At 68.6% G+C, this 54,970-nt stretch carries 54 protein-coding genes, 1 tRNA gene and 1 pseudogene; 30 read left to right on the forward strand and 26 right to left on the reverse strand.

Annotation, left to right across the window (positions count from 1 at the left end; all coding sequences use genetic code 11):
* The 4 genes from ON27_RS01605 to ON27_RS01620 all read left to right on the forward strand — a co-directional run.
* On the forward strand, window positions 1-456 hold a 456-nt coding region (locus ON27_RS01605), incomplete at its 5' end, for a sulfite exporter TauE/SafE family protein (protein WP_043718257.1).
* A 221-nt stretch (window positions 457-677) separates the two neighbouring features.
* Window positions 678-2,306 (forward strand): alpha/beta hydrolase, encoded by a 1,629-nt coding sequence (locus ON27_RS01610; RefSeq protein ID WP_043718259.1) that lies wholly within the window; start codon window positions 678-680, stop codon window positions 2,304-2,306.
* A gap of 76 nt (window positions 2,307-2,382) precedes the next feature.
* Window positions 2,383-4,002, forward strand: coding sequence for a GMC oxidoreductase (locus ON27_RS01615; protein WP_043718262.1), 1,620 nt, complete (start codon window positions 2,383-2,385; stop codon window positions 4,000-4,002).
* 172 nt (window positions 4,003-4,174) lie between these two features.
* Window positions 4,175-5,050, forward strand: coding sequence for an ion transporter (locus tag ON27_RS01620; protein WP_245559746.1), 876 nt, complete (start codon window positions 4,175-4,177; stop codon window positions 5,048-5,050).
* On the opposite strand, the gene ON27_RS01625 is transcribed toward ON27_RS01620, so the two are convergent.
* Window positions 5,028-6,239, reverse strand: a complete 1,212-nt coding sequence (locus ON27_RS01625) for a low temperature requirement protein A (RefSeq protein WP_043718370.1) — start codon at window positions 6,237-6,239, stop codon at window positions 5,028-5,030. The genes ON27_RS01620 and ON27_RS01625 overlap by 23 nt on opposite strands.
* Window positions 6,240-6,324: 85 nt before the next feature.
* Window positions 6,325-6,783, reverse strand: coding sequence for an SRPBCC family protein (locus ON27_RS01630; protein WP_043718265.1), 459 nt, complete (start codon window positions 6,781-6,783; stop codon window positions 6,325-6,327).
* A gap of 252 nt (window positions 6,784-7,035) precedes the next feature.
* On the opposite strand from ON27_RS01630, the gene ON27_RS01635 reads away from it, so the two are divergent.
* Window positions 7,036-7,383, forward strand: a complete 348-nt coding sequence (locus ON27_RS01635) for a spore germination protein GerW family protein (RefSeq protein WP_043718374.1) — start codon at window positions 7,036-7,038, stop codon at window positions 7,381-7,383.
* Between the two features lie 80 nt (window positions 7,384-7,463).
* Here the strand turns inward: ON27_RS01635 and ON27_RS41030 are convergent, their stop codons facing one another.
* Together ON27_RS41030 and ON27_RS01640 are read right to left on the reverse strand one after the other, a co-directional pair.
* On the reverse strand, window positions 7,464-7,655 hold the full coding sequence (locus ON27_RS41030) for a DUF1918 domain-containing protein (protein ID WP_083887325.1): 192 nt from the start codon (window positions 7,653-7,655) through the stop codon (window positions 7,464-7,466).
* Between the two features lie 65 nt (window positions 7,656-7,720).
* Window positions 7,721-8,314 carry a TetR/AcrR family transcriptional regulator gene (locus tag ON27_RS01640; protein WP_051046122.1) on the reverse strand — a complete coding sequence of 198 codons (594 nt, stop codon included), beginning with the start codon at window positions 8,312-8,314 and terminating at the stop codon, window positions 7,721-7,723.
* Window positions 8,315-8,372: 58 nt separating this feature from the next.
* On the opposite strand from ON27_RS01640, the gene ON27_RS01645 reads away from it, so the two are divergent.
* Together ON27_RS01645 and ON27_RS01650 are read left to right on the forward strand one after the other, a co-directional pair.
* Window positions 8,373-8,948 (forward strand): dihydrofolate reductase family protein, encoded by a 576-nt coding sequence (locus tag ON27_RS01645; protein ID WP_043718271.1) that lies wholly within the window; start codon window positions 8,373-8,375, stop codon window positions 8,946-8,948.
* 29 nt (window positions 8,949-8,977) lie between these two features.
* Window positions 8,978-9,553 carry a dihydrofolate reductase family protein gene (locus tag ON27_RS01650; protein ID WP_043718273.1) on the forward strand — a complete coding sequence of 192 codons (576 nt, stop codon included), beginning with the start codon at window positions 8,978-8,980 and terminating at the stop codon, window positions 9,551-9,553.
* A gap of 91 nt (window positions 9,554-9,644) precedes the next feature.
* Here ON27_RS01650 and ON27_RS01655 read toward each other — a convergent pair whose 3' ends face one another.
* Window positions 9,645-10,058: a secondary thiamine-phosphate synthase enzyme YjbQ gene (locus tag ON27_RS01655; RefSeq protein ID WP_043718376.1), complete on the reverse strand. Its 414-nt coding sequence runs from the start codon at window positions 10,056-10,058 to the stop codon at window positions 9,645-9,647.
* 163 nt (window positions 10,059-10,221) lie between these two features.
* On the opposite strand from ON27_RS01655, the gene ON27_RS01660 reads away from it, so the two are divergent.
* From ON27_RS01660 to ON27_RS01680, 5 genes are all read left to right on the forward strand, one after another.
* Entirely contained in the window at window positions 10,222-11,487 is a 1,266-nt protein-coding gene (locus ON27_RS01660; protein WP_043718276.1) for an aspartate kinase, read from the forward strand.
* A 3-nt stretch (window positions 11,488-11,490) separates the two neighbouring features.
* Window positions 11,491-12,525, forward strand: coding sequence for an aspartate-semialdehyde dehydrogenase (locus ON27_RS01665; RefSeq protein WP_043718279.1), 1,035 nt, complete (start codon window positions 11,491-11,493; stop codon window positions 12,523-12,525).
* Between the two features lie 150 nt (window positions 12,526-12,675).
* On the forward strand, window positions 12,676-12,924 hold the full coding sequence (locus ON27_RS01670; protein ID WP_043718282.1) for a type II toxin-antitoxin system Phd/YefM family antitoxin: 249 nt from the start codon (window positions 12,676-12,678) through the stop codon (window positions 12,922-12,924).
* A complete protein-coding gene (locus ON27_RS01675; RefSeq protein WP_043718284.1) occupies window positions 12,921-13,178 on the forward strand; it encodes a Txe/YoeB family addiction module toxin in 258 nt (85 codons plus the stop codon). Before ON27_RS01670 ends, ON27_RS01675 begins: the two co-directional genes overlap by 4 nt.
* Before the next feature lie 59 nt (window positions 13,179-13,237).
* On the forward strand, window positions 13,238-14,161 hold the full coding sequence (locus tag ON27_RS01680) for an aminotransferase class IV (RefSeq protein WP_043718286.1): 924 nt from the start codon (window positions 13,238-13,240) through the stop codon (window positions 14,159-14,161).
* Window positions 14,162-14,176: 15 nt separating this feature from the next.
* Here ON27_RS01680 and ON27_RS01685 read toward each other — a convergent pair whose 3' ends face one another.
* On the reverse strand, window positions 14,177-15,526 hold the full coding sequence (locus tag ON27_RS01685) for a serine hydrolase domain-containing protein (protein ID WP_043718288.1): 1,350 nt from the start codon (window positions 15,524-15,526) through the stop codon (window positions 14,177-14,179).
* A gap of 202 nt (window positions 15,527-15,728) precedes the next feature.
* Entirely contained in the window at window positions 15,729-16,970 is a 1,242-nt protein-coding gene (locus ON27_RS01690; RefSeq protein ID WP_043718291.1) for an APC family permease, read from the reverse strand.
* A 78-nt stretch (window positions 16,971-17,048) separates the two neighbouring features.
* Between ON27_RS01690 and ON27_RS01695 the strand changes: the two genes are divergently transcribed.
* From ON27_RS01695 to ON27_RS01720, 6 genes are all read left to right on the forward strand, one after another.
* Window positions 17,049-17,516, forward strand: a complete 468-nt coding sequence (locus ON27_RS01695) for a hypothetical protein (RefSeq protein ID WP_043718294.1) — start codon at window positions 17,049-17,051, stop codon at window positions 17,514-17,516.
* 538 nt (window positions 17,517-18,054) lie between these two features.
* Entirely contained in the window at window positions 18,055-18,480 is a 426-nt protein-coding gene (locus ON27_RS01700) for a Fur family transcriptional regulator (RefSeq protein WP_043718296.1), read from the forward strand.
* A 61-nt stretch (window positions 18,481-18,541) separates the two neighbouring features.
* Window positions 18,542-20,002, forward strand: coding sequence for a catalase (locus ON27_RS01705; RefSeq protein ID WP_043718298.1), 1,461 nt, complete (start codon window positions 18,542-18,544; stop codon window positions 20,000-20,002).
* 99 nt (window positions 20,003-20,101) lie between these two features.
* Window positions 20,102-21,016 carry a class A beta-lactamase gene (gene bla / locus ON27_RS01710; RefSeq protein WP_043718300.1) on the forward strand — a complete coding sequence of 305 codons (915 nt, stop codon included), beginning with the start codon at window positions 20,102-20,104 and terminating at the stop codon, window positions 21,014-21,016.
* 848 nt (window positions 21,017-21,864) lie between these two features.
* Window positions 21,865-23,091: a cytochrome P450 gene (locus ON27_RS01715; protein ID WP_043718303.1), complete on the forward strand. Its 1,227-nt coding sequence runs from the start codon at window positions 21,865-21,867 to the stop codon at window positions 23,089-23,091.
* Window positions 23,092-23,198: 107 nt separating this feature from the next.
* A complete protein-coding gene (locus ON27_RS01720; protein ID WP_043718305.1) occupies window positions 23,199-23,789 on the forward strand; it encodes a TetR/AcrR family transcriptional regulator in 591 nt (196 codons plus the stop codon).
* A gap of 45 nt (window positions 23,790-23,834) precedes the next feature.
* Here the strand turns inward: ON27_RS01720 and ON27_RS01725 are convergent, their stop codons facing one another.
* From ON27_RS01725 to ON27_RS01740, 4 genes are all read right to left on the reverse strand, one after another.
* Window positions 23,835-25,073 (reverse strand): FAD-dependent monooxygenase, encoded by a 1,239-nt coding sequence (locus ON27_RS01725; RefSeq protein WP_043718307.1) that lies wholly within the window; start codon window positions 25,071-25,073, stop codon window positions 23,835-23,837.
* Window positions 25,074-25,227: 154 nt separating this feature from the next.
* The gene (atzF, locus tag ON27_RS01730) at window positions 25,228-26,952 is read right to left on the reverse strand and encodes an allophanate hydrolase (RefSeq protein WP_043718310.1); all 1,725 of its coding nucleotides are present in this window, start codon (window positions 26,950-26,952) and stop codon (window positions 25,228-25,230) included.
* Complete coding sequence (gene uca, locus ON27_RS01735) at window positions 26,953-30,564, reverse strand: urea carboxylase (protein WP_043718312.1); 3,612 nt, start codon at window positions 30,562-30,564, stop codon at window positions 26,953-26,955.
* Window positions 30,565-30,576: 12 nt separating this feature from the next.
* Complete coding sequence (locus tag ON27_RS01740; protein ID WP_043718314.1) at window positions 30,577-31,284, reverse strand: GntR family transcriptional regulator; 708 nt, start codon at window positions 31,282-31,284, stop codon at window positions 30,577-30,579.
* Window positions 31,285-31,451: 167 nt separating this feature from the next.
* On the opposite strand from ON27_RS01740, the gene ON27_RS01745 reads away from it, so the two are divergent.
* The gene (locus tag ON27_RS01745) at window positions 31,452-31,910 is read left to right on the forward strand and encodes a hypothetical protein (protein WP_043718317.1); all 459 of its coding nucleotides are present in this window, start codon (window positions 31,452-31,454) and stop codon (window positions 31,908-31,910) included.
* A gap of 27 nt (window positions 31,911-31,937) precedes the next feature.
* On the opposite strand, the gene ON27_RS01750 is transcribed toward ON27_RS01745, so the two are convergent.
* The 3 genes from ON27_RS01750 to ON27_RS01760 all read right to left on the reverse strand — a co-directional run bounded on the left by ON27_RS01750 (window position 31,938) and on the right by ON27_RS01760 (window position 34,243).
* Complete coding sequence (locus ON27_RS01750; RefSeq protein WP_051046123.1) at window positions 31,938-32,666, reverse strand: SDR family NAD(P)-dependent oxidoreductase; 729 nt, start codon at window positions 32,664-32,666, stop codon at window positions 31,938-31,940.
* A 163-nt stretch (window positions 32,667-32,829) separates the two neighbouring features.
* The gene (locus ON27_RS01755; protein ID WP_051046124.1) at window positions 32,830-33,702 is read right to left on the reverse strand and encodes an SDR family oxidoreductase; all 873 of its coding nucleotides are present in this window, start codon (window positions 33,700-33,702) and stop codon (window positions 32,830-32,832) included.
* Window positions 33,703-33,877: 175 nt separating this feature from the next.
* Window positions 33,878-34,243, reverse strand: a complete 366-nt coding sequence (locus tag ON27_RS01760; RefSeq protein WP_043718320.1) for a hypothetical protein — start codon at window positions 34,241-34,243, stop codon at window positions 33,878-33,880.
* Window positions 34,244-34,380: 137 nt separating this feature from the next.
* Between ON27_RS01760 and ON27_RS01765 the strand changes: the two genes are divergently transcribed.
* The gene (locus tag ON27_RS01765) at window positions 34,381-34,779 is read left to right on the forward strand and encodes a YunG family protein (protein WP_157227059.1); all 399 of its coding nucleotides are present in this window, start codon (window positions 34,381-34,383) and stop codon (window positions 34,777-34,779) included.
* 16 nt (window positions 34,780-34,795) lie between these two features.
* On the opposite strand, the gene ON27_RS01770 is transcribed toward ON27_RS01765, so the two are convergent.
* Window positions 34,796-36,004, reverse strand: a complete 1,209-nt coding sequence (locus ON27_RS01770; protein WP_043718325.1) for a helix-turn-helix domain-containing protein — start codon at window positions 36,002-36,004, stop codon at window positions 34,796-34,798.
* A 478-nt stretch (window positions 36,005-36,482) separates the two neighbouring features.
* Between ON27_RS01770 and ON27_RS01775 the strand changes: the two genes are divergently transcribed.
* A complete protein-coding gene (locus tag ON27_RS01775) occupies window positions 36,483-36,683 on the forward strand; it encodes a hypothetical protein (RefSeq protein ID WP_043718327.1) in 201 nt (66 codons plus the stop codon).
* A gap of 375 nt (window positions 36,684-37,058) precedes the next feature.
* On the opposite strand, the gene ON27_RS01785 is transcribed toward ON27_RS01775, so the two are convergent.
* The 3 genes from ON27_RS01785 to ON27_RS01795 all read right to left on the reverse strand — a co-directional run bounded on the left by ON27_RS01785 (window position 37,059) and on the right by ON27_RS01795 (window position 39,849).
* Window positions 37,059-37,132, reverse strand: a tRNA-Pro gene (locus tag ON27_RS01785).
* Between the two features lie 60 nt (window positions 37,133-37,192).
* Window positions 37,193-38,848, reverse strand: coding sequence for a DUF8017 domain-containing protein (locus tag ON27_RS01790; RefSeq protein WP_043718334.1), 1,656 nt, complete (start codon window positions 38,846-38,848; stop codon window positions 37,193-37,195).
* A 38-nt stretch (window positions 38,849-38,886) separates the two neighbouring features.
* Window positions 38,887-39,849 (reverse strand): metallophosphoesterase, encoded by a 963-nt coding sequence (locus tag ON27_RS01795; RefSeq protein WP_051046125.1) that lies wholly within the window; start codon window positions 39,847-39,849, stop codon window positions 38,887-38,889.
* A 132-nt stretch (window positions 39,850-39,981) separates the two neighbouring features.
* On the opposite strand from ON27_RS01795, the gene ON27_RS01800 reads away from it, so the two are divergent.
* The gene (locus ON27_RS01800) at window positions 39,982-40,446 is read left to right on the forward strand and encodes a GatB/YqeY domain-containing protein (protein WP_043718337.1); all 465 of its coding nucleotides are present in this window, start codon (window positions 39,982-39,984) and stop codon (window positions 40,444-40,446) included.
* A 55-nt stretch (window positions 40,447-40,501) separates the two neighbouring features.
* On the opposite strand, the gene ON27_RS01805 is transcribed toward ON27_RS01800, so the two are convergent.
* Window positions 40,502-42,871, reverse strand: a complete 2,370-nt coding sequence (locus ON27_RS01805; protein WP_043718340.1) for a penicillin-binding protein — start codon at window positions 42,869-42,871, stop codon at window positions 40,502-40,504.
* Window positions 42,872-43,238: 367 nt separating this feature from the next.
* On the opposite strand from ON27_RS01805, the gene ON27_RS01810 reads away from it, so the two are divergent.
* Complete coding sequence (locus ON27_RS01810; protein ID WP_014981178.1) at window positions 43,239-43,562, forward strand: WhiB family transcriptional regulator; 324 nt, start codon at window positions 43,239-43,241, stop codon at window positions 43,560-43,562.
* 103 nt (window positions 43,563-43,665) lie between these two features.
* Here ON27_RS01810 and bagB read toward each other — a convergent pair whose 3' ends face one another.
* Window positions 43,666-44,805, reverse strand: coding sequence for an ATPase BagB (gene bagB, locus ON27_RS01815; RefSeq protein WP_043718345.1), 1,140 nt, complete (start codon window positions 44,803-44,805; stop codon window positions 43,666-43,668).
* Entirely contained in the window at window positions 44,802-45,821 is a 1,020-nt protein-coding gene (gene bagA, locus ON27_RS01820; RefSeq protein ID WP_043718347.1) for an ATPase BagA, read from the reverse strand. Before bagA ends, bagB begins: the two co-directional genes overlap by 4 nt.
* A 537-nt stretch (window positions 45,822-46,358) precedes the next feature.
* On the opposite strand from bagA, the gene sp36 reads away from it, so the two are divergent.
* Genes sp36 through ON27_RS01830 form a run of 3 tightly spaced genes read left to right on the forward strand, consistent with a single transcriptional unit; the run spans window position 46,359 to window position 47,824 of the window.
* On the forward strand, window positions 46,359-46,520 hold the full coding sequence (sp36, locus tag ON27_RS42335) for a Sp36 family protein (protein ID WP_085994820.1): 162 nt from the start codon (window positions 46,359-46,361) through the stop codon (window positions 46,518-46,520).
* A 2-nt stretch (window positions 46,521-46,522) separates the two neighbouring features.
* Window positions 46,523-46,993 carry a RidA family protein gene (locus tag ON27_RS01825; RefSeq protein WP_043718351.1) on the forward strand — a complete coding sequence of 157 codons (471 nt, stop codon included), beginning with the start codon at window positions 46,523-46,525 and terminating at the stop codon, window positions 46,991-46,993.
* A gap of 39 nt (window positions 46,994-47,032) precedes the next feature.
* The gene (locus ON27_RS01830) at window positions 47,033-47,824 is read left to right on the forward strand and encodes an MBL fold metallo-hydrolase (RefSeq protein WP_043718354.1); all 792 of its coding nucleotides are present in this window, start codon (window positions 47,033-47,035) and stop codon (window positions 47,822-47,824) included.
* A 63-nt stretch (window positions 47,825-47,887) separates the two neighbouring features.
* On the opposite strand, the gene ON27_RS01835 is transcribed toward ON27_RS01830, so the two are convergent.
* Together ON27_RS01835 and ON27_RS01840 are read right to left on the reverse strand one after the other, a co-directional pair.
* Complete coding sequence (locus ON27_RS01835) at window positions 47,888-48,562, reverse strand: Crp/Fnr family transcriptional regulator (RefSeq protein ID WP_039794544.1); 675 nt, start codon at window positions 48,560-48,562, stop codon at window positions 47,888-47,890.
* Between the two features lie 133 nt (window positions 48,563-48,695).
* Complete coding sequence (locus tag ON27_RS01840) at window positions 48,696-48,938, reverse strand: hypothetical protein (protein WP_040686056.1); 243 nt, start codon at window positions 48,936-48,938, stop codon at window positions 48,696-48,698.
* Window positions 48,939-49,101: 163 nt separating this feature from the next.
* Between ON27_RS01840 and nth the strand changes: the two genes are divergently transcribed.
* From nth to ON27_RS01860, 4 genes are all read left to right on the forward strand, one after another.
* A complete protein-coding gene (gene nth / locus ON27_RS01845) occupies window positions 49,102-49,863 on the forward strand; it encodes an endonuclease III (protein ID WP_043718389.1) in 762 nt (253 codons plus the stop codon).
* The gene (locus tag ON27_RS01850; RefSeq protein WP_245559747.1) at window positions 49,860-50,501 is read left to right on the forward strand and encodes a TlpA family protein disulfide reductase; all 642 of its coding nucleotides are present in this window, start codon (window positions 49,860-49,862) and stop codon (window positions 50,499-50,501) included. The genes nth and ON27_RS01850 overlap by 4 nt, the downstream gene beginning before the upstream one ends.
* Window positions 50,502-50,580: 79 nt before the next feature.
* Window positions 50,581-51,297, forward strand: coding sequence for an NUDIX hydrolase (locus ON27_RS01855; protein ID WP_043718358.1), 717 nt, complete (start codon window positions 50,581-50,583; stop codon window positions 51,295-51,297).
* Window positions 51,294-52,487 carry a MarP family serine protease gene (locus tag ON27_RS01860; protein ID WP_043718361.1) on the forward strand — a complete coding sequence of 398 codons (1,194 nt, stop codon included), beginning with the start codon at window positions 51,294-51,296 and terminating at the stop codon, window positions 52,485-52,487. The genes ON27_RS01855 and ON27_RS01860 overlap by 4 nt, the downstream gene beginning before the upstream one ends.
* Window positions 52,488-52,556: 69 nt before the next feature.
* Here ON27_RS01860 and ON27_RS01865 read toward each other — a convergent pair whose 3' ends face one another.
* The 3 genes and pseudogenes from ON27_RS01865 to ON27_RS01870 form a co-directional block, all read right to left on the reverse strand.
* Complete coding sequence (locus ON27_RS01865; protein ID WP_043718364.1) at window positions 52,557-53,492, reverse strand: alpha/beta fold hydrolase; 936 nt, start codon at window positions 53,490-53,492, stop codon at window positions 52,557-52,559.
* Window positions 53,493-53,537: 45 nt separating this feature from the next.
* Window positions 53,538-54,044, reverse strand: coding sequence for a phage holin family protein (locus ON27_RS41035; protein WP_083887330.1), 507 nt, complete (start codon window positions 54,042-54,044; stop codon window positions 53,538-53,540).
* A gap of 129 nt (window positions 54,045-54,173) precedes the next feature.
* Window positions 54,174-54,878 (reverse strand): annotated as a pseudogene (locus ON27_RS01870) (Na+/H+ antiporter NhaA); the annotation flags it as partial.
* Between the last annotated feature and the right edge of the window lie 92 nt (window positions 54,879-54,970).

Consider the following 54,970-nt stretch of genomic DNA (forward strand, 5'->3'; position numbering starts at 1 on the left):
CCCGTCCTGATCGTCGTGGCACTGGTGCTGGTCGTCGTACAGCCGCGGCTGGCGAGCTGGGTCAAGCGCCGCAGGGAGAACGACGGCGCGCCTGTTCCGGAGCACGGCGGCCCCATCCTGTTCGTCGCGATCTACGCCGCGGGCGTCTACGGCGGGTACTTCGGCGCCGCCCAAGGCGTGCTGCTGATCGGGTTGCTCGGCGTTTTCGTGCACGACGACATCCAGCGCCTCAACGGTGTGAAGAACGCGCTGGCCCTGATCGTGAACGCGGTCTCGGCGCTGATCTTCATCGTCGTGGCGGAGGTGGACTGGCAGGCTGTCGTGCTGATCGCCCTGGGCTCGATCCTCGGCGGACAGCTCGGCGCACGGCTGGGCAGGCGGATGCCGCCGACTCTGCTTCGGGCCGTCATCGTCGTGGTCGGCCTCATCGCGGTGATCCGCTTGGTGACGTCGTAGCAGGCTGCCCGATGGCATCGTTGACGCTGCCGTACCGGCGTCACCGAGGCTTCGAGCCGTTGCGGCGAAGCGTCCGCTGTGGTCGATGCGACACAGCGTCGGCCCGGCCTATGACGAGGAACGGCTACGGCGGCTGCCGGGCGCCGAGGTGCTGCCGCCGGAATCTCAGGGTCGGATGTCAGTCCTCAGGCTGACGACGGCCGCCCGGCGCGGGGCTCAGGATGAGAGCCGTGCCTAGCTGGAAGATCGTCATCGTCGCCGCCCTCGCCGCGCTGCTGCCCGCGACGAGCGGCTGTGGCGGGCCGCCGAGCCGACACGAATCGGCGGTCGCGGACCTGGTCGCGCAGGCCGACGCGGCACCGACGCCGCGGCTGGACTGGGCGCCTTGCGTGGACCCGAAGCTGAACAGGTTCCACTGCGCGACCGCGCGGGTGCCGGTGGACTACGCGCACCCGGACGGCCCGGCCCTCGAGCTGGCGTTGGTGCGTCAGGAGGCCACCGACCCGCAGCGGCGCATCGGCACGCTGTTCTCCGCCGTCGGCGGTCCGGGCGGTTCGGGGCTGCGCTGGGCGGCGGAGGGGGAACTGCTCGGTGGCGAACTCGCGCGCCGCTTCGATGTGATCACCTTCGACCAGCGGGGCGTCGGCCGCAGCGGCCAGGTGCGCTGTTTCGCGGACGCCGAACAGCAGCGCCGGTTCTGGTCCGGCACGGTGCTGCCGCCGGTGGGTCCCGAGCAGGAGCGCGCGGCCGACACCGCGAGCCGCGAGCTGGCCGCCGGTTGCGCGGCGCACGGCGGCGCGTTGCTCGGGCACCTGACCACCGTCGACGCCGCGCGTGACCTGGACCTGCTGCGCCGAGCCGTCGGCGATCCGCGACTGACCTACGAAGGCGGGTCCTACGCGAGCTATCTGGGGCAGGTGTACGGAGCGCTGTTCGGTGATCGGGTACGGGCGCTGCACCTGGCCTCGATGATCGACCCGAACGCCTACACCAACGACACGCGAAGCGCCATCGAGAGCGCCGCGGCCGGGACCGAAGAGGTCTTCGACGAATTCTTGCGGTTGTGCGCGGACGCGGGCCGGACGGGTTGCGCGTTCGCCGCCCAGCCGGGCGGCAACGACGCCATGGCGCAGGGCGGCGCCGGCGATCCGGTCCGCCCCGCCGATCTTCGGGCGCGCAACGACGCTGTGCTGCAACGTCTTCGCGCGGCGCCCCTGGTGGTGGGGACCGGCGAGCGGGCGCGAACGGTCACCTACGCCGAGGCGCTCTCGTCGCACGCGCTGCTGCTGTACGACCCGGAGCAGGGTTGGCCCGCCCTGGCCCGGCTGCTCGCCGAGCTGGAGCGCGGACCGGCGGGTGACCCTGTCGCCGTGGGACAGATCCTCGCGGCCACCGAGCAGCCGTACGATTTCCTCGACTCGTTCATCGCGATCTCCTGCGCCGACAACGCCTTTCCGCGTGACTCCGGCCAATGGCCCGCGATGGCAGGGGATCTGGCGAAGGTCAGCCCGACCTACGGCGCGTTCTGGCTGTCGCTGCGCCAGCCCTGCGCGTCCTGGTCGTCCCCGCCGGAGGGATACGTCCAGCGGTACACCGGGCCGTGGATCCTGCGGTCGGACACCCCGGCTCTGCTGGTCAACAACCGATTCGACCCGGTGACCCCGCTGCGCGACGCTCGGCGCGCACAGCAGGAACTGGTGAATGCCCGGCTGGTCGTCGTCGAGGACGGTTACGGGCACACGCCGCTCAACGACTGCACCCGGAAGCTGCGCGAGCGCTATCTCGTCGACTTGCAGCTACCGGCCCCCGGGGCGACCTGCCGCCCGGACGAGCTGCCGTTCGGTCGATAGCAAAAACGGATATCTGTTCACAAAACGGGAATACCGGTAATCTGCGCACGCTAAGCCTGATGATGGAAGGTGACCGGTGCGTAGACGTGCCTTGTTCAAGGCGGCGGGCACGGCCGCCCTGCTCGGTGCTGTGGGAACGACGGCGGGGACGAGCGTGGCGTCAGCCGACCCGGTTTGGGAGGGTTTGTTCCGCACCTGGGTGCCGGAGATCTTCGCCCCGATCCCCGATCCGCCGGAGCACTCGCCCGCGATCGTCGTCGGCTCCGGCTTCGGCGCCGCGGTGTCCGCGCTGCGCCTGGCCGAGGCCGGGATCGCCACCACGGTGCTGGAACGCGGTTCACGCTGGCCGAACGACCCGTGGCGGGAGATCTTCACCGGCGACGACCTGCCCGACGGCCGCGGCTTCTGGCACCGCACCCAGTTCACCGGCGTCACCAAGGTGCCCATGCAGTTCGCCAGTTTCGGCGGCGTGCTGGACTGCACCGAGTACCCGGGCATCGATGTCTGGCGCGCGGCCGCGGTCGGCGGCGGTTCGGTGATCTTCAGTGGAGCCATGATCGCGCCGCAGCGCCGCTTCTTCGATCACGTCTTCGGCGGCACCGTCGACTACGGCGAGATGGAACGCGTCTACTACCCGCGCGTGCGGGACATGCTGCGGTTGAGCCCGATGCCGGCGGACATCTACAACTCCTCCCCGTTCGCGCATTCCCGCGCCTGGGACGACCAAGTTCGCAAGGCCGGCTACCAACCGCAGGCGAACGACTCGATCTTCAACTGGGACATCCTGCGCGGCGAACTCGCCGGCGCGACAAGGGCTTCGGCCACCGCGGCCAGGAGCAACCTGGGCAACTCCAACGGCGCGAAGTTCGACTTGAACCAGAACTACTTGGCGTATGCGCAGGGCACCGGCCGGTGCGGGGTCTTCCCCGGCCACCGGGTGGACGCCATCGCGCAGGAGTCCGGCGGCCGCTACGCGGTCACCGTGGCGAAGCTGTCGCCGACCGGCGCGGTACTCGGTACCCGCACCCTCACCTGTGATCGGCTCTTCCTCGGCGCGGGCTCGATCGGCACCTCCGAACTGCTGGTGCGCGCCCAGGCCACCGGCGCCTTGCCGAACCTGAACGAACATGTCGGCGACGGCTGGGGCACCAACGGTGACGTGGTGCTCGCCCGGGGCGCCAGCGCGCTGGCCGGTCACGGCCAAGGCGTGCCGAGCGCGAGCCGGATCTTCGACGAGTCCGGCGTGCCGCTGACCCTGGAGAGCTGGTACATCCCGGGGATCCCGTTCGAGACCGGCGCGCTCGCCTCGCTCGGCATGGTGCTCGACCCGGCCCGCACCCGGTTCGGCTACGACCGGGCCACCAACCGGGTCGGGCTGAGCTGGTCGACCAGGAACCGGGACGACACCGTGGCCGCGGCAAGGGCGGTCGATCGCCGGATCGCCGAACGAGCGGACGCCCTGGTCGAATACAGCGCTCTCGGCTATGACGCGAACGCGCTGTTCACCGCGCATCCGCTCGGGGGAGCGGTGCTGGGTCGGGCCACCGACGGCCACGGCCGGGTGCACGGTCATCCCGGCCTCTACGTGATGGACGGCGCCGCGATACCCGGCAGCACCGGAACGGTCAATCCGTCGCTCACCATCGCCGCGCTGGCCGAACGCAATATCGAGGCGATCGTTCGCGCCGGTCGCTGACCGATCGTTCGCCGGGTGAGCGGGTTCCTGGCCTTGGCCACGCCGGCCGAGGACTGGGGACAGCCGAGCCTGGTGTGATTTCGGCGCTGCTGCCGAGCTATCGCCAACCGTGCCGAGCATGCTTTCCGCGTACTAATGTCGGCGGCACCGTTCGGCGTCGAAGGGATCCGCAGTGTCCGCTCCCAGTCCCAGCTCGGGCATCGAGAAGTCGTCCGTCGACAGATACGGTCTGCGGGAACCGCAACAGTCGCAGGATTATCCGCGCAAGCCGCCGATGCTGTGGACCGATTTCGTGATGCTCGCGCTGGCCGTCGTCTCGGTGGCGCTGGTGGGCTGGATCACCTTCTTCCCGGTCTCCGGGCGCACCTATCAGGTGATCGTGGTCGTGGACTGGGCGCTGTGCGCGGTGTTCGCGGCCGAGTTCCTGTGGCGTTGGCGCCGCGCGGGTTGGCCGTGGACCTTCCCGTTCGTCTACTGGTACGAGGTCGTCGGCATGATCCCGGTGACCAGCCCGTTCTTCCGCGGCTTCCGGCTGTTGCGGATCGTGGTGATCGTCGTGCGGCTCGCCCGGGTCGCCGACCGCCTGTTCGGGGACCGGGTGACGGCCGCCGTCGTGAACCGGTTCGTGGCGACCATCGTCGACACCATCCGCCGTCCGATGACGATCGCGGTGATGGACGAGGTGGCGCAGGTGCTGCGCACCGGGCACTACACCCGCAATATCGCGGCCGCTCTGGAGGAGAACCGCGCCGAGCTGGACGAGATGATCCTGGAGTTGATCAAGAAGGACCCGCAGGCGGGCCGGGTGCGCTACATCCCGTTCCACGACGAGATCATCCGGCTGATCGCCGACACCAGCTTCCGCATCGTGTTCCAGGTGCTGGAAGATCCGCGCACCGACGAACTCGTCTCGGATATGTTGCGGGAGAACATCGATCAGATCCGTGACGCGGTCCGCGACGGTGTCCGGGTGCCGCCGTCCGCGTACGGCCGCACGCCCGACGAGGACTGCGTGCGGCAGCGCGTCAATCGGCTACCGCGTGCCTGATCGCGTCCCGCGGCTGCGCCAAACGCACGGTCTCCCAAGTGATCAGCGCGACCAGCACCAGGCACAGCAGCGCCAGCGACGCCAGTGCGGGCAGGGCGCACGCCACCGGGATGAGCGCCAGCAGCACCACCACGGCGATGACCCGCGGCACCGTGACGGCGCCCGTGGCGAAGTGCTTGAACCCGATCAGGGCGATCAGATACAGCGCGACGCCGCCGTAGAGGGCGTAGAGCGGAATCCCGTACAGCGCGTCCTTCAGGGTGTGCTCCGCGGAGTCCCCGACGTAGTAGAGAACCTTCTTCAGCCCCAGCGATAGCGCGATGATCCCGACGATCATCGGGAAGTGCCAGAAGGTGTAGGAACCCTGCGCGATCTTGATCTGCCGCCTGCCTTCGGCATGGACGAGTTCGTGCTCCACCGCCAAGGCCGCGACGTCGAAGTACGCCCACCACAGCAGACCGGAGACGGCGAGACCGAGCAGCGAGGCGAGCGCGATCGGCCAGGAGATCGGCAGCCCGGCCACCCCGATGCCGATCGAGACGATCGATTCACCGAGCGCGACGATGATGATCAGCCCGTAGCGCTCGATGAAATGCCTGGCCGAATTCAGCCGCCAATCGGTACCGGCGAACAGCGTCCACAGGTAGTCGCCCGCGATCGCGGCGATCCACAGCGCGATCTGCACCCTGCCGGTGGTCAGCGCGGCGACGACCAGCAGCGTGGTGCCGAGGGTGATCGAACCGAGCGCCCAGCGCAGCAGCTGGTTGCGCAACTGTGGGTCCTCGGCGCTGGCCAGCCAGAAGATTCCGAGGTGCACCAATCGCACGACCAGGTAGGCGATGGCGAAGACCAGTGGCCCGAACCAGCCGCCCGGCGCGTCGTCGAACGCCTCCGGGATGGTGAGCGCGGCGAGGAACGCGCCGCCCATGGCCGCGAACATCGCGACGCGTGCGAAGCCCTCGTCGGCGCGGACCACGTTGCCCAGCCACGAGTAGGCGATCCACAGCCACCACATCACCGCGAGCACCAGCAGCGCGCGCAGCGCGTTCTTCGCGCTGGTCTCGTTCGCGACCAAGCCGGTGACCATGGTGAACGCGAAGACGAGCACCAGGTCGAAGAACAATTCGAGCTGGGTTACCGAGGCGCCTTCGGCCATCGGCTGGAACCGCACTCGTTTGGAACCGATCATGCGCTCATCGTCGCACCCCGACCGGATCGGCGCCGGTTCGCTGCCGCGCTCGGCCGCCGATTTCGCGCAGAGCACAGTGCCGCGGCTAGATGTGTTGATATGTCTCGCTCTCGGGGAACCGCTCGGCGAAATCGATGAAACACTCCACGACCACTTCGTTGGCCTTGCGGAAGGTGCGTTTGAGCAGAAACCCGGGAACCGGCAGGGGCAGATACAGCTCGACGTGGTACCAGACGTGCGTGCCGTCCACGCTGTCGGACACCTCGAAAAAGCCGCCGCCCCGCACGCCCCGGGTGCTGTCGGCGACGATCCAGGAAGACCGGTCGTCGGTCCAATCGTATTCCAGTACTTGCAGATCCGAGCTGCCCAGCAGCTCCGCCGCGAGAAAGACGCGCCGCGGCCTGCGCCGTGCGTCGCGCGTGGCGACCCGCACGTCGCTGTAGGAGGACGACCATTCCGGAAGGGATTCCACCGCGGTCAGAGCGTCCATCACCTGTTCGGGATCGGTGTCGACGAAGAATCGGATATCCGTTTTGGTGCGCATGGCATACCTCCGACCCCCGGATGGACAAGTCGGCCCGATTGTCTCCGCGTTTTGTCCGGTTCGTCAAATTGACTGTGGCGCGCGGTTTCTCGGCTAACCGGAAACGTGCCGTTATCTGGTCGAGATCGGCGATCGGCAACCTGGGGAACATCTTCCGGATGGAAGGAAGGGGCCGAGTGGGGCTCGCGCGCCTACGATCGGAGCCGAATGATCGTCGGTATCCGACGCCGTCGGTCCGGTCGGGAGGTTGTCATGAAATACGCCGAACTGCTGGCGCAGACACGGGACGCGATCACGGTGCGCCGGGTATACGGCGAACCCTATGAATCCGGCGGGGCGACGATCATTCCCGCCGCCTCGGTCGGGGGCGGTGGTGGTGGCGGCGGTGGTACCGGGAACGGTCCCGAGGGAGAGGGCGCGGGCGAAGGCGCGGCGTTCGGCGTGGGCGCCAAGCCCGTCGGCGCGTTCGTGCTGCGCGACGGGGAACTCACCTGGCACCCGGCCGTGGACGTCAACGCGATCATCGAATCCGCGAGCAGGGTGCTGATCGCCGCGATCCTGGCCTTCGCGCTGACCCGCTGCGCCAGGCGACGCGCCTGACCCGCGCGGTCGGACGTAGCTCGTCGGCTAGCGCCGGGCGCGAGCGAAGGCGCCGCCTCCGCTCGCACCCGGCGAGACGTTCATTCCGACGCGGCGGGCTCCACGATCGCGTCGGGCCCTGGATACACCAGCGACTCGTGACCGTCGGCGAACCGCACCACGTACGGTGGCGTCCCGTCCGGTCCGCGGACCTCGATGATCTCGGCCAGGTGATCCACTTCTCCCACCACATGCCCGTGCACGCAGAGTCGATCTCCTACATGTGCCATCATCGCCCCATTATCGAACGGCAGTGCTGCGCGTCACAACCACTCGCGGCAAGTGCGGCGGGTCCGGTTCAGTCCCGCGTGCCGATGACGCGCTCGACCGCGGTTTCGATCAATTCCTGGCTCTGCTCCTCGGTGAACACCTCGGGGAGCGTGAGCCGATCGACGATCAGCCAGTTCAACGCGAGGTAGAGCAGCAATACCGACTTCTCGTCGCCCGGCAGGCCGGCCTCCAGGTGATTGCGCACGTTGTACTCGATGTCCTCGCGCACCCGGGCGGTGAGCACCGCGCGCAACTCGGGCCGCCGCGTCGCCTCCAGGCGCAGTTCCAGCAGTGCCAGGTAGCCGGTGCGGAACGCCTCGATGCGTCCGACCGTCTCGCGCATCAACTCGATGATGTTGGCGCGGGTCTTCGGCCCCCCGGTCAGCTTGGCCACGGTGGCCTCACTCGGCTGTAGCCGCTCGTAGAAACGGCGGCCCGCCTGGGTCAGCAAGTCGTCGCGGTTGGCGAAGTAGTTCGATGCCGTGCCCGCCGGTACGGCGGCCTCCTTGTCCACCGCGCGGAAGGTCAGTCCGCGCGCGCCGTCGCGGGCGAGGACTTCGATCGCGGCGTCGACCAGCGCTTGCCGACGTTCCGGGTTGGTCCGCACTTGACACCACTCCATTCGTAGTACTACTTTCAAATCACTACATGCAGAGTACAACGAGTTGGGCGGTAACGGTATGCGAAAACTGGTCTACTACGTGGGCGTGTCGCTGGACGGCTACATCGCGGGCCCGGAGGGGCAGTACGACTTCTACCCGTGGGACGCCGAGATGACGGCCTGGAGCATCGGCGAATATCCCGAATTCATCCCCACTCATCTGCGTCAGGGCGTGGGCATGGCGGTGGACGAGCCGAACAAACGGTGCGACACCGTCGTGATGGGGCGCGGCACCTACGAGCCCGGCGTGGCCGATGGTGCGACCAGCCCGTACACGCACATGAAGCAGTACGTGGTGTCCAGCACGCTCGGCCGGATCGATGACCCGGCCGTCGAACTGGTCGAGCGCGATCCGCTCGGGCTCGTGCGGAGCCTGAAGCAGGCCGAAGGCGGGGACATCTGGCTCGCCGGCGGCGGCAAACTCGCGGCCGAGCTGCTCGGCGAGATCGACGAGATGATCATCAAGAGCTATCCGGTCGTCGCGGGCAGCGGCATATCCGCGTTCTCCGGCGCGTTCCGGCCCACCTTGTTCGCCCCGGCGCGGCGCACGGAGTTCGGCAACGGCGCGCAGGTCACCTGGTTCGAGCGGGCCTGACCCCGTCGTTGATTTCGAAAGGATTCCGCATGCGAAAACTTGTCTATTTCGTCGGTCTCTCCCTCGACGGCTACATCGCGGGCCCGAATGGTGAACTCGACTTCTACCCGCTCTCCGACGAAATGTGGGAATGGCTGCGCGCCGAGTACCCGGAGACGCTGCCCACCCACGTCCGGCCGCACGTCGGCATCGCCGCGGACGCGCCGAACCGGAAATTCGACACGCTGGTGATGGGCCGGGGCACCTACGACCCAGCCCTCGCCATCGGCGTGACCAGCCCGTATGCCCATATGAAGCAGTACGTGGTGTCCAGCACGCTCGGCCGGATCGATGACCCGTCCGTCGAACTGGTCGAGCGCGACCCGGTCGGGCTGGTCCGCGAACTGAAGCAGCAGAGCGGTCTGGACATCTGGCTGGCGGGCGGCGGCAAGTTCGCCGCCGCGCTACTGGAGGAAATCGATGAACTGGTGATCAAGAGCTACCCGGTTGTCGCGGGCGCCGGCGTGCCCGGTTTCGCGGGCGAGTTCCGTCCGACGCTGTTCCGGCCGACCCGGCGCGCCGAAGTAGGCGGTGGAGTCCAGGTCAGCTGGTTCACCCGGGCGTGAGCGGGCGCCGGGTCCGCTCGGCCGAGGCGGCTGCGAGACGCTGCTGTCGTCCGCAGGCCGCCGCCCCCGGGCGGGAATCGACCGGACCGGGTCAGCCCGCGTCGGTGAGAAACGACAACCGCACCTGCCGGTCGGGGTTGTCGACGTTGAGATCCACCAGCGCGATCGACTGCCAGGTGCCCAGCGCGAGTCTGCCGCCCAGCACCGGGACCGTCGCGTACGGCGCGATCAGCGCGGGCATCACATGCGAGCGCCCGTGTCCGCGGGAGCCGTGGGCGTGCCGCCACCGGTCGTCGGCGGGCAGTAGATCGCGCAGTGCGGCCAGCAGGTCGTCGTCGCTGCGCGCGCCGAGTTCCATGATCGCGATCCCGGCGGTGGCATGCGGCACGAAGACGTGCAGCAGCCCGTCGCCGCCCGCCGAGCGCACGAAGGTCGCGCATTGCGGCGTGATGTCCTGTACCACTTCACCGTGGCCCGTCCGCACCTCGAGCAGCGTGCTCTTCATGCGCCCATCGTCCCCCATCCGGGACGGTGCGCGCGGTGCGATCGGGATCGGATGCGGCTGTGGGTTTTTCCACAAGCCGGGTAGGTAGCGGCAAAACCGCTGGCCTCGGCCGGTAGTCTGAATGACTGTTACCAGTTTGTTGTCGATCTTGGAGGACCCTGTCGTGGCTCTCGTGGTTCAGAAGTACGGAGGATCCTCGGTGGCGACCGCCGAGCGGATCCGGCGCGTCGCTGAACGGATCGTGGAGACCAAGAAGCAGGGCCACGATGTGGTGGTCGTCTGCTCCGCCATGGGCGACACCACCGACGAGTTGCTCGATCTCGCTCAGCAGGTGGCGCCGTCGCCGCCCGCCCGCGAGATGGACATGCTGCTCACCTCCGGTGAGCGCATCTCCAACGCGCTGGTCGCCATGGCCATCCACTCCCTCGGCGCCGAGGCCCGCTCGTTCACCGGCTCGCAGGCCGGGGTGATCACCACGGGCGCGCACGGCAACGCGAAGATCATCGACGTCACCCCGGGCCGCGTGCGCGCCGCGCTGGACGAAGGCCTCGTGGTGCTGGTCGCAGGTTTCCAGGGCGTGAGCCAGGACAGCCGGGACGTCACCACCCTCGGCCGCGGCGGTTCGGACACCACGGCCGTCGCACTGGCCGCCGCGCTGGGCGCGGACGTCTGCGAGATCTACACCGACGTGGACGGCGTCTTCACCGCCGACCCGCGGATCGTGCCCGACGCGCAGCGGCTCGAGCAGGTCTCCTATGAGGAGATGCTGGAACTGGCGGCCTGCGGCGCCAAGGTGCTGATGCTGCGCTGCGTCGAATACGCCCGCCGCTACAACGTGCCCGTGCATGTGCGCTCGTCCTACACCGACAAGCAGGGCACCTACGTTTACGGATCGATGGAGGACATCCCCTTGGAGCAAGCAATCCTCACTGGCGTCGCGCACGACCGCAGCGAGGCCAAGGTGACCGTGGTCGGGCTGCCGGACGAACCGGGTTATGCCGCCAAGGTGTTCCGCGCCGTGGCCGACGCCGAGATCAACATCGACATGGTCCTGCAGAACATCTCGAAGATCGAGACCGGCAAGACCGACATCACTTTCACGCTGCCCAAGTCCGAAGGCGCCCGCGCGGTCGAGATGCTGACCAAGCGCCAGGCCGAGATCGGCTTCTCGCAGGTGCTCTACGACGACCACATCGGCAAGGTGTCGCTGGTCGGCGCGGGTATGAAGAGCCACCCCGGCGTCACCGCCACCTTCTGTGAGGCGCTGGCCAACGCGGGTGTGAACATCGACCTCATCTCCACCTCGGAGATCCGGATCTCCGTGCTGGTCAAGGACACCGAGCTGGACGAGGCGGTCCAGGTGCTGCACAAGGCGTTCGACCTCGGCGGCGACGAGGTCGCGGTGGTCCACGCCGGAACGGGGCGATAGGGCATGGGAATTCGCGTAGGAGTCGTCGGCGCGACCGGACAGGTCGGCGCCGTCATGCGCAAACTGCTGGACGAGCGCAACTTCCCGGCCGACGAGGTGCGCTTCTTCGCGTCCGCGCGTTCGGCGGGCAAGACGCTGCCCTGGCGCGGCCGGGAGATCGTGGTCGAGGACACCGAGACCGCGGATCCGTCCGGTTTGGACATCGCGTTGTTCTCCGCGGGCGCCACCATGTCCCGCGTGCAAGCGCCGCGTTTCGCCGCGGCGGGTGTCACGGTGATCGACAACTCCTCGGCGTGGCGCAAGGACCCCGAGGTCCCGCTGGTGGTCAGCGAGGTGAACCCGGAGCAGACCCGCAACCTGGTCAAGGGCATCATCGCGAACCCGAACTGCACCACCATGGCGGCCATGCCGGTGCTCAAGCCGCTGCACGACATCGCCGGTCTGCGCCGGCTGATCGTGTCGAGCTACCAGGCGGTCTCCGGCAGCGGCCTGGCCGGTGTCGAAGAACTGGCGACCCAGGCCCGCGCGGTGATCGACGACGCCGAGCGGCTGACCCACGACGGCCGCGCCGTGGACTTCCCCGCGCCGAACAAGTACGTCGCTCCGATCGCGTTCAACGTGCTTCCGCTGGCCGGTTCGCTGGTCGACGACGGCTCCGGCGAGACCGACGAGGACCAGAAGCTGCGCAACGAGAGCCGCAAGATCCTCGGCCTGCCGGATCTGGCGGTCAGTGGCACCTGCGTGCGCGTACCCGTCTTCACCGGTCACTCCCTGTCGATCAACGCCGAATTCGCCGAACCGCTCTCGGCCGAGCACGCCAAGGAGATTCTGGCCAAGGCCCCGGGCGTCAAGCTGGTCGACGTGCCCACGCCGCTGGCCGCCGCGGGCATCGACGATTCGCTCGTCGGACGCATCCGGCAGGACCCGGGTGTGCCGGACGGCCGCGGGCTCGCGCTGTTCATCTCCGGTGACAACCTGCGCAAGGGAGCCGCCCTCAACACGATCCAGATCGCCGAGGTGCTGCTCAGCAACCGCTGAGGACTTCCCCCTTCGAACGGGCCGCGGGATTCCCGCGGCCCGTTCGCCATTCCCGGACCAGGGAAGGCGCGCGCGGGCCGTCTGGCGGAACGCTGAGCGGACGGGCCGAAAGAGTGGTACCATATATCGTACTACTGGCTGGGAGGAATCATGGCTGCGGCGATTACCGCGAGCGAAGCGCGGAAGAATCTCTTCCCCCTGGTCAGGAAGGTCAACGAGGATCACGACACGATCGAGATCGTGTCGAAAGGGGGGAACGCTGTGCTGATGTCCAAAGAAGATTACGACTCGCTGATGACAACCGTTGAGTTGTTGAGCGGGCGCGACGGGGCTCGCCTACGCCGATCGATTCAGGAGCTGGAAGGTGGGGGCGGCGTCGAACGCGACCTCATCGAATGAAGGTCGTTTTCTCCGAGTCCGCTTGGGATGAATACTCGGCGTGGCTGCAGCGCGACCGGTTTGTGCTGAAGAAGGTCAATGTCCTGATCAAAGCGATCCTGACCGATCCCTTCGAAGGCATCGGTAAGCCCGAGCCGTTGAAGCATGACCTGGCGGGGTACTGGTCACGTCGGATCACGCAGGAACATCGCATCGTGTATCGGGTTGTGGACGATGCGCTTTGGATTGCCAAGGTCGGCAAGCACTACGACTGATCTGTCCCGGCCGGGAAATCGCCTGGCTCGGCGGACGGCGCGGCTGTTAGCCTGCGCCGATGGCTCATCCTTATCCTCAGGTGTATCTCGGCGACCGGATCGTGGCGGCGGACGCTGCCACGGTGAGCGTCGCATCGTCGGCGGTGCTGTACGGGCTCAGCGTCTACACCGTCTTCCCGGTGCACGTGGATGGGGCAGCGCGGACGGCATTCCGTTTGGACGACCATTTCCGCAGGCTCGAGGAGTCCTGCAAGATCATCGGGATCGACCGGTTCGCTTCGGAATGGGATTTCGAGCGGTTCCGTGCGGCCGTCGTGGAACTGATCGCGGCGAACGCCCCGAGCGAGGACGTCTTCGTGCGGGCGACGGTGCACGTGGTCGAGTCGATTCCGGGCACCCGGGTGCGGGGCTGTGCGATCCAGGTCAGCATTTTCGTCTACGACGCGGTGCCGATCGTCCCGCAGGACGGCATGCGTCTGAAGTCCAGCCCTTGGCGGCGCATTCCCGACAACGCGATTCCCTCCCGCGCCAAAGTCAACGGGGCGTATGTGAATTCGGTGCTGGCCAAACAGGACGCGATCGACAGCGGCTACGACGATTGCGTTTTCCTCGACGGGAACGGGCACGTCTGCGAACTCAGCGCGGCGAACATCTTCCTGGTCCGCAACGGCACGCTGATCACCCCGGACGTCTCCTGCGACATCCTCGACGGCATCAATCGCAGGACCGTGCTCACCCTGGCGGCCGAAGACGGCATCCCGGTGGTGGAACGCACCGTCGACCTCACCGAGTTGTACATCGCCGACGAAGTCTTCGTGACCGGAACGTCGGCAGGCGCGGCGCCGGTCGTCGAGGTGGACGGCCGCGTGGTCGCGAACGGTGTGCCCGGCCCGATCTCCCAGGCGCTGCGCAAACGTCATAGCGCGGCACTGCGCTCCGACAGCGTGCACGGCTGGGTCACGAACTTGTCCACCGCCCGTTAGTGCACGCAGCCTCGCTCAGCGGATGCCCGGGGTGCGCGGGTCGGTACCGAGGCAGGCGATGATCGCGCAACCCGGCGGGGTATCCGCGAACGGCGGTGCGAGCGGCTGGTTCAGGCACGAGAAGACATTGCAGCCCGGATAGGCAGCGGGGCCGATGCCGAACACCGCGATCAGGATGTCCGTGTCGACGAAGCGCCGCGGGTCCAGCCGCAAGGGCGGTTCGACGTACGGGCCCGGGTCGGGCACCGGCCGGTCGTAGAACGCGTCGAACACCTTGCGGAAGAATTCGTAAGGCAATTCCTGCGTGTTCTGCACGACTCCGGAAACGCCCTGGCCGCTGCGGTTGCCGAAGACGCCGGTCCACACCACCGTCAGATCCAGACTCGGAATGACGAAGACGTTCTGCAACCCGAGCCCCGCCATCGCGTACACGTCGTCGGGCAGGTAGTCCGCGATCTCGGCGCAACCGCTGCCGAGCCAGAACAGGTATCCGTAGCACTCGTTCGCAGGCGAGGGCGTGCGTGCCTTCCGCAGGTAGTCGAGGGAGACGATCTGCTGTTCGCCCCACCGTCCGTCGTTGCTCACCAGCAGACCCAGCTTCGCGAAGTCGTTCGGCGGGATCATCAGGTGCGCGTAGCCGTAGGTGTGCCCGGAGCGGTCGCGGGCCCAGTAGTAGTCGCCGCGGAGAATGCCGAGCGGAGCGAACAATTCGCGCTGCGCGAACTGTTGCAGAGGTTCGCCGACGGCCAGTTCCAGCACGTAGGCCAGCAGGTCGACGTTGCGCTGGCTGTAGGTGAAGACGGTGCCGGGCGGATTGTCCAGCGGCACGCCGAGCGCCTGCACCGGGCTGTCCGGGTCGATCGGGATCACGCCGGTGACACCCTCGGTCAGCACGCCCACCCGCATGCCGGAGGTCTCGGTGAGCAGGTTCTCGACGGTGATCGACCGGTGTTCCGCGTCACCGAGGCCCGCGGGCAGGTAGCGGTCGATCGGTGCGCCGAGGTCGAGCTTGCCCTGATCCCAGGCGATTCCGGCCAGCAAGGAGACGACGCTCTTGGTCGAACTCCAGATGTTCCACGCCACATCGCCGGTCTGGTCGTTCGTCAGCCCCTCGCCGATCAGGCAGTTGTGCCGGAACACCTGCACGTTGAAGCGGTTTCGTCCGGCCGCGAGCGTCATCGCGTCTCGCAGCTTCGCGGAATCCAGCCCGACCTGTTCCGGCGCCGCCCGCTCCAGGTCACGACCTGAAGTGACGGCGCACCGCACCTGATCGCCGGGCGCGGCGACCGCATGCGGGGCGAAGAGATTGCCCGCCACCAGCGAAACCGCCGCGATTCCCGCCAGGAATCCACCGAAACGCCCCATAGGCAGAAGGCTAGCGTCCTTTCGCCTGTTCAGGCCGTCAACAGGCGGGGGACTGGACGTTCGATCCAGCGCGAGACGAACGCAGGCCGGGCTGCTCGTCGAGTCGTCATGCGCGGGAAGCGGTCGCGCGGGACGAGTCGACCGGCGTCCGCGCCGGCGCGCTGTCGAGTGGTAAGCGCAATGTGGTTGGTGGACTTCGGCGTCATCGGCGGTAACGCCTACCCAGTGCGTATACCGCCGCGCCGAGTGCGAGCGCGCCGAGCCCCGCGAGGACGGAGCCGAGGGGCAGGGAGAACCCGACGACCACGCAACCCACCGCACCGACCACGGGTATCCACCGGGGCGGGCGATTCTCCTCGGCGGTCAGCGTGGCGGCGCAGAGGTTGGCGATCAGGTAGTAGAAGAGCACGGTGAACGAGGAGAATCCGATGGCCGCGCGCAGATCGAAGAGTGCGGCGACCACGGCGACGATCGCTCCTACCACCAGTTCGGCGCGATGCGGCACGCCGAACCGCGGATGCACGGCGGCGAGCGCGCCGGGCAGATAGCGGTCCCGTGCCATGGCGAGCACCGTGCGCGATACGCCAAGGACCAATGCGAGCAGCGATCCGGCCGCCGCGAGCACCGCGCCGATCCGCACCACCGGGGCGGCCGCGGGAACGCCCGCCGCGCTCACCATTCGCGCCAGTGGGTCGGTGGCCTGGGCCAGCCCGGCCGAGCCGAGCACGCTCAGCGTCGCGACCGCCACCAGCGTGTAGACCGCGAGGGCGATGGCGAGCGCGACCATGACGGCACGGGGAATGGTGCGGTGCGGTTCGCGCACCTCCTCACCGAGCGTGGCGATGCGGGCGTATCCCGCGAACGCGAAGAACAGCAATCCCGCCGCGGTGAGCACGTCAAGCAGACCGATCCGGTCGGGCAAGACCGTTGCCGCCGTGTGCGTTCCGGTCAGGCCGATCACGATCACCACGGCCAGCACCGCGAGCACCAGCGCGACGATCACCCGCGTGGCGAACGCCGACTTCTGCACGCCGGTGTAGTTCACGGCGGTGATCCCCACCACTGTCCCGACCGCCACGGCATGTGCCTGTTCGGGCCAGGCATAGCTACCGACGGTGAGCGCCATCGCCGCGCACGAGGCCGTCTTCCCGGCGACGAATCCCCACCCGGCGAGATATCCCCAGAACGGTCCCAGCCGCTCTCGTCCGTACACATACGTCCCACCGGATACGGGATATAGCGCCGCCAGCCGCGCCGACGACATCGCGTTGCAGTACGCCAGCAGCGCTGCCACCGCGAGCGCCACCAGCAACCAGCTTCCGGCCGAAGCCGCCGCAGGCGCCAGCGCCGCGAAAATTCCCGCCCCCACCATCGCCCCCAACCCGATGACAACCGAATCGGTGAGCCCGAGCCTGCGGTGCAACGTTCCGTCCTGCGACGCCATATGACGCATCCTCCCGCACCATTCCCGCCGCCGCAGCGCAGGTACGAGTCGGCCCAGCCGACTGCGTACGCTTTTCGAGTGTTCGTGTGTGACGGACTGTGCACTCGACCTCTCGATACGACTGAACTCCGCACCTTCCTGCGGGAATGCTTCGGCGTCCCCGGGCAGGACATCTTCGTCAGCAGCAACGACCTGGTGGACGCGGCGCTTCGAGACGACCACCGGGACAGCCCCTTCACGGTCTTCTGCACACACGGTCGAGTCGGTGGAGATTTCGCGGCGACGTTCTCGATCAGTGCCGATGCCGCGTCGCCGGAGAAGGGCGCGATGGACGGTCCGGAGTTCGTCGCCCTGCTCGCGGCGCGATATGCCGCCGATGTCCTCTGTAGCTTCGGTGCCGAGCCACAGCCGTGGTTGTGGACCCTGACCCGCCCCGATGGCACAAGCGTGCTGGTCCATCTCACCGAGCGCTGCAACGGCGCCGACGACGATCCGGTGTGCCCCTGTGACTACACACACAGCGTTGTCATTTATGCCGACTCATAGCCGACGCCTTGCTCACACCAGCCGCACCTGGCCGCGCGAAAACGCGAGGAGCCCTCGACCAGGTTCCCTCGGGCCTGACCGGCGTACTGGTTGCGGGAGAAATGACAGCGCCGCCGGGTTCGCGAGGAACCCGGCGGCGCTGCGAGCTCGGACACCGTGCGGTGTCGCAACCGTGGTCGACGTCCCACAAGCGCCTCTCGGCGGGTGGTCGCTCGTAGCGACGAGGGGTGCGGCCCGGGGTTGTCCGGACGCCGACGCGGGGGTGTCGACGTCCCACAAGCGCCTCTCGGCGGGTGGTCGCTCGTAGCGACAAGGGGTGCGGCCCGGGGCTGTCCGGACGCCGACAGGGGGTTCAACCACGAGTCCTCGCAACGTATTCCGGCCCAAATTTGTGACGCTCGACACAGGCATGCGGCCAGGCTGGTGTCGCGAAAGGTATGTCGCGGCCGGTAGACGCGACTTTTGGCGCGGTCGAGTTTTCTTGATTGATTCCAGATTATTTTCTTGACTTATTCCAGAAAAGGGTCAGAATCGAAGCATGCACACCAACGGCGCCGCCCCACGCGAGTGGCTGCGAGCAGCGGGTCTGCGGGTCACCGCCCCGCGCATCGCCGTGTTGAACGCGGTCGCGGCGCGGCCGCACGCGGATGCCGACACGGTGGCCGCCACCGTCCGGGAAGCGCTGGGCTCGGTGTCGACGCAGGCGGTCTACGACGTCTTGCACGCTTGCGTGCGCGCCGGGATCCTGCGCCGCATCGAGCCGGCGGGCTCGTCCGCGTTGTACGAGACCCGGATCGGTGACAACCACCACCACCTGGTGTGCCGAAGCTGCGGCGCGGTCGTCGATGTCGACTGCGCTGTGGGCGCAGCGCCCTGTCTGGACCCCTCGGACGCGCACGGATTCGTGATCGATGAAGCCGAGGTCGTCTTCTGGGGACTGTGCCCGACGTGCCGTTCCGAGTAGCGGTCCACCCCTCACGCCCGGGCAGCCCTCCCGGGACGATGTCCACCAGTCGAGGAGACTCATGACCAAGCCGACGACCACGAACACCGGAATCCCGGTCGAGAGCGACGACGAATCGCTCACCGCTGGCGCGCAGGGCCCGATCCTGCTGCACGACCACTACCTCATCGAGAAGCTGGCCCAGTTCAACCGTGAACGGGTGCCGGAGCGCATCGTGCACGCGAAAGGCGCGGGCGCGTACGGTGAGCTGGTCGTGACCAACGACGTCAGCAGGTACACCAAGGCCCGGCTGTTCCAGCCGGGTACGCGCACGGAATCGCTGGCGCGGTTCTCCACCGTCGCCGGGGAGCAGGGCAGCCCGGACACCTGGCGTGACCCGCGCGGCTTCGCGGTGAAGTTCTACACCGAGGACGGCAACTACGACCTCGTCGGCAACAACACGCCGATCTTCTTCATCAAGGACCCGATCAAGTTCCCCGACTTCATCCGGTCGCAGAAGCGACTGCCCGGCAACGGTCTTCGCGACCACAACATGCAGTGGGATTTCTGGACCCTGCGCCCGGAGACCGCCCACCAGGTGACCTGGTTGATGGGTGATCGCGGCATCCCGAAGACCTACCGGCACATGAACGGCTACGGTTCGCACACCTACCAGTGGATCAACGCCGCCGGCGAGCGCTTCTGGGTCAAGTACCACTTCAAGACCGACCAGGGCATAGAGTTCCTCACCCAGGCCGATGCCGACCGGATCGCGGGCGAGGACGCCGATTACCACCGCAAGGATCTGTGGGAGGCGATCGAGCGCGGCGAGTTCCCGAGCTGGACGGTCTACGTGCAGGTCATGCCGGTCGCGGAGGCGGAGGGCTACCGGTTCAACCCCTTCGACCTGACCAAGGTGTGGTCGCATCGGGACTACCCGCTGATCGAGGTGGGCAAGTGGACGCTGAACCGCAACCCGCGCAACTACTTCGTGGACATCGAGCAGGCCGCGTTCGAGCCGTCGAATGTCGTTCCCGGCATCGGGTTCTCGCCGGACAAGATGCTGCTCGGCCGCGTCTTCGCCTACGCGGACGCGCACCGTTACCGCATCGGGGCGAACTACGCGCAGCTGCCGCCGAACCAGGCCAGGGCGGCGGAGGTGAACTCCTACTCCAAGGAGGGCGCCATGCGGTACTACTACAACGACCCGAGTGTCCCGGTCTACGCGCCGAATTCGTTCGGCGGTCCGCACGCCGACCCGGAGCAGGCGCCCGACGGCGGCATCTGGGACTTCGACCCGGCCATCGTCCGGGCGGGCTACGTCCAGCACGAGCAGGACGGTGACTTCACCCAGGCGGGCACCCTCGTGCGCGAGGTGCTGGACGACGCGCAACGCGAGCGGCTGGTGGGCAACATCGTCGGTCACGTGCTCGGCGGTGTGCGGGAGCCCGTGCTCAGCCGGGTCTTCGAGTACTGGAAGAACGTGGACGCCGACCTCGGCAAGCGGGTCGAGGAGGGCGTGCGCGCCGGGCTGGCGGGCTGATCGCGCGGAAGGCAGGCGCGCGCCACGGCGCGCGCCTGCCTTCGGCGTGTCCGGCCGATCCTGTTCGCCCGGTGAGTGCCGGGATGTCAGAGTGAGGGCATGTCTCGGCTGACACGCGACTATCGGGTGGCAATGGCCGCCGCATTGGCGCTACTGGCCGGATGCGCGGCGGAAACCGATGCGGCGCAGCCCGGTTCGGTCACCACCAGCGTCCAGGCGGGGCCCGCCGCGCCCGCGAGCCTGGACGCGGTGGAGGCGCGCTACGGCGCGCAGGTCGGGCTGTTCGCCGTGGACACCGGCACCGGTGCGACGGTGACCCACCGCGCCGACGAGCGTTTCCCGTTCCTGTCCACCTTCAAGGCGCTCGCGGCCGCGGCGCTGCTGCACGCGCATCCGCTCGACACCGGATATTTCGACCGGGTGATCCGATTCCACGAGGCGGATCTGGTCGAGCACTCTCCGGTGACCAGCGCCGCGGTGGCCGACGGAATGACGTTGGCGCAGGTGGCGGAGGCCGCGATCACCCGCAGTGACAACACCGCGGGCAACCTGCTGCTGCGCGAACTCGGGGGCCCCGAGGCGTTCACCGCGTTCCTGCGCAGGCTCGGCGATCCGACGAGCAGGCTCGACCGCTGGGAAACCGAACTCAACACCGCGATCCCCGGTGACGAGCGCGATACCACCACTCCGGCCGCACTGGCCGCCGACTACCGCGCCGTGGTGCTGGGCGACGCGCTCGGCGCCCGGGAACGCGAACAGCTGATCGCCTGGCTGAAAGCAAATACCACCGGCGCCGAACGCATCCGCGCCGGGCTGCCCCCGGCATGGGTCACCGGCGACAAGACCGGCACCGGCTCCTACGGGTCCGCCAACGACGTCGCGATCGTCTGGCCGGAGGGCGGCCGGGCGCCGCTGGTGATCGCGATCCAGAGCCGCAAGTCCGACGAGGCCGCCGAGGTGAACAATGCCCTGCTGGCGGAAGTGACGAAAGCCGTCGTAGACGTTCTGCGGTGAGGTACCCGCCCGCTCGGGTCATTCGTCGCGCGTGTGCTCCGATAGGACGGACTCCGAGTTCGAGTATGGAGCGGCACCGAGCACGGCGGCCCTTCCTGACGGGGCATGCGCAGGTATAGGTCACGCATTGCGGTCCGTGTGACGGATTCCGTCACGGCGGACGGTCGCCTTCGATCGTTTCTGCCGCCGGGGCGGTGTGGGTGCGTTGCGTCGAGACGCTGCCCGGCGAAGCGCGGAAGGGTGCGGACGTGCGGGAGTAGACCTGGCCGGGGTAGGCGGCCAGGTTCGGACACCTACAGCAGGCCCCACCAGTAGAGCAGGCTGGCCAGAATCCAGACCACCACGGTTTCCATCGTCGCTCCCAATCTCCTTGGCGCACTTGTCACCATCATCCCGCGAACCGGGGTCCGGCGGTAGGCGCTTGCCGGGTCACCACTTGGTAAACCCCTCTCACCTGCGGGTTTGATCTTGCAAGGTGTTCTTAAGTGCGCGCCAAGCCCGCGCCTGCATTGTTTGTACCGCAGGGAGGACAAGCCTCCACCGGAGGTGCGAACCGGGGAACGACCTGTCTCGAGGGGTGACAGGTCGGAGCTCGGGGACGGTGTCCGCCGGGCCGGTCTACGAGGGGTGGCCGGCCCGGCGGACGCGGGACGCGCGGCGATCGCTCGCACCGGCTCTTCCCGGAGCTGACCGGCAACGAGACGGTTGTTGCCGCTGCCGAAGGTAACCGACGAGTGTGTGGCGCCGGGTCCGGGATGGGAAGGGTGGCTGGCCGGTCGTAAGGGGATCGGCCGGTCGAACAGTAACCCGTTATAGACAGTTTGCGCATTTTGTCTTACGGTCGATACATGGTTAACGTTGCGTATCGGGCGGCCCCGGTTTTCGAACTTCGGTCCGGTCCCACCTGGGCCTCGCCGTGGGAGATGTACGCGGCGCTGCGGGAGCACGATCCGGTGCAGCACGTCGTACCGCCCGCGCGACCGGAGAACGACTATTGGGTTCTCACCCGCCATGAGCACGTCTACGCAGCGGCACGCGACAGCGACACGTATTCCTCACGCGACGGCCTGACGGTGGAGTACGGCGAACTCGACGAACTCGGCCTGACCGACAACCCGCCACTGGTGATGCAGGATCCGCCGCAGCACAACGACTTCCGCAGACTGGTGGCCCGCGGGTTCACGCCGCGCCAGGTCGAGGAGGTCGAGCCGGTGGTGCGCAGGTTCGTGCGCGACCGGCTGGACGACCTCGCGGCCCAGGGCGGCGGCGACATCGTCAGGCAGCTGTTCAAGCCGCTGCCGAGCATGGTGGTGGCGCACTACCTCGGCGTGCCCGAGCAGGATCGGGTGAGGTTCGACGGGTGGACCGACGCCGTCGTCGCCGGCAGCATTGATCGGACGAACACCAAGGCGCAAGCGGCGTCGGCGGAGATGATGGGGTACTTCGCGGAGCTGATCAAGCGCAGGCGCGCCGATCCGGGCGAGGACACCGTGTCACTGCTCGTCCAGGCGGGGATGGCCGCCGACGACGCGGACGTGCGCGGCCTGGTCCAGATCCTCGCCTACACCTGGACCATGGTGGCGGGCGGCAACGACACCACCACGGGCCTGCTGGGCGGCGCGGTGCAACTGTTGCAACAGAATCCGGACCAGCGCGCGGTGCTCGCGGCGGAACCGGACCGGATCCGCGTCGCGGTGGAGGAGTTCGCCCGGCTCACCTCGCCGGTGCAAGGACTGGCCCGCACGACGACGCGCGATGTGGAACTGGCCGGGCGGACAATGCCGGCGGGACGCAAGGTGCTGCTGGTGTTCGGGTCAGCCAACCGGGACGAACGGGCATTCGGCGCCGACGCCGCCGACCTCGACATCGAGCGTAATCCGCAGCGCATCCTCACTTTCGGGCACGGTCCGCACCACTGTCTGGGGGCGGCGGCCGCGCGAATGCAGGCCCGGGTCGCGCTGGAGGAGTTGCTCGATCGGTTCCCGCAGTATGTGGTCGACATCGACGCGGTCGAGTATGCGAACGGCCCGTACGTCCGGAGGCCGACTACTGTGCCTTTCCGGTGCAGGGGCTGAGCGGCCCGGGCACGCACTGCCGCTCGCGCCGGAAATAGGTGGGCGTCGGCGGGACGCAGAAGTCCGCACCGCAGCAGCGGTGCGATAGGAGAGGACCAGGACACGCCATGACTGGCGATTGGCTGGCAGACGGCCGCGCCGAGCTGGCCGGTGAGCGCATCCTCGACGCGGTGCGCGCGCTGTTCATCGACAAGGGCGTCAGCGGCGTCGGCATGGCCGAAGTCGCGGAGGCCGCGGGCTGTTCCAGGGCCACGCTGTATCGCTACTTCGAGAACCGGCAAGCGCTCTACGTGGCGTTCGCGGGCCGGGAGGCGCGTCAGCTGGTCGAGCGGGTGTGGCGCGACCGGGCGGGGCCCGCGAGCGCGGAGCCGGGGGAGCAGTTGCTCGGCACGTTGATCGCGCTGCTGGCCGAGGTGCGCAAAACGCCGCATCTGGCGGTGTGGTTCGAACCTTCCAACGTGGGAATTGTTGCGCAGCTGGCCAATTCGCCGGGTGTGGTCGACGCGCTCGCCACGAACTTCGTCGCCGGTTTCCGCCCCGGGCTGCCCGCGCTCGCGGCCGAGCGCGTCGGTCGATGGGTGGTGCGGGCGATGGTGTCGCTGCTGACGCTGCCCGGCGCGGGCGAAGACGAGGAACGAGCGATGCTGCGGAATTTCGTGCTGCCGTTCCTGCTCGACGAACGCACCGTGATCGACTGATCCCGGTACGTCGTCGCCCGGCGACCGCGCCGCCGACGCACCGGCTCAGTGACCGACGGTCACCGCCGAGTACTCGGGCAGTTCGTAGGTCTCGGTCTTGCTGAGCATCCGCATCATGACCGGGCGCATGGCCTTCGACATCATCAGCTTGCTGAGTGCGTGTCCCGCGCGGATACCCGAGCGCGACTTGGGCGTCATGGCGCTCAGGCCGCCCGGCTGCAACTGCTGGGCCTTCCGCACGAAGGGGCGCAGCACCTCCTCGTAGCGGGTCAGTCCCGCGCGGGGGTTGTCGGCGTGCGCGGCGAGTTCACCGGCGAGGACGTACCCGCCGACCAGCGCCATGGCGGTGCCCTGCCCGGTGAGCGGTGAGCCGCAGTACCCAGCGTCGCCGAGCAGGACCACCCGGCCCTCGACCCAGCTCGGCATGTCGATGCGGGCCAGCTCGTCGAAGTAGAAGTCGGGCGCCTCGGACATGGCCGCCGCGATGCGGGCGGCCTCCCAGCCGCCGCCGGCCAGGCGCGCACGGATGAACCGCTGCTGCGCCGCGACGTCCCGGCGCAGCAGCGGATCCGCTTCGGCGCGGATCACCACGAGCGCCTTGCAGGTGGCGGGATCGGCGTCGGGCCGCATGCCCAAGCCGGTGGCGCCCACCAGCGAATGCATCGTGAACCAATGCGGCTCCAGGTCTTCCGGACGCGGCAGCGTGAAGAACGACATGTAGCCGCCGAGGTATGTGGTGAATCGCTCCTCCGGGCCGAACACCATCCGGCGAGTGGCGGAGTGCAGGCCGTCCGCACCGATCACGATGTCGAATCGCTCGGCGGCGCCGGAGGCGAGAGTGACGTCGACGCCCGCGTCGTCCTGCCGGATCTCGGTGATCCACTCCCCGTACCGGTAGTCCACCCCGCCCTCGGCGGCGAGCAGATCGAGCAGCACCTGGTTGAGGTCGCCACGGGTGATCTCGATCTCGGCGACCGCGCCCTTGCCGTCGAAGATCTCGGCGGGCATGCGGAGGATCTCGCGGCCCGCGTCGTCGACGTACTTCATGCCGCGCTCGTCGAGTTGGTATTCGCGGACGCCCGGCATCATGCCCATGCGCTCGGCCGCTTCCCGGCTGGGTCCGCGCAGGTCGACCGCCTGCCCGCCCGGCCGCGGCGCCGCGGCGCGTTCCACCACGGTGGCTCGGATGCCGCTGCGGAGCAATTGCAGCGCGACGGCGTTGCCGCCGATGCCGCCGCCCGCGACGAGTACGCGGAGCTGGCTGTTGACGGACTTGGCGCTCATGACTTCCCTCGACTCACACTGGATTGACCAAACGTCTGAGACAAATGTCTAACACGAGGGTGGTACGAATGTCTAGCACAAATGTCTAAAACCGTGGTCCGAAGCATGGCCCGTGGCGGCGAGCGTGCTCGCGAACCACGGGCCATCGGGGCGGCTAGGAGCGATGTCGCAGGTATTCGCGCCAGCTCCCGTGGTGGGTGATGTCGGTGGCGGCCCGCGCGGCATCGTAGGCACAGGTCCAGCCGACTACCGCGCGACCGTCGGTGAGTTCGATGCTGGTCAGCGCCATGGGAGCGGGCAGTTCGGCGAGGAAGCCGCCCAGTCCGGCCGCGGAGACCCGGAAGAGTTCGCCTTCGATCGCAGCCCCGCGACCCGGCCCGTGACGGACCAGTCCCGGCTTGGGCGGGGTGGTGTCCAGCGCGGTCAGGCGGTAGGCGTCGGTGGTTCGGATGTCGCCGAGGAAGCGGGCGCCGAGTTGCTCGAGCTGCCAGTGCAGCGGTTGTCCACGCAGGTGCGCCCCGAAGACGGCCAGATCGACCCCGTGTTCCACCAGCAGTGGCGCGCTGTCGAGTCCGAGCAGGCGGGCGGCGAGGTCGATCGCGACCTGATCGGCGAACGCCGGGGTGACCAGCATGACGCCGAACGGCGCGCCGTCGGCGGTGGATGCGCCGGGGACGGCGACGGCGGCCATGTCCAGCAGATTGCAGAAGTTGGTGTAAGTGCCCATCCGCCGGTTGATCCCGACCGGATCGGCCCGCACCGCGGCGATGCTCGGGTGCTCGGTGGTCGTCGGCAACAGCAGTGCGTCGAAACCGCTCAGCAGTTCGGCCGCCGCCGCTTTCGCACGGGCGAGTGCGTCGAGATCGGCGGCGAACGCCGGGCCGGTCTGCGCTCGCGCGGCGCCGATGATGGCGGCGACCGTGGGATCCGCGCCCGAGGGGTTGGTGTCCAGGAATTCACCGATCGCGGCATAGCGTTCGGCGACGAGCGCGCCGTCGTAGAGCAACAGCGCGGCGTCGAGCAGGACGGAGATGTCGAGCTCCTCGGTCTTCGCGTCCGTGTCGGCAACCGCGGCGACGGTGCGGGCGAACGCTTCCCGATACGGCTCGCTGAGCGCGGCCAGATCTTCCGCGCGCGGCACGGCGACGCGCGGCGCGAGCGGGGCGGCCAGCCGGACGTCGGCCGGCCAGGTTCGGCTCCGTGGGTCGCGCGGCTCCGGGCCCGCCATCACCGCGGCCGCGGTGACCGCCAGGTCGAGGTCGGCCGCGAAGACCGTCACGGCGTCGTAGTCGGCGCAGGCGGGTACGGTCCCGTGCGCCGGGATCACGCCCAGCGTGGCCTTGATGCCGACGATCCCGTGCAACGCCGCGGGCACCCGCCCCGACCCGGCGGTGTCGGTGCCGACGCCGATGTCGGCGACGCCGAGCGCGACCGCCGCGGCGGAGCCGGAACTCGATCCGCCCGACACCAGCTCCGGGTGCAGGGCATTGCGCACCGCGCCGTACGGGCTGCGCGTCCCGACCAGCCCGGTGGCGAACTGGTCCAGGTTCGTCTTGCCCAGCACCAGCGCGCCCGCCGCGATCAATCGCTCGACCGACGCCGCGGTGACCTCCGGCAGGTAGGCGAACTCCGGGCAGGCCGCGGTGGTCGGCAGGCCCGCCACATCGATGTTGTCCTTGACCGCCACCAGGATTCCGGCCAGCGGCAATGTCTCACCCGCGGCGAGCCGCTGTGCGAGCACGGCCGCTTCGGCGGCGACCTCCTGTTCCGGTCGCAGCGTGATCCACACCTCCGGCCGGTCGACCTCGGCGATCCGCCGGTAGGCGGCCGCGACGCGTTCGACGGGGTCGGCCGGGTTGTCTGGGACGCCTGGGGGCATTCAGTCGACTCCGATCACTACTAGGGCAGTCCCCGGCTCGACTTTGGCGCCGGGGGTGGTCAGGACCTTCAACACGGTGCCATCGGCCGGGCTGTGCACCGGGAGTTCGAGTTTCATCGCTTCCAGGACGACGACCGGCGTCCCGGCCGTGACGCGCTGTCCCGGCTCGACCTCCACCCGCCAGACGTTGCCGACCATCGGCGCGGTCACCACGTCCGCCCCCGCGGGCACCCCGGCCAGCGGGTTCTCGACCGGTGCGGCGACCGGTGCGACGGTGGTGCGTTCGAATTCGCCCGCCGCCCGCCACGCCTGCTTCTCCGCCTCGAACGCGGCCGCCTGTCTGGCCTCGAACTCGGCGATGGCGTCGGCCTCGGTGCGCAGCATCCGCATATGGTCGGCGAGGGCGAAACTGCCCTCGCTCACCTCCGCGTCGAACCGGCCCGCCTCGGCCGCCGCACGGTATTCGAGCAACTGCTCGGCGCCGACCGGCTCCCAGACGATGCGGTCGAAGAACCGGAACAGCCAAGGCGTGCCCGCTTCGAACGGCGCGGACTGCCGATAGCTGGACCAGATCGGCACGGTGCGGCCGATCAGCTGGTAGCCGCCGGGCGAGGCCATCCCGTACACGCACAGGTACTTGCCGCCGATGCCGACAGCGTCGGACGGGGTCCAGGTCCGCGCCGGGTTGTACTTGGTGGTGACCAGGCGGTGGCGTGGATCGAGCGGGACGGCCAGCGGCGCACCGAGATACACGTCACCGAGTCCGAGCACGAGATATTCGGCGTCGAACACGGCGCCGCGCACGTCCTCGACGCTGTCGAGCCCGTTGATGCGGCGGATGAACTCGATGTTCGACGGCAGCCAGGGCGCGGTGTCGCGCACGCCGCTGCGATAGCGGTCGATCGCCTCGGCGATGGACGGGTCGTCGAACGACAGCGGCAGCCGGATGGTGCGGCTCGGCACCACCAGGTCGGTGGTGGCGGGCAGCTCCAGTTCGAGTTCGGCCAGCGTGCCGAGCAATCGGTACTGCGGCAGCACCTCGGGATCGAAGTGGATGTGCAGGGATCGGACGCCGGGCGTCACGTCGAGGATGCCGGGCAGCCCAGCGCCCGCCAAGGCCTCGGCCAGTGCGTGCACCCGCATGCGCAGCCCGAGATCCAGCACCATCTCGCCGTATTCGACCAGCACGTTGTCGTCCCCGCCGCGCAGATACCGCACACCCGGCCGGTCCCGCGCCGCCTCGACGCCGCCGAGGACGCCGCGATCACGCAGGGCCGCAAGAGAATCGGTGACCGGATCCGGCACGCGACTGTGGTCGGCCGCGCGCAACGCGGCCGCCTCCGCGTCGTCGACCGGCACGAAGCGCACCGAGTCGCCGGGACGCAGCTGGCCCATCCGCCAGCGATGCGCGGACACCACGGTGAGCGGGCAGGCGAAGCCGCCGAGGCTGGGACCGTCCGGACCGAGCAGGATGGGCGTGTCACCGGAGACGTTCAACGCGCCCACGCTGTAGGGATTGTCGTGCAGGTTGGACGGGTGCAGCCCGGCGTCGCCGCCATCGGTCCGCGACCAGGCCGGTTTCGGCCCCTCCAAGCGGATGCCGGTGCGGTTGGCGTGGCTGCCGACCCGCCACGGGTGGGTGCAGAACTGGGTCATGTCGGCAGCGGTGAAGTACGCGGGCGAGGTCTGCGGACCGACACCGACCGCGAGTCGCCAGTCATGGGTGAACCGCGGCCGGACCTCCGGCGGCACCGTGGCGGGGGCGCCGAGTTCGCCGGCGGTGATCGGGGCGATGCCGAGCACATCGCCGGTGGCGACCGCTTTCCCGGTCACCCCGCCGAAGCCGCCGAGGGTGAAGGTGGCCGCGCTGCCGTGATAGAGCGGGGCGTCGATACCGCCGCGCACCGCCAGATAGGTGCGCAGACCGGTGTCGGTGGGTGCGCCGATATCCAGCACCGCGCCCGCGGCCACGGTGACCGGCTCCCACATGGCCACCGGGTGGCCGTCCACCAGCACGGGGGTCGGCGCGCCGGTCACGCACACGACTGCGCTGTCGGAGAATCGCAATCGCGGGCCTTGCAGAGTGCATTCGAGTGCGGGCACGCCGGTGGGATTGCCGACCGCGGTGTTGGCGAGGGTGAAGGAGAGGTCGTCCATCGGACCGGACGGCGGAATGCCCACCTCCCACAACCCGATCCGGCCGGGGTGGTCCTGCACGGTGGTCATGGTCCCGCCGCGCAGCACATCGATGCGCTGCCCGACCGGGCGGATCTCGGCCAGCGTCGTGGTGGTGTGCTCGGTGGCCAGCACCCGGGGATCGCCTGCGGCTCGGCGCAATTGGGGCAGATTCGTCTGCACGCCGTAGATCCGCGTGGCGGCGAGCGCGGTGCGCAACGCGGCGAACGCCTCCGTCCGGCTCTCGCCCGAACCGATCACCTTGGCCAGCAACGGGTCGTAATACGGACTGACCTCCGAGCCGGTGCCCACCCAGGTGTCGACCCGCACGTCGGCCGGGAAACGCGCGGCCGTGATCAGGCCCGCGCTCGGGCGGTGATCGTGGCCGGGATCCTCCGCGTAGACGCGCGCCTCCACCGCGTGGCCGGTGATCGGCGGTCCGCTCTCCGGCAGCTCGTCCACCATCGAGGTGTCCCCGCCGGCCAGGCGCAGCATCCATGCCACCAGGTCGACGCCGGTGACCGCCTCGGTGACCGGATGTTCCACTTGCAAACGCGTGTTCATCTCCAGGAACGACGCGGTGCCGTCGTCGGTGTCGTACACGAACTCCACCGTCCCGGCCGAGCGGTACCCGACCGAGCGGGCGAGTTCGCGGGACGCGGCCAGCAGGCGCTGCGACAACGCCTCGGTGAGGCCCGGCGCGGGGGCCTCCTCGATCACCTTCTGGTTGCGGCGTTGCAGTGAACAGTCCCGGGTGCCGAGGCTGACGACGCGGCCGTGGCCGTCGCCGAACAGCTGCACCTCGACATGCCTGGCACGTGCGACGAAACGTTCCAGGAAGACGCCGGTCGAGCCGAAGTTCGACGCCGCCACGCGCTGCACGCGCTCGTAGGCCACGCGCACCTGGTCCGGGTCGAAGCAAGCCTGCATACCGATGCCGCCACCGCCACCGACCGCCTTCAGCATCACCGGGAAGCCGATCCGCTCCGCCTCCGCCACCGCGTGATCGACCGACTCGAGCAGGTCGCTGCCCGGGACGAGCGGCACGCCGACCGCGCGAGCCGCCGCGCGAGCGGTGTGTTTGTCGCCGAAGACACGCAGCTGCTCGGGAGTGGGCCCGACGAACGCGATCCCCGCGTCCGAAATCGCGGCGGCGAAATCGGCGTTCTCCGAGAGGAATCCGTAGCCGGGATGGATCGCCCCCGCTCCGGTCTCCAGCGCCGCCTCGACCACAAGGTCGGCGCGCAGGTAGGACGCCGCGGCCGGGCCAGCACCCAGACGCACCGCCACATCGGCCGTTTCGACGTGCGCGGCGCCCACGTCGGCGTCGGAGTACACCGCGACCGTCTTCAACCCGAGCGTCCGCGCGGTACGCATGATGCGGCAGGCGATCTCGCCGCGATTGGCGACGAGCACCGTATCGAATTCCAGCCCCACAACCGCTCCCTGCTAATCCGTGGCCAGCGACATCGCCGTGATCGCGCGGGTGACCCGTTCGAGCACCACGTCCAGCGATTCACCGATGTGCGTGTGCAGCAGCCGGTAGGCCAGCGGGAGATCGTCGGCCAGCACGGCGTCCAGGATGCCGAGATGCTCGGCGATGGTGGTCTCGATCCGGTTGTTGACCATGAAGTCGTACATGCGCACGTGGCGGATGCGGGAGTTCACCGCTTTGAGCGCGCGCACCATCTCGGTGTTGCCCGCGGCGGTGAGCAGCGTGACGTGGAACTCCTCGTCGCGCACGACGAAACCGGGTTCCTGTTCGGGCGGATCGGCGCGCAGTTCCAGCCAGGCGGCGCGCTCGGCTTCCAGCAGTTCCCGATCGTGTGTGACGGCCGGATTGGTCACGGCGCGCTGGAGACCGCCCAGTTCCAAGGTGATTCGCAGCTCGTACAGGTCGCGGATCAGTGGGATGCTCGGGCGCACCGGGCTGAAGCCGTACTCTTCTCGTTGCAGCAGCCCGTCCGAGCACAGCACGGTCAGCGCCTCCCGAATCGGTGTGCGCGAGATGCCGAAGCGCGCCGACAATTTCGGCTCGGTCAGGCGTTCACCGAACTTGATGTCCCCGTTCATGAGCTCGCTGCGCAGCGCCGCGTACACCACGTCGCGCAGCGGTTTGCCCGCCGCGTCCGCCAAGGTGGCTATCCGTGTCGACATGGCTGTGTACGCTATTGACCTCGCATTTCGGTGGGGTGTCCATAAGTTATCGCCGCGTTAGCGTCTGCTCACCGCGCCGTGCCCGGCGCTGGGCGAAACAGAATCCGGCGCGGGTTCGACAGAGTTGTCGAGTCGGTTGTCCCTCAGCGAATCACCAAGGAGTCGGTATGCAGCGCAGCACGAAGTTCGCCGGAGCACTCGCCGCCGTAGCGGTCGCGCCGATCATCGCGGCCGGTAACGCGCAGGCCGACCCGGGCACGGTCTACTTCTCGGTGGGCGGCACGAACTGCGCCATCTTCGGGAACGGCTCGGTCGGCTGCGATTTCGCCTCTCCGCTGCACCTGAGCTACTACGTCGGCGACACCTACGTGCCGGTGCCGGTGAAGGTGAGCGAAATCGTGATCGACCAGCCGTGGCTGCCCGCGCATCCCACCTTCGACCCGGCCACGCCCTACACACTGCCGGGCGGCAATCCCAGCATCTACGACGTGCGGACCGGCTCGGGACAGTGGGGTCCGATCATCGCGCACGCGGGGGCGACCTGCCAGGTCGGCTTCCACGGCAGCTTCGGCTGCCAGGCGCTGGGCCGCGGCTTCACGACCTACGGCGGCACGATCGTCGCGTGACGTGCTGCCTCGGGCGCGCCGCCGCGTCTATCGCGGCGGCTCGCCCGTGGCGCCGAGCCGGATGACCTGCGCGTTCACCGTGCTCGCCGCATCGCCGGCCAGATAGGCGACCACCGCCGCCGGCTCGGCCGGGGCGATCGCGGCGAGAGCGACCTCGAGTTCCGCGTTGTCGGTCGTGCCCGCGCCGTAACTGACCGTGTTGACGGTGATCCGCCGCGGCACGAAGTCCGGGGCCACGGCTTGGCCGAGCTGCTCGACCGCGCCGCGCGTCGCGTCGTGCACCGCGCCGCCCGGATCGGCGGGATCACAGACCGTGATGACCCGGCCCTCGTCGGCCAAGTGCTGGAAGGCCAGCTGGAGGCCGTGGAACACGCCCTGCACCGTCCCGGCGAAATTGCTGTCGAACGCCTCCGAGCTGAGCTTGGGGAAGGGCTCGGACTCCGGCACCGCCGCGGTGTTGACCAGCACGTGCCATTCACCGCATTCCTCCAGCAGCACCTGCACCAATTCCTCGTACTCGGTGCGATCGGCGATGTCCGCCGCGAGCGCCTGCGCCGTGCCGCCCGCCTCGGTGATCTCCTTGACCACCTCCGCGGCGGGCTCCGGAAAGTGCGGATGCTGGATCACGACGTTTGCGCCTCGAGCGGCGAGCGTTTTCGCGATCGACCTGCCGAGGCCGGTGTAGGCCGCCGTCACCAGCGCGGTCTTCCCGGACAGCGATTCGTCTGCGCGCACGCCATCGACGGGCTTGCTCATCTGCCGACCTTTCGTCGATTGCGGGAATAGAGGTTTCAGCGATGATATTCCCGCATACGATCCGTTTACCCGGAAAGGCGCAAGTGACCCACGTGTCGGATTTGTCGGGAGCGTGCCGCCGTGTTTGTGGCGATCTGGCGCGCGATCGTCGCAACCCGTATCCCTACGCGTCGACGAACAGGTCGTTGGCCAGTTCGCCGTCGCCTGGGACGACGCGGTATCGGTCCAGATCCGTCACACCGTTGGCGGTCAGCACGTCCTCGTCGAGCAGGAGTTGGCCGGTGTAGGTGGCGGCGGGACTGGTCACCATCAACAGGGCGGCGTCGGCGCAGATGTGCGCGGTGCGGGACGCCGCGACGGCCTCCGCGCCGCCGAGCAGGTTGCGCACCGCGGCGGTGTCGATCTTGGTGCGCGGCCACAGCGAGTTCACCGCGATGCCGTAGGGCCGGAACTCATGGGCCAAACCGATGGTCGCGATGCTGACACCGTATTTGGACACGGTGTAGGCGACACCGTTGCCGACCCACTCGGGATTCATATTGAGCGGTGGGGAGAGGGTGAGTATGTGCGGATTCCGTCCGGCTCCTGCCGAGACGCGCAGATGCGGCAGCGTCAGCTTCGACAGCAGGAACGGGGCGCGCAGGTTCACCGCTTGCATGTGGTCGTAGCGCTGCATGCCGATCCGCTCGGCGGCGGTCAGATCGACCGATCCGGCGTTGTTGACCAAGATGTCGATGCCGCCGAACCGGTCGACGATCCGATCGACCGCCCCGGCCATCGCCTTGTCGTCGCGCACATCCGCCACCAGCGGCAGCACGTCGCCGCCCGCCGCCTCGGCGTGCGCGGCGGCGGTGTGGATGGTGCCCGGCAGCTTGGGATGCGGCTCCTGGGTGCGGGCGATCATCGCGACATTCGCCCCCTCCGCCGCGAACCTGATCGCGATCGCCAGGCCGATGCCCCGACTGGCCCCGGTGATCACCGCTGTCTTGCCGCTGAGCAAGCCCTCGTCTGCCGCATGGGGAGTTGATCCGTGCATAACCGCTGCTGCCCTTCGGATTCGGGTCGATCGTGCTCCGAGGCTAACCGGCGTCCGCTGCGTGCGGGAGCGGTTCGGAGGCCCTCGACGAATGCCGTCACTGTCCACCACGGACCCCTGCTGGCCCGCGCACTTCGCCGCAGACCCGCCACCGCTCACCAGTCGGAGGTCCGGCTCACGCCTGGCGGTCTGACTCGCTCTGCTCCCACGCCGCGACCGGCAGCGACAAATAGACCCCGAAATCGTCCAGTCCTGTCGCCTTCTCGATATCTGCATGCAGCCGCTCGACGCGCTCCTGCCTGTTGTCGGCCCGGCTGGCGAACCACTTCGACCGCACCTCGATCACCACATCCAGCCCACTGCGATCGAACGGACCCAACTCCCGGAACCGGATCTCGACATCCCCCGGCCGCAGATCCGAGTCGTAAGGTTCCTCCGGGCATTCGACCGCCACCGACACCAGATGCGGAAGTTGTTGCGAGAGTTCCCGAAGGATCGTCTCGGGGACATGCGACGCATAGGTCACCTCGATCAATGGCACGCCCAGAGTGTATCGACGTGCCGCCCCTGCGATCAGTGCTCGGCGACTTCATCCCCCGCCGCAGAGCCGACAACCATCAGGTATGCCCGTTGTAGCGATTCAGTCTGTTTCCACAGCGAGCGCGGTAGACTGTGCGCGTGTGGGCTGGAACGCTGGAAACTCTGGCAAGCGCGCTTCACAAATCCTGGTCCGCAGATACCAGTAGCGCTTCCGGCTGGACGGAAGCCAACAGTGCCAAGGGGCAATGCGCCGTCACTGCGTGTGTGGTGCAAGATTACCTCGGCGGATATATTCTCAACACGGTCGCTACCCTGCCCGACGATCAAACTGTGTCGCACTATTTCAATATCGTAGACGGCAAGACCATCGACCTGACGCGGCAGCAGTTCCCGGAGGGGACGATATTCACGAAGCCGGCAGAGAAGCGGGGTCGATATTCTTCAACTCGCGAGTACTGCCTCTCGTATGAAAGCACCCGGCTGCGATACGAGAGCCTTCGCAGCCGGGTTGCCGACTACATTGGTGGCAGCGCGTAGCAACGTTACCGAGTTGTCAGTGTGCCATCCACATGCCGAGGAACGCTCGGGCCTCCGGCACCGTCGAGTACGACCGCAACTGGTCGACGATTGTGCCGAGAGCGCTTTGAAGCCGGGTTGATGCCACTGCCCGCATGTGGGCAAAATTGTCAGTCAATAGGGTGCAGCAGTCATCGATGACCTCGGCCTGAATCATGTTCTCCGCCAGGCGAATTTGCCAGGCAGTTCGTTCACGCGGGTAAGCCGCAGTTCCGTTGATGGCGGACCGCAGGTAGGTGGTCGCCGTCTGGTGGTCGCCCAGGCGCATAAAGGCCAGTCCGGTGAGGCCGCTGATCTGCGCTGCGGGCAAGTGAGCGAGATATTCGGGGTCATGTCCCCTGGTCGAATCGTAGGCGCGATGCGCCCGGTTGATTGCTGCCACCACGGCAGTCCGGTCACCGATCACACTATGGGCTTCGGCCTCGCGGATCGCTGCCAAGGCTCGCAGCTTCGGACCGCCCTCACGTCGGGCGGCGAGCTGTGCGGCTTCGGCCAGCTGAACACCTTCCTTCGCACGTGAACCCTCCCGGTACGACAGCAGGCACGCGTTGATCCAGGCATGGGCAGCGGCGATGCCATCGCCGACAACCGCGGCGGCCTGCGCGGCATCGGCGTAGTAGCGGCGGGCTTCGTGCCAACAGCCAGCGTCGTAGTGCACCCAGCCTGCGGCAGTCATCATCTCGGCAGCGGCACCGGTCAGCATGTTGCCTATCTGGTCGGTGTAGCTACCCGCGTCCAGCAACTGCTCGACATACCGCACTTCGTTGGCCGCGACTGCGCACAGGCGATCGCCTCCTGCGATCAACTGAAGCTCATGGATTTGGTTGATACTGCGGTTGATCCGCTCGACGTCTGATCGGCCTACCCGCACGCCTGCGGCGGCGACCGCGGCACCAGATTTCTGCCCTTGGCCTGCTGCCACTGCGGCACCGACTGTTCCCGTTCTGAAGAAATGGCGTCGGTTCACATCCGCCTCCTCATCCGACTGCACCGCCAGTATGGCCATCGGTACTTGCAGCGCTCTTGCCACGCGGCGGAGAACGCGGACATCGTAAACGGCGGGGCCGTCATGCTCTAGCTGCGAGATGGCAGGTTGTGTGAAGTGAATGAGCGCACCGAGTTCCGCCTGGGTCATTCCGGCGGATTTGCGAATCCGGCGGATGGTCTCGCCCGTCGTCATATACATCTTCGGGTACCCCCTGCTGTGCCGTAGGTGCGCGGTAGTCGTCCAGTCGGGTGTTATCTACCAATAGCATTTGGCCCGTCCGCACCATATACCGATTTCCGTATCTCTCAACAGGTTTCGGCATTGAACCGGAAACAAGCGGTTTTTTGGCCGTACGGTCCGCTTGGTATCCGGCACCGGGGCGACGCTGTACTCCGCACGGCGCACCAGCTCGCCAGAGTGGCAGGCCGGTGGCGAAAGCCCCCGGTGCCGGATACCGCCCGAACCTCCGCTGCTCCGGATGGAGAGAAGTACTGCGCCATGCCTGCCGAATCTCTCGCCACCAACCAACTCATCGCCGTTGCGATGCAGCCCCTCGAAATGCGCCGAGTGTGCCGTTCACGATCTCGCAGGCGCACATGGTGATGCGCTACCACATGGCCTGCCGGACGAAGCGCTGCCCGCGCAAGGCTGCCATGCCACGCGAAGGCAAACCGGCATGACGACGAACCCCGGAGGGAGTACCACCTTCGTACAGGCCGACGGCGTGCTGGCCGAGGTGATGTGCCAAGTGTGCTTACTGGGATTGACGGTGGAACGTGCCCGGCAACTGCTGGATATCCACTGCGAGCACCACCCGGACGAATGCCTTGTGCACCTGGAGGCGGCGTACCTGCTGATGATCGAGGGCGATTTCTGAGCGATATCACCACTTCTTGTCTCGGTGCCGTGGGTCGGCTCGGTCGTCTTCGTGGGGGTGCTGTGCTTCCGGGCGGGCGTGTGGTGGCAAGGTGTCCGCCTTCTCAGTGCGCACACCGACGCGCTGGACAGCCGCCGCAGTGACGAAGTCGGGAAGGACTGCATGTGGCCTCCCAGCCAGCCGACCCTCGTCGTGGATCTGAGAGTGGACGACGCCGATACGGATGTCTTGCCGCAGATACAAGACATTGTCCCGCCGCTGCGGCCGACGCCGATCCGACGGCCGCCGTGGCTGTGCGGCCCTGGCGTCCTAGACCACAAAGAAGGCCCCTGACCGTGAACCGGTCAGGGGCCTTCCCGTCGTCTCAACCACGAGTCGGGGTGACAGGATTTGAACCTGCGACCTCTTCGTCCCGAACGAAGCGCGCTACCAAGCTGCGCCACACCCCGTGAAGCGAACCTGGAGTAGCTTACAACAGGGTGGCGTGAGACGTTAAACCGGCAGGTCAGTCAGCCTTCGAGGGCGCGGATGGTGGTGAAGATGCGCTTGGCGGTCTCGGCGTCGAGGGCGTTCGGAACGCCGGTGTCGGCGGCGATCACCATGACGAAGTTCCCGGTGTCGTTGGGGAAGGCGGCGGTGTAGACGGAGTACGCCTTCGCGCAACCGGGCTTGGCGTCGGCGACGGTGCCTTTGGTTTCCACGAACATGCCGTGCTGGGAGCCGTCCAGCGACGCCAGCGGCATGGGCAGGCCGGGTGTGCCGCCGGAGGTCGCCTTGTAGGCGAGCGTGGCGGTCTTCGTGCCCAGCTCGGTGGCCGCCTTTCCTGGGTCGGAGGTGTTCGAGCCGGTGAGGAAAGCGACGGTCCGGGTCGAGCCGGGGCAGTATCCCTTGCCCTCGCTGGCCAAGCCCTTACCCGCGACGGCGTTCGGCGGTTCGCCGAAGCCGCCGATGGTGCCTTGCGGGGCGACGGTCCAGCCGGCGGGCACGTCATAGGCGGCCCCGCTGTCGGGCGCTTGGACGACCTGGTAGCCGGGGATGAGCGGCGTTCGGTCGCCCTGTCCGCGCGCGGTCGTCGTCGGTGCGGGCTTGGTCGTGGCCGGGACGAGAGAACTCGCGGCGGCGGCGGTGGTGGTGGTGAGCGCGCTCACCATGGAGGGCGGGCTGTCCTGTGCGGAATCGTCCTTCTGCCCAGTGGTCAACGCGACCGCACCGGCGACCAGACCGGCCACCAGCAGTGCGACGAGCGCGGCGGACAGGACCCACTTCCCGCGCGGACTGTTGTGCGGCGGCACGACCCCGCCCTGCGGACCGGGCGGATAGTGACCGCCGTACTGCCCCGGTCCGCCGACCGGCTGCCACTGCGAGACCTGCGGCGGCGGGCCGAACCCGTCGGCGCTGCGATAGCCGAGCAGCGTGGGCGCCGAATCGCCCGGCGCCGGATTCGGCCCCCGGCCGCCGAAGGGCGCGTGTTGGTCGAGCGCGCCGAGCGGTTGCCCGAGCATGGTCGGATCGTCGCGGCCGCCGGGAACCGGCTCGGCCTGCGGCCACTGCCCGAGAGACGGGGCCAGCATGGTGGGGTCGTTGCGACCGGCCTGGTCGGGCGGTGCGGCATCCTGCTGCCAGCCACCCAGCGGCTGGGCGAGCAGGGTCGGGTCGGCCAGTGCGGGCGTGTTCGCCGCCGAATCGGCGTCCGGCTGCCAAGGCGTGGCGGGATCACTCTGCTCCGGTCGCCACTGGAGCGTCGGCGCGGGCTCGTCGTTCGGCGGCCACTGCGTGGAAGGCTCGGGCTGCCAGGGATAGGGCGGAACGCCCCCGCTGCCTGTCTCGGCCGCCGGCCACTGCTCCGACGGGGCAGGCTCGTTCGAGTTCAGCGGCCGCCATCCCGAAGCGTGGCCGGTGGGATCTTCGGCGCCCCGCTGCCAAGGAGTGACGGCGGGGCGTCCGGCTTCGTCGTAGCCGGGCCGCTGCCACGACGACTGTTGCGGCGTGCCGGACGGCTTCGGTGCGCCCGGCTGTGCCGGGGCGTCCGGCTGCCGAGGGCCGTCGGAGTCACCGGATGGGGCAGTGGCGAAACGCGGTGGGAAAGACTGTTGCCGGGGAGTCGGCGGCCCGGCGGGCCGCCGCGGAGTCGTCGGGTCGTCGCGCCGGTCGTCGAATCCACTCACAGTTGTCCCCTACCTGCCACACGTCTCGGCAGGGGACCTTAGCGGGCGACGGCCTCCGATGCCGACACACCCTGACCAGTGTCGGCGACCGGACGCTTCGGCGGCGCGGCCACCAGCGTCAACAAGGTCGCCTCCGGGCGGCAGCAGAAGCGGTAGGGCGCCCACGGCGAGGTGCCGATGCCCGCGGAGACGTGCAGCTGGGTGTGCGTACCCCACTTCGACGGACCCTTCACCCGGGACCGGTCGATCCCGCAGTTGGTGACCAAGGCGCCGTAGCCGGGCAGGCACAACTGGCCGCCGTGGGTGTGGCCCGCCATCACCAGGTCGTAGCCGTCTTCGGCGAAGCGGTCCAGTACTCGCGGCTCGGGCGAGTGGGTGAGGCCGATGCGCAGGTCGGCCAGCGGGTTCGGGGCGCCCGCGACAGTGTCGTAGCGGTCGCGCTGCAGGTGCGGATCGTCGACGCCCGCGGTGGCGATGCGGACACCGGCCACCTCGAGGTCGCGGCGCACGTGCGTCAGGTCGAGCCAGCCACGTTCGGTGAAGGCCGCGCGCAGGTCCTTCCACGGCAGCGGCGCGCCGTAGGTGCGGCGATGGTCCTTCTTGAAGTAGTTGAACGGGTTCTTCGCCACCGGCGCGAAGTAGTCGTTGCTGCCGAAAACGAAAAGGCCCGGGCGGGAAAGCAGTCCGCCGAGGGCCTGGACCACCGCGGGCACCGACTTCTGATGCGAGAGATTGTCGCCGGTGTTGACCACCAAGTCCGGTTCCAGCCGGTCCAGCTCCCGTAGCCACTGCTGCTTGAGCTTCTGGCCGGGCATCATGTGCAGGTCACTGAGGTGCAGCACGCGCAGCGACGACGACCCCGGCGCCAGCACAGGCATGGTCGCCTCCCGCAGAACGAAGGCGTTGCGTTCGACCAGCGAGGCGTAGCCGAGTCCGGCCACCGCGGCCCCGGCGGCTCCCAGCGCGGTCGTGCGTACAGCAGAGGTCGAGATCACGGGCATTTGCCCAGCATAGGTGACCCCGCTCGAGAGCGCCGAGTGTGTTTCCGCACAAGCGCCCGTTATCCGGCGGGAAAACCGGCGGCGCGGCAAATGTAGTGGGACCGCCGCGCCACAGCGGCTACCGTGATCGGCATGTCGGAACTCAAATCGCAGCTGCGGGCGGACCTGACCGCCGCGATGAAAGCCAAGGACACGCTGCGCCTTTCCACGTTGCGGATGCTGCTGTCGGCGATCCAGACCGCCGAGGTCGCCGGTACGGAGGCTCGTGAGCTCACCGACGCCGAGGTCGTCTCCGTGCTGCAGAAGGAGTCGAAGAAGCGCAACGAATCCGCGGAGGTCTACACGCAGGCCGGGCGCGGCGAACTGGCGGCGAACGAGCACGCCGAGGCGCGCATCATCGACGAGTATCTGCCGACCCAGCTGACCGACGCCGAAGTCGCCGATCTCGCCGACACCGCGATCGCGCAGGTCGCCGAGGAGAACGGGGAGCGCCCCGGCATGCGTCAGATGGGCCAGGTCATGAAGATCGCCACCGGCCTCGCCGCGGGCAAGGCCGACGGCTCGCGTATCTCGGCCGCGGTGAAAGCGCGACTGTAGGGCAGCGACGTGAAAGGGGCCGCGAACCGTGTGGTTCGCGGCCCCTTTCTCGTACTCAGCGCGGGAGCGGGATCGGAATCGGGATCGGTGGCAGCCGCGGCGGTAGCGGCAGCCCCGGAATGCCCGGCGCCGGTGGGGGCGGCCCCGGCGGCGGCGCGGCCCGGACGGTGCCGTCGCTGATGTACAGCGTGATCACCGAACCGGGGATCGCCGAGCCGTTCGGCGCGGTGCCCATCACGGTGCCCTTGGGCCGATCGCCCGCCCCGGTCACCGGCGACACCTGGAACCCGGCGGCTACCAGCTTGGCGGTCGCCTCACCCTGGGTGAGGCCGACGACGTCGGGGACCTGGGCGTTGTTGGCGCCGCGCACGTACTTGTCGTCCAGCGGCGGCAGCGCGGGCGGCGGGAACAGCGGGATCACCGGTTTGATCGCGTTGAACCAGGTGCGCGCCGGTTCGTTACCGCCGAACAGGTTGCCGTCGCCGCAGTTGCGCAGCGGGAACGAGCAGATCTCCCCGGGGGTGGGGCTGTCGCCGTAGACGTAGACCGCGGAGGCCAGCGAGTTGGTGAACCCGAGGAAGGCCGAGGAGCGGTGGCTCTCGGTGGTACCGGTCTTGCCCGCCATCGGCAGGTTCCAGCCCACCGACTGGGCCGCGGCCGCCGCCGTACCCGCGGTGTCGTCCTTGCTCATCGCGTTGGCGAGGGTGTTCGCCAAGCCGGGCTCGACCACCTGCTCGCAAGCCTGCTGGGTCAGCGGTACCTGCCTGCCCTGGCGGTCGATGACCTCCTTGATCGGGTTCGGCGGGCACCACCGGCCGCCCGAACCCAGCGTCGCGGCGACGTTGGACAGTTCCAGCGGGTTGATCGCGACCGGGCCGAGGGTGAACGAGCCGAGGTTCTGGCCCTTGATCATGTCGGCCAGGCTCTGGTTGCCGTGGCCCGAGCTGCCCGCTTCGGTGAACGAGCGCATGCCGAGCCGGACCGCCATGTCGACGGTCGGGGTGACCCCGACCGCCTGGATCAGCTTGACGAACGCGGTGTTCGGCGACGTGGCCAGCGCCTCGGTCACCGACATGGGCGACTTGTACCGGCCCGCGTTCTCGACGCAGTAGGTGGCGGGCGGGCATCCGCGCGCACCGCCGTTACCCATGCCCTTCGCCTCGAACCGACCGGGCACTTCCAGCTGGGCGTCGATGCCGAGCCCCTTCTCCATGGCCGCGGCGGTCGTGAAGACCTTGAAGATCGATCCCGCGCCGTCACCGACCATGGAGTACGGCTGCGGCTGCACCGTTTCGTTCCCGTCCCGGTTGAGGCCGTAGGTGCGACTGCTGGCCATCGCGAGTACCGGATGCGAATCCTGTCCCGGCGCGACCACGGACATGACCTCCGCGATGTTGTCCAGATTCGGGTTGGCCGCGTCGGTCACCGCCCGCTTCACCGAGTCCTGCACGGCCGGGTCGAGGGTGGTCCGGATCAGGTAGCCGCCCTTCTCGATCTGTTCGCGGCTGATGCCCGCGTTGGCCAGGTACTGCAGCGCGTAGTCGCAGAAGAAGCCGCGGTCGTTGGCCGCGATGCAACCGCGCGGCAGGCCCTTGGGCTCCGGCAGCACGCCCAGCGGCTTGGTCTTGGCCTCGCGGAACTCGTCGGCGCGGCTGGGGATGTTCTGGATCATGGTGTCCAGCACCGTGTTGCGCCGGGCCAGCACGCCGTCCGGGTTGGTGTAGGGGTTGAGCTTGGACGAACTCTGCACCATGCCCGCCAGCATCGCGGACTGCGAGACGTTCAGCTCGGCGGCGTCGACGCCGAAGTAGGTCTTCGCGGCGTCCTGGATGCCATAGGAGGAGTTCCCGAACGGGACCAGGTTGAGGTATCTGGTGAGGATCTCGTCCTTGGTCAGCTCGCGGTCCAGCGTCAGCGCCATCCGGATCTCGCGGATCTTGCGGGCCGGGGTGGTCTCGATGGCGGCGCGGCGCTCGGCGTCGGTCTTGGCGACCACCAGCAGCTGGAAATTCTTCACGTACTGCTGATCCAGCGTCGACGCGCCCTGCTGCACCTCGCCGCTGGTGGTGTTGGTCAGGAACGCGCGCAGCGTGCCCTGCCAGTCCACGCCCTCGTGCTCGGCGAAGCGGCGGTCCTCGATGGACACGATCGCCAGTTTCATGTCGTTGGAGATCCGGTCGCTGGGGACCTCGAATCTGCGCTGCTCGTACAGCCAGGCGATCGGATTGCCCGCCGCGTCGACCATGGTCGAGACCGCGGGCACCGTTCCCTCGACCAGCTCCGCGGAGACGTTGTCGACGGCGTCGGCGGCGCGGTTGGAGACGAACCCGAAGCCGCCGGCGAGCGGGAACAACAACCCGGCGACGAGCACGGAGGCCAGCACGCAGCTGCCGGCCAGCCGCGCGAGCGTATGTGTGATCGGCACGAATCAAGACTACGGGTTGCCATTCCAGCCTTCTTGGCGGCATTTGTCCCGAGCCCGGAACTGGTTGTTCGCGAACCGGAATGGGCGTGTCGCGCGATCGCGACCGGCGTGTCGCGCGAGGGCCCGCGCGCAATCTGCCTGCCCGTCCTGTGCGCGCCCGGCTTTGCAGGGACGGACGTACCAAAAAATCTCGAGGTGGTCTTGCGCAAGCGCCATACCTTTACCTAGATTGAGAACCCAGTGTGATAGAGCTAACACTCAAAGTGGAATGTGGTGCACTTCGCAGCGGGGTTTGGGTGCTGCGTGGTGACAACGCGATTCTGGAGCGCCGTTGACCCGGTGTTCGGACTGCAAAGGGGCACACCAAATGCACATGACAACCCCCATCGCTCGATTGGACGTGGAGCAGGCCGAAGCAAGGATCGCCTGGGTAGCCCAGGCCCGATGCAAGGAAGTGGATCCCGATCAGTTGTTCGTCCGCGGCGCGGCGCAGCGCAAAGCGGCGACGATCTGCAGGCACTGCCCGGTGCTCATGCAGTGTGGTGCCGACGCGCTGGACAATCGCGTCGAGTTCGGTGTGTGGGGCGGGATGACGGAGCGGCAGCGTCGCGCCCTGTTGAAGCAGCATCCGGAAGTAACCTCGTGGGCCGATTTCTTCCAGGCCCAGCGCCAGCACCAAGTGGCGATGTAGTCCCCGTAGTTCCGCAAAACCGAAACAGAGCCCGCGCGAGCGGGCTCAGTTTCGTTTCAGGACCGACGTTTCCGCTCGGAGCAATAGCGGATACGCCTAAGTATCAGGAGGTCGCGGGGGTCGTGCGGGTGAGCTGATCGCCGACTACGCGCAGCGCGTCGAGGTCGGACACCTCGAACGGAAGCGCGGTGACCGAGACGATCGGCACCCGGGGGTGCGCACCCGTGAACCGGTGCAGCAAATGCTGCTCCCGCCTGTCGGTGGCTACCCGGCGGGCGTGCACGCGCAACACCGCCGCGGTGAGCGGATCGGATTCGGCCACCTGGTCGGCGGCGGTGAGCGCGTGATCGGCCGACAGCGAACTCAGTACCGGATGCGTGCGGTTGAGCACCAGTCCCGCCAGCGGCATGCGCTCGGTGGAGAGGCGGTCGACGAAGAACGAGGCCTCCCGCAGCGCGTCCGGTTCCGGCGCCGCCACCACCAGGAAATGCGTGCCCGGCTGCGACAGCATCGCGAAGGTCCGCTCGGCTCGGTCCTGGAAGCCGCCGAACAGCGATTCCAGCGACTGCAGGAAGTTCGACGCGTCCTTGAGCATCTGACCGCCCACGACAGTGGACACGCCCCGCACGGCCAGACTCATCGCGCCGGTCACCAACCGGGTCACACCGCGGCCTGGAGCCATGATCACCCGGATCATGCGTCCGTTGAGGAAGTTGCCCAGCCGCTTGGGAGCGTCCAGGAAGTCGAGCGCGTTGCGCGAAGGCGGCGTGTCGACCACGATCAGGTCCCATTCGCCCCGGTGGGCCAGCTGGCCCAGCTTCTCCATCGCCATGTACTCCTGCGTGCCGCCGAAGGAGGAGGCGACCGTCTGATAGAAGGGGTTGGCGAAGATCTGCGCGGCTTTCTCCCCGCTGGTGTGCTCGAGCACCATGTCGTCGAATGTGCGACGCATGTTCAGCATCATCGCGTACAGCTCGCCTCGAACCTCCGGACCCAGCGCGACCCGCTGCGGGTTGTTGCCGAGGTCGGCGACGCCCAGCGACTGGGCCAGCCTGCGCGCCGGATCGATGGTGAGCACCACGACCTTGCGTCCCTGTTCGGCGGCGCGCAACGCGATGGCGGCGGCGGTGGTGGTCTTGCCGACGCCGCCGGAGCCGCAGCAGACCACCACCCGCGCGGAGGGGTCGGCGATGATCCGCGAGATGTCCAGCGGGGCAGCCGCGGGGTGGGCCGGCGTGCTCATCGGACTCCCTGGGCGGTGAGGTGTTCGGCTAGTTCGTACAGTCCGCCCAGGTCCATCCCGTCGGGCAGGGCGGGCAGGTAGAGCCGGGAGATGTCGACCTTGGCCAGCTCCTCGGCGCTGTCGTCCTGGGCTTGCAGCGTGGCGGAGTGCTCGATCGTCTCGGTGAGCAGGCCCTGGAAGTCGCTGTCGGAGAGCGTGATCCCGGCGGCGGTCAATCCGGCGCGAACGGTGTCGGCGTCCAGGTCGCCCCGAGCGGCCCGGGCGCGCAGCTCGGGCGGGAGCTGGCCTTCGGTCGCGCGGTTCACGATGACGGTGCCGATGCGCAGGTCGTTGGCGGTGAGCTCGGCGACCGCGTCGGCGGTCTCCTGCACCGGCAGCGCCTCCAGCAGCGTGACCAGGTGAATCATGGTCTGATCGGAGTGCAGCAGCTGCGAGACGCCCTCGGCCTGCGAGGCGATCGGCCCGCCCTTGGCCACTTCGGCCATGGCCTTGGTGACGTCGAGGAAGCCCGCGATCCGGCCGGTGGGCGGGGCGTCGACCACGATCTCGTCGTAGACCCGCTTGCCTGCCTTGTCCACGCGAACCGCGCACTCCTTGATCTTGCCGGTCAGGATGACGTCGCGCAGACCCGGCGCGATCGTGGTGACGAACTCGATGGCGCCCATCCGGCGCATCGCCCGTCCCGCGAAGCCGAGGTTGTAGAACATATCGAGGTATTCCAAGAAGGCGTGCTCGATGTCCAGCGCCAGCGCGACGACTTCGCCGCCGCCGTCCGCGGTGGCGATGCGTGTCTCGGTCGGCGGCAGCGGCGGCAGGTCGAACAGCTGCGCGATCGATTGCCTGCTCTCCACCTCGACCAACAGCACGCGCCGCCCGCCCGCGGCGAGCGCCAGCGCCAGCGCCGCGGCGACCGTCGACTTGCCCGTGCCCCCCTTGCCGGAGACGTAGTGCAAGCGGGCCTGCTCGGCGCGCTTCGGCCACCCTGTGTCCAGTCCCGGCTCGGCCGAAAGCGGCACTGCAGTTGGTACTCCCACGCTCGCGAGCCTATAACTGGTCCGCGACCGCGGGGCACCGGCCGTACCAGACGGGCGGGTCGAGGAGCCGTTCCAAGCCCCTGCCTCCGCTGCCGCCCGAGCCCCGCCCCGCCCCGCCGCGCAGCCGATCTCCGCACGAAATCCGCCTTCCCGCCCAGCGAGTCCACCGCAATCCCGATAGTGCGCGCAGCTACCTCACCGCCCGAATAGTGAGTTTCGACGCCTACACCCCACCACACGCCCGACCCCCGGCTTTCGAGCGAAGCGAGATCGAGTATTCGCCGTTCGCGGCGCGCGTCCTGTGCGGCTGTGACTCCGCAGGAAAGAAGGCACTGCCCGATGTTGCGGCCGCGTACCGCGCACACCGAGTGGTGCGATTACTGCTCGACGCCCCCAGCGCACCCCAACCCCAGGTTTCGAGCGAAGCGAGATCGAGCATTGCCCGTTCGCGGCCACCAAGGGGCCGCGAACCCGCAGCGCCGAAGGCGCTGCAAATCGAACACAGCTACGCTCTCGCACATGAGTGATACGACCCTGTGGGAGTACGCGACCGTGCCGCTGCTGACGCACGCGACGAAGCAGATTCTCGACCAGTGGGGAGCCGACGGCTGGGAGCTGGTCACCGTGCTGCCCGGCCCGACGGGTGAGCAGCACGTCGCCTACCTGAAGCGGCCGAAGTAGAGATGGGTGGCGCAGTGACCCAGTGGGAGAAGAATCTCGCCGAACTCGGGCTCACCTTGCCGCCGGTCGCGGCTCCGGTCGCGGCCTATATTCCCGCGATCCGCACGGGGTCGCTGGTCTACACCTCCGGGCAGCTGCCGTTCGTGAACGGCGAGTTGTCGGCGGTCGGCAAGGTCGGCGCGGAGGTCTCGGTCGAGGCGGCCAAGAAGGCGGCCCGGCTGTGCGCGCTGAACGCGCTGGCCGCGGTGCACGACCTGGTCGGGCTGGACGCGGTGGTGCGCATCGTGAAGGTGGTGGGTTTCGTCGCCTCGGCGCCGGGATTCGGCGATCAGCCGGTGGTGATCAACGGCGCGTCGGAATTCCTCGGTCAGGTCTTCGGCGACGCGGGCAAGCACGCGCGCTCGGCTGTCGGCGTCTCCGAACTTCCGCGCAATACCCCCGTCGAGGTCGAACTGATCGCCGAGGTGCGCTAGACCGGAACTGTCGGCTCCGCTTCTATCCGAGGTTTTGCGATGACGTTGACTCACCCCGCCTACGGGCAGCTCCGGCAGGTCACCGAGACGGCGGCGGTGCTGCTCGCCGACAATCCGGGCAAGATGACCTTGGAGGGCACCAACACCTGGATCCTGCGCGCGCCCGGACGGTCGGATTGTGTGGTGGTGGACCCGGGGCCGAAGGACAAGTCGCACTGTGCGGCGATCGTCGAAGCCACCGGCGGCCGGATCGCGCTCACGTTGATCACCCATCGTCATCACGACCACACCGGCGGGATCGATCGCCTGGTGAAGCTGACCGGAACGTCCGTGCGGGCCAAGGACTCCGCCTTCCTGCGCGGCGCGGACGCCCCGCTCGCCGACGGTGAGGTGATCGAGGCCGCGGGTCTGCGGATCACCGTGCTGGACACACCCGGTCACACCGGTGACTCGGTCAGTCTCGTCCTGGATGACGCGGTGCTGACCGGTGACACGATCCTCGGCGCGGGCACCACGGTGCTCGACTCCACCGACGGCACACTGGCCGACTATCTGTCCTCGCTGGATCGGCTGGTCGAGGCGGGCAAGGGCAAGGCGTTGCTCCCCGCGCACGGCCCGGACCATCCGGATCTGGAGCCGGTCGCCCGCTACTACATCGCGCATCGGCACGAGCGCCTCGGCCAGGTGCGGGACGCGCTGCGGGCGCTCGGCCCGGACGCGGGCGCTATGGCGGTGGTGCGGAAGGTGTATTCCGACGTGGACAAGCGGCTTTGGCCGGCCGCGCGCAGTTCGGTGCAGGCGCAGCTGGAGTACTTGCGCGCGCACGGCTAGCCGGAACGACACGACGCCGGGTTCAGTGGAGCGCTGAACCCGGCGTTCGCCGTAGGAGATCCGTTACCGCGCGCGGCGGGCCAGGCGCTCGGAGTCGGAGATGAGCACGCTCTTGCCCTCGAGGCGCAGCCAGCCGCGATGCGCGAAGTCGGCGAGCGCCTTGTTCACGGTCTCGCGGGAGGCGCCGACCAGCTGGGCGATCTCTTCCTGTGTGAGGTCGTGGGTGACCCGCAGCGCGCCCGCCTCCTGGGTGCCGAAGCGCTGCGCGAGCTGCAGCAGCGCCTTGGCGACCCGGCCCGGGACGTCGGTGAAGATCAGATCGGCCAGGTTGTTGTTGGTCCGGCGCAGGCGGCGCGCCAGAACACGCAGCAATTGCTCGGCGATCTCGGGCCGCTGATCGATCCAGGTCTTGAGGGCGTCGCGGTCCATGGTCACCGCGCGCACCTCGGTCACCGTGGTGGCGGTGGACGTGCGCGGTCCCGGGTCGAAGATCGACAGTTCGCCGAACATGTCGGACGGGCCCATGATGGTCAGCAGGTTCTCCCGGCCGTCGGGCGAACGACGTCCGATCTTCACCTTGCCGGACGTGATGATGTACAGCCGGTCGCCCGGCTCGCCCTCGTTGAAGATGACGTGGCCACGCGGGAAATCCACCGGTTGAAGTTGCTTGGCGAGGGCGGCCACCGCAGTGGGCTCGACGCCCTGGAAGATGCCTGCTCTGGCGAGGGCCTCGTCCACGAATGTGCTCCTTATGGGAAATGGCTCTGTACTGGACCGAAGCGACTCGGCCAACAGCGCAGTCTACGCGGCGTGCCTACAGCGTAGTGACGGACACCACGTAACGAGTGGATTGCGCGACGCTCGCGCCGGGTCAACTCGCGCGGGCCACGTCCAGTTCTTCGCCGCGGGAGCGGCGTCTGCGCATCCGGGCCACGGCGGCCGGAAGACCGAGCTTCGTCAGCTCCTTCACTTCGGCGTTGCTGGCCTTGTCCAGGTACTGCTGAACCTCTTCGTCGGGTTCGAGGAGCTTGCGGAGCCGATTCTCGACCCGCTCCATACCCAGTGCGAACAGCATCAACACCACTGGGAAGAGCACCACAGCGAGTCCTTGCATGACGAGCAGTAAACACCGTCGAGGTCTCAGATGGAACACGGCAACTGAACTGGAAGGGCAACGTTGTCTGCCGGTTCCGTATGGTGGACGCGTGCGCGTCTCCCCCTCCACCGCCGCCGGGAACGGGCTTCCGCCCGGCTCCGACTCCTCCGAAACGCCGCCGATCGCCGCCGCGGCTCCGAGACGGAAAACCAGGGCGCGACAGGCGGAAACCCGGCTCGGGCTGGTCCGCAGGGCGCGCCGGATGAACCGCGAACTGGCGGCCGCTTTCCCCGATGCGCACTGTGAGCTGGACTTCACCACGCCCCTCGAATTGGCGGTCGCGACAATACTTTCCGCGCAGTGCACCGACGAGCGAGTGAATCTCACCACCCCCACGCTGTTCGCCCGCTACCCGGACGCTCGGGCGTACGCCGAGGCAAACCGTGCGGAGCTGGAGGAATACATCCGGCCCACCGGGTTCTTCCGGAACAAGGCCGGCTCGCTGATCGGACTGGGACAGGCGCTGCTGGAGCGGTACGACGGTGAATTGCCTCACACCCTGACCGAACTGGTCCAGCTGCCCGGCATCGGGCGCAAGACCGCGAACGTCATCCTCGGTAACGCGTTCGGGGTGCCCGGCATCACGGTCGACACCCATTTCGGCCGTCTGGTGCGCCGCTGGGGATGGACCGAGGAAGAAGACCCGGTGAAGGTCGAGCACATCGTCGGCGCGCTGATCGAGCGCAAGGAATGGACGATGCTCTCGCACCGCGTGATCTTCCACGGCCGCCGGGTCTGCCACTCCCGTAAGCCCGCCTGCGGCACCTGCGTCCTGGCCAAAGACTGCCCGTCGTTCGGGATCGGGCCGACCGATCCGGAGGCCGCGGCCAAACTGGTGAAAGGGCCGGAGCGGGAGCATCTGCTCGAGCTGGTGAGCCGGTGAGCTCGGAGCCCTCGGGCCGAAGGAGTCATGCCTGGCGTTGGGCGCTTGCCGGTCTGATCGCGGTGGTGGCGTTGGCGGTCGCGGTGTGGCCGCGCGGCGACGACGGCGAGTCGACAGGGCCGCGGTCCAGCTCCCAAGCCTCCGGCGTCTCCGATGACCTGCGCGCCGCCGCGGGTCTGCCCGACTGCCCGAGCGGCTCCGCTCCCGGCGGCGGCCCGCTGGCCGGGATAACCCTGGAGTGCCTGGCGAACGGCAGGCCGATCGACCTGGCCGCCGCGCTGGCGGGCAAGCCCGCGCTGGTGAACCTGTGGGCCTACTGGTGCGCACCGTGCGCCGAAGAGTTGCCGTATTTGCAGCAATACGCCCAACGCGCCGGGAACGCGATTACCGTGCTGACCGTGCACAGCGACCCTGATGAGGCCAAAGCGCTGTCCCGGCTGCGCGGACTGGACGTTCGGCTGCCCGGCGTGCTCGACGCCGACGCGCGGGTCCGCACGGCCGTCGGAGCCCCTGCGGTGCTGCCGATCTCGGTGCTGGTGCGGGCCGACGGCTCGGTCGCCGAGGTCGTGGTGCGCGCTTTCGAGGGGGTGGATGACATCGCGAACACGGTCGCGGGCAAGCTCGGAGTGGCCGCATGACAGTGCGGGTGGACAAATCAATGGTGGAGGTGTCGGTGCGGGCGGTCAGTCGGGGGCGCGTGCGCGGGGGAGGTGTGCGATGACGATCGAGCCGCCGCCGGATCTACCGGCGTGGCTGGCCCGCTCCGCGGAACCGGCTGTCGACAGCGCCGACACCTTGACCAGGGCGCGTGCGCTGCGTCGCATCCTGACCGCCACGTCGAAACCGCGTCAAGCCGCCGTGCTGGTGCTGTTCGGCGGCTCGCCCGAGGCGGCCCCGGACGCGCCTGGCGGACTGCCCGCCGACGCCGAAGTGCTGCTCACCCAGCGCGCGTCCACGATGCGCCAGCATCGCGGTCAGGTCGCGTTCCCCGGCGGCGCGGTGGACCCCGAGGACGATGGGCCGATCGATACCGCGCTGCGCGAGGCGTGCGAGGAGACCGGCCTGGACCGTTCGGGCGTCGAGCCGTTCGCGGTGCTGCCGAAACTGTTCGTGCCGCCGTCCCGGTTCGACGTGACACCCGTGCTCGCGTACTGGCGCACGCCGGCAGCGGTGCGGGTGATGGACGAGAGCGAGACCGAGCGGGTCGTGCGCGTCCCGCTGGCTCAGCTGCTCGATCCGGCGAATCGCTTCCTGGTCCGCAGCACGCTGGGCTATCAGAGCCCCGCCTTCCAGGTGGACGGGATGCTGGTCTGGGGGCTGACCGGCGGCATCCTGGCCGGGATCAGCAAGGCGTCGGGCTGGGACCTGGAGTGGGACCACGAGGACGTTCGTGACCTGGAGACCGCACTCGCCGCCGTGGGGATGACGTTATGACTTCGTCGGCCTGGCTCGACATCGCCGTCGTGCTGCTCGCGCTGCTGGCCGCTTCCTCCGGGTGGCGGCAGGGCGCGGTGGCCTCGGCGCTGGCCTTTCTCGGTGTGGTGCTCGGCGCCGTCGCGGGCATCCTGATCGCGCCGCACATCCTGGTGCACGTCGACGAGGGCCGCACCAGAGTGCTCACCGGTGTGCTGCTCATCGTGGTGCTGGTGATCGTCGGCGAGGTCGCGGGCATGGTGCTCGGCCGCGCCGCGCGCAGCGGCATGCGCCATCCGTTCACCCGCAGCGTGGACAGCGTGGTCGGCGCGGGGCTGCAGGCGGTCGCCGTGCTGGTCACCGCGTGGCTGCTGGCGCTGCCGCTGGCCACCTCGTCGCAGCCGGCCATCGCCACCGCGATCAACGGCTCGCGGGTGCTCGCCGACGTCAACGACGTCGCGCCGAACTGGCTGCGCAGGCTGCCCAACGAGTTCTCCAAGCTGCTCAACACCTCCGGCCTGCCGGACGTGATCGGGCCGTTCGGCCGGGCGCCCATCGCGGCCGTCGAACCGCCCGATCCCAGCGTGCTGGCCAGCCCGGTCGCGGCGTCGCTGCAGCAGAGCGTGCTGCGCATCCGGGGGGTGGCTCCGAGCTGTCAACGAGCCCTCGAAGGTTCCGGTTTCGTGATCGCGCCGGAGCGCGTGATGACCAACGCGCACGTCGTCGCGGGCACCACGAGCATCGATGTGGACACGGCCTCTGGCTCGCTGCCCGCTTCGGTGGTGCTGTTCGACCCGTTCACCGACGTCGCGGTGCTCTCGGTACCCGGCCTCACCGCTCCGGGCGTTCCGCAGGCGCCCGCCCCCGCTCGTTCCGGCGAGAGCGCCATCGTGCTCGGCTACCCGGGTGGCGGCCGGTACACCGCCAGCGCGGCTCGCATCCGTGAGACCCTCGATCTGACCGGCCCGAACATCTACCGGGACGGAACGGTGAAGCGTGAGGTGTACACGGTGCGCGGGCTCGTGCAAGCGGGCAACTCCGGTGGCCCGCTGGTGGATACGCAGGGACAGGTGCTCGGAGTAGTCTTCGGCGCCGCGGTGACCGACAACGACACCGGCTATGTCCTGACTCTCAATGAGGTGCGCTCCGAACTCGAGGCTTCGGAGCGTTCCGCGGGCCCGGTCGCCACCGGAGCATGCGTGCTCAGCTGATCCGGTTCCTCGGTTTCCGGCCGCGACAGCCGGAAACCGAGGTTCCCCGGCGATGCCGGGCACGAGCGGTCAGGCCAAGAGTTTCGCGAGTTCCGCCGTGACCACCTCGGGGTTCTCCTGGTGTGCGAAATGAGCCGCGCCAGGCACCGGGGCCAGTCGTCGTCGCGGCGACCATTCGTGCCCACGGCGGAACGTGGCGGGCAATATGTAGGGGTCCAGCTCGCCGCGCATGGCGAGGACCGGGATGTGGACGGGGTCGCGCATGGTCGCCATGAAGCGGCGGCCGTCCGGACGCCACTGGCTGCGGAAGGCCCAGCGCTGGTATTCCAGTGCGCAATGCGCGGCGCCGGGGATCTGGATGGCCGAGCGCATCCGTCGCGCCGTGTCCACGAATTCGGCGGTGCCCGACCATCCCGCGCTCACCCGCTGCCGCAGCAGCCGCTCCACTTCGAAGCCGTCGGTGGTGGTCAGTAGATGCTCGCCGTACCGGGGCAGCTGGTAGCGCAGGAAGTTCGGCAGCCAGGCCGCGCGCTGACGGCTGTTGCGCAGTACGGAACTCTTCAGCGCCGCCGGGTGCGGGGAGCCGACCAGCGCGATGGAGCGAACCAGCCGCGGATGCAGCACCGCGGTGGTCCAGCAGACCAGTCCGCCGTCCGCGTGCCCCACCAGCGTGGCCTCGGTGTAGCCGAGCGCCCGGATGAGCCCCGCGACGTCACCGGCGAGGGTCCAGCCGTCGTATCCGCGCGGCGGCTTGTCGCTGTCACCGTAGCCGCGCAGGTCGACGGCCACGGTGCGGTAGCCGAGCTCGGCCAGGCCGGTCAGCTGATGACGCCAGGACCACCAGAAGTCCGCGAAGCCGTGCAGCAGCACGACCAGCGGGGCGTCGGACCGCTCCGGAGCGGCGTCCACGACGTGGAATCGGATGCCGTTGGCGTGCACATCCCGATGTGTCCACGGTCCGTCGTAACGGACGCTGGACGGATCCGGAAGCAAGTTCGCCGACACGGCGACCGAGCCTAGTAGCCGCCGTACCGGCTCGCGAACGCGCGCCTAGGAAGTCCGCTTCTCCAGCGCGAGACGGTCGTCGTGCGCGCCCGCGCCCAGGCCGTGCGGCAGCACCGTGCGCGCCTGCTTCAGCGAGTCGATCGTCTTCTCCGGCGCGCGCAGTTTCTTCACCCGCAGGTAGCCGAGGAACGCCAGCGCCGCGGTGGCCACGACCATCAGGAGGAAGACGATCAGGAAGGCCGCCCACCGCGCCAGCCACACGTCGAGCAGCTCGCCGATGAAGAAGAAAAAGAAGAACGTGCTGAACAGCAGCACGGTGAGGGCGAGGATGAAGAAGACGCTGCCCTGCAGTCCTTTCTTGATCTCACCGGTGACCTCGGCCTTGGCCAGTTCGACCTCGGCGCGGACCAGGGTCGACATCTGCTCGGTGGCGTCGCGGACCAAGGTCCCGAAGCTCGCGGAGCCGAGCGGATCGGCGTCCGTGAGGGGAATGGAGGTGACCGTACGACCGCGCTCCGCGTCGCTCCCGTTACCGCCGTGGTTGAAACTCACTTGGTCGACCCTTCTCCCTGTCCCGGCACTGCTGAAACTCCCGTTCGATCGGCGGCGCTCCCGGTGCCCTCCGTGGTCACGCAGGCTACCGCCTCCGAGGGGATCGCTCGCGCCGCCGTACTGTTCCCGTTGTAGCGCACGGGCGTCCCGCCGAGCCTGGTGGACACGCCCACGCCGCAACAGTAGCGCCGAACCGGCGAGCGACGCCGCCGTTGATGTGACCAACACAGCGGCTTTCGCCAACTCGACGGCGGACCCGTCCGCGACGTCGGCCAGAGCGAGTTCCGCCACCAGAAGGCTAACCGTGAAGCCGATCGCGCCGAGCACCGACAGTGCGAACATGTCCCGCCAGCCGAGTCCGCTGGGGCGCGTCGCGATGCCCAACCGGATTGCCACCCAGCTCATCCCGAAGATCCCGAGTGGCTTGCCCACGAGGAGACCGAGAATCACGGCCAGCGCGAGCCGGTCGGAGAACAACTCGCCGAACACCGTGGTATTCAACGGGACCCCGGAGGCGAACAGGGCGAAAAGCGGGACGCACAATCCGGCGGAGACCGGCTGGAAAAGGTGCTCGAGCCGGGCGGCGGGCGCTTCCGGTTCACCCGGATCCGGGCGTACCCGAGTGAGCAGGCCGAGCGCGACACCGGCCAGGGTCGGGTGAATACCGGCTTCGTGCAGCGCGTACCAGGACACCGAACCCAGCGGCACATAGAGCAACGGAGCGCGAACTCGTGCGTGTTGCGACAGCGTCCACCCGGCGAAGCATCCGGCGGCGACGAGCAGCCACAGCAGCGATACCGTGGCGGTGAACAGCACCGCGATCAGGACTATCGCCCTCGCGTGTGGCCGGTGACGCATCCCGCCACCGGCCGCGCGCCCAGCGCTGGGCGGTCAGTCCTTGCCCGCGCGGATCGCCTCGAAGACGC

The organism is Nocardia asiatica NBRC 100129 (genome assembly GCF_000308415.1).
GTDB classification, from domain to species: Bacteria; Actinomycetota; Actinomycetes; order Mycobacteriales; family Mycobacteriaceae; genus Nocardia; species Nocardia asiatica.

Excerpts from the sequence above, each read along its gene's own strand:
- ON27_RS01610 (WP_043718259.1), top strand. The coding sequence starts at position 678 with ATGAGAGCCGTGCCTAGCTGGAAGATCGTCATCGTCGCCGCCCTCGCC.
- ON27_RS01625 (WP_043718370.1), bottom strand. The coding sequence starts at position 6,239 with ATGATCGGTTCCAAACGAGTGCGGTTCCAGCCGATGGCCGAAGGCGCC.
- ON27_RS01630 (WP_043718265.1), bottom strand. The coding sequence starts at position 6,783 with ATGCGCACCAAAACGGATATCCGATTCTTCGTCGACACCGATCCCGAA.
- ON27_RS01635 (WP_043718374.1), top strand. The coding sequence starts at position 7,036 with ATGAAATACGCCGAACTGCTGGCGCAGACACGGGACGCGATCACGGTG.
- ON27_RS41030 (WP_083887325.1), bottom strand. The coding sequence starts at position 7,655 with ATGATGGCACATGTAGGAGATCGACTCTGCGTGCACGGGCATGTGGTG.
- ON27_RS01640 (WP_051046122.1), bottom strand. The coding sequence starts at position 8,314 with ATGGAGTGGTGTCAAGTGCGGACCAACCCGGAACGTCGGCAAGCGCTG.
- ON27_RS01645 (WP_043718271.1), top strand. The coding sequence starts at position 8,373 with ATGCGAAAACTGGTCTACTACGTGGGCGTGTCGCTGGACGGCTACATC.
- ON27_RS01650 (WP_043718273.1), top strand. The coding sequence starts at position 8,978 with ATGCGAAAACTTGTCTATTTCGTCGGTCTCTCCCTCGACGGCTACATC.
- ON27_RS01655 (WP_043718376.1), bottom strand. The coding sequence starts at position 10,058 with ATGAAGAGCACGCTGCTCGAGGTGCGGACGGGCCACGGTGAAGTGGTA.
- ON27_RS01665 (WP_043718279.1), top strand. The coding sequence starts at position 11,491 with ATGGGAATTCGCGTAGGAGTCGTCGGCGCGACCGGACAGGTCGGCGCC.
- ON27_RS01670 (WP_043718282.1), top strand. The coding sequence starts at position 12,676 with ATGGCTGCGGCGATTACCGCGAGCGAAGCGCGGAAGAATCTCTTCCCC.
- ON27_RS01675 (WP_043718284.1), top strand. The coding sequence starts at position 12,921 with ATGAAGGTCGTTTTCTCCGAGTCCGCTTGGGATGAATACTCGGCGTGG.
- ON27_RS01680 (WP_043718286.1), top strand. The coding sequence starts at position 13,238 with ATGGCTCATCCTTATCCTCAGGTGTATCTCGGCGACCGGATCGTGGCG.
- ON27_RS01685 (WP_043718288.1), bottom strand. The coding sequence starts at position 15,526 with ATGGGGCGTTTCGGTGGATTCCTGGCGGGAATCGCGGCGGTTTCGCTG.
- ON27_RS01690 (WP_043718291.1), bottom strand. The coding sequence starts at position 16,970 with ATGGCGTCGCAGGACGGAACGTTGCACCGCAGGCTCGGGCTCACCGAT.
- ON27_RS01700 (WP_043718296.1), top strand. The coding sequence starts at position 18,055 with ATGCACACCAACGGCGCCGCCCCACGCGAGTGGCTGCGAGCAGCGGGT.
- ON27_RS01705 (WP_043718298.1), top strand. The coding sequence starts at position 18,542 with ATGACCAAGCCGACGACCACGAACACCGGAATCCCGGTCGAGAGCGAC.
- bla (WP_043718300.1), top strand. The coding sequence starts at position 20,102 with ATGTCTCGGCTGACACGCGACTATCGGGTGGCAATGGCCGCCGCATTG.
- ON27_RS01715 (WP_043718303.1), top strand. The coding sequence starts at position 21,865 with ATGGTTAACGTTGCGTATCGGGCGGCCCCGGTTTTCGAACTTCGGTCC.
- ON27_RS01720 (WP_043718305.1), top strand. The coding sequence starts at position 23,199 with ATGACTGGCGATTGGCTGGCAGACGGCCGCGCCGAGCTGGCCGGTGAG.
- ON27_RS01725 (WP_043718307.1), bottom strand. The coding sequence starts at position 25,073 with ATGAGCGCCAAGTCCGTCAACAGCCAGCTCCGCGTACTCGTCGCGGGC.
- atzF (WP_043718310.1), bottom strand. The coding sequence starts at position 26,952 with ATGCCCCCAGGCGTCCCAGACAACCCGGCCGACCCCGTCGAACGCGTC.
- ON27_RS01740 (WP_043718314.1), bottom strand. The coding sequence starts at position 31,284 with ATGTCGACACGGATAGCCACCTTGGCGGACGCGGCGGGCAAACCGCTG.
- ON27_RS01745 (WP_043718317.1), top strand. The coding sequence starts at position 31,452 with ATGCAGCGCAGCACGAAGTTCGCCGGAGCACTCGCCGCCGTAGCGGTC.
- ON27_RS01750 (WP_051046123.1), bottom strand. The coding sequence starts at position 32,666 with ATGAGCAAGCCCGTCGATGGCGTGCGCGCAGACGAATCGCTGTCCGGG.
- ON27_RS01755 (WP_051046124.1), bottom strand. The coding sequence starts at position 33,702 with ATGCACGGATCAACTCCCCATGCGGCAGACGAGGGCTTGCTCAGCGGC.
- ON27_RS01770 (WP_043718325.1), bottom strand. The coding sequence starts at position 36,004 with ATGTATATGACGACGGGCGAGACCATCCGCCGGATTCGCAAATCCGCC.
- ON27_RS01775 (WP_043718327.1), top strand. The coding sequence starts at position 36,483 with ATGACGACGAACCCCGGAGGGAGTACCACCTTCGTACAGGCCGACGGC.
- ON27_RS01795 (WP_051046125.1), bottom strand. The coding sequence starts at position 39,849 with ATGCCCGTGATCTCGACCTCTGCTGTACGCACGACCGCGCTGGGAGCC.
- ON27_RS01800 (WP_043718337.1), top strand. The coding sequence starts at position 39,982 with ATGTCGGAACTCAAATCGCAGCTGCGGGCGGACCTGACCGCCGCGATG.
- ON27_RS01810 (WP_014981178.1), top strand. The coding sequence starts at position 43,239 with ATGCACATGACAACCCCCATCGCTCGATTGGACGTGGAGCAGGCCGAA.
- bagB (WP_043718345.1), bottom strand. The coding sequence starts at position 44,805 with ATGAGCACGCCGGCCCACCCCGCGGCTGCCCCGCTGGACATCTCGCGG.
- sp36 (WP_085994820.1), top strand. The coding sequence starts at position 46,359 with ATGAGTGATACGACCCTGTGGGAGTACGCGACCGTGCCGCTGCTGACG.
- ON27_RS01825 (WP_043718351.1), top strand. The coding sequence starts at position 46,523 with ATGGGTGGCGCAGTGACCCAGTGGGAGAAGAATCTCGCCGAACTCGGG.
- ON27_RS01830 (WP_043718354.1), top strand. The coding sequence starts at position 47,033 with ATGACGTTGACTCACCCCGCCTACGGGCAGCTCCGGCAGGTCACCGAG.
- ON27_RS01840 (WP_040686056.1), bottom strand. The coding sequence starts at position 48,938 with ATGCAAGGACTCGCTGTGGTGCTCTTCCCAGTGGTGTTGATGCTGTTC.
- ON27_RS01855 (WP_043718358.1), top strand. The coding sequence starts at position 50,581 with ATGACGATCGAGCCGCCGCCGGATCTACCGGCGTGGCTGGCCCGCTCC.
- ON27_RS01860 (WP_043718361.1), top strand. The coding sequence starts at position 51,294 with ATGACTTCGTCGGCCTGGCTCGACATCGCCGTCGTGCTGCTCGCGCTG.